The organism is Candidatus Poribacteria bacterium, from assembly GCA_009839745.1.
Taxonomy (GTDB): domain Bacteria; phylum Poribacteria; class WGA-4E; order WGA-4E; family WGA-3G; genus WGA-3G.
In genome coordinates this window covers 57,672-109,673 of the sequence record VXPE01000079.1, presented here as the reverse complement: position 1 = coordinate 109,673, position 52,002 = coordinate 57,672, and the positions used below count along the sequence as shown (strand labels likewise).

37 protein-coding genes, 2 tRNA genes and 1 pseudogene (1 of these 40 cut by a window edge) are annotated in these 52,002 nt (G+C 48.6%); 20 read left to right on the top strand and 20 right to left on the bottom strand.

The genetic code is table 11. The features are described 5' to 3' along the window. The first annotated feature begins 84 nt into the window (after positions 1-84). The 6 genes from F4X88_13335 (at position 85) to F4X88_13310 (ending at position 7,651) form a co-directional block, all read left to right on the top strand. Positions 85-1,302 (top strand): transcriptional regulator, encoded by a 1,218-nt coding sequence (locus F4X88_13335; GenBank protein MYA57273.1) that lies wholly within the window; start codon positions 85-87, stop codon positions 1,300-1,302. Between the two features lie 15 nt (positions 1,303-1,317). Further along, positions 1,318-3,705, top strand: a complete 2,388-nt coding sequence (gene purL / locus F4X88_13330; protein MYA57272.1) for a phosphoribosylformylglycinamidine synthase subunit PurL — start codon at positions 1,318-1,320, stop codon at positions 3,703-3,705. Between the two features lie 464 nt (positions 3,706-4,169). Then, positions 4,170-4,958 (top strand): phosphoribosylformylglycinamidine synthase I, encoded by a 789-nt coding sequence (gene purQ / locus F4X88_13325; GenBank protein MYA57271.1) that lies wholly within the window; start codon positions 4,170-4,172, stop codon positions 4,956-4,958. A 14-nt stretch (positions 4,959-4,972) separates the two neighbouring features. Beyond that, positions 4,973-5,407, top strand: coding sequence for a hypothetical protein (locus F4X88_13320; GenBank protein ID MYA57270.1), 435 nt, complete (start codon positions 4,973-4,975; stop codon positions 5,405-5,407). Beyond that, entirely contained in the window at positions 5,383-7,122 is a 1,740-nt protein-coding gene (locus F4X88_13315) for an AAA family ATPase (protein MYA57269.1), read from the top strand. The genes F4X88_13320 and F4X88_13315 overlap by 25 nt, the downstream gene beginning before the upstream one ends. 229 nt (positions 7,123-7,351) lie before the next feature. Further along, on the top strand, positions 7,352-7,651 hold the full coding sequence (locus tag F4X88_13310) for a hypothetical protein (protein ID MYA57268.1): 300 nt from the start codon (positions 7,352-7,354) through the stop codon (positions 7,649-7,651). Positions 7,652-7,782: 131 nt separating this feature from the next. Here F4X88_13310 and F4X88_13305 read toward each other — a convergent pair whose 3' ends face one another. After that, positions 7,783-8,418: an IS3 family transposase gene (locus F4X88_13305; GenBank protein ID MYA57267.1), complete on the bottom strand. Its 636-nt coding sequence runs from the start codon at positions 8,416-8,418 to the stop codon at positions 7,783-7,785. Between the two features lie 342 nt (positions 8,419-8,760). Here F4X88_13305 and F4X88_13300 point away from each other — a divergent pair, with 342 nt between their 5' ends. From F4X88_13300 to F4X88_13290, 3 genes are all read left to right on the top strand, one after another. Beyond that, on the top strand, positions 8,761-10,686 hold the full coding sequence (locus tag F4X88_13300) for a hypothetical protein (protein ID MYA57266.1): 1,926 nt from the start codon (positions 8,761-8,763) through the stop codon (positions 10,684-10,686). A gap of 216 nt (positions 10,687-10,902) precedes the next feature. Further along, entirely contained in the window at positions 10,903-11,919 is a 1,017-nt protein-coding gene (locus tag F4X88_13295) for a Gfo/Idh/MocA family oxidoreductase (protein MYA57265.1), read from the top strand. Positions 11,920-11,981: 62 nt separating this feature from the next. Then, entirely contained in the window at positions 11,982-13,010 is a 1,029-nt protein-coding gene (locus F4X88_13290) for an SMP-30/gluconolactonase/LRE family protein (protein ID MYA57264.1), read from the top strand. Between the two features lie 65 nt (positions 13,011-13,075). On the opposite strand, the gene F4X88_13285 is transcribed toward F4X88_13290, so the two are convergent. The 3 genes from F4X88_13285 to F4X88_13275 are packed head-to-tail and all read right to left on the bottom strand — an operon-like array spanning position 13,076 to position 16,860. Then, a complete protein-coding gene (locus F4X88_13285) occupies positions 13,076-14,476 on the bottom strand; it encodes an amidase (protein MYA57263.1) in 1,401 nt (466 codons plus the stop codon). Between the two features lie 23 nt (positions 14,477-14,499). After that, complete coding sequence (locus F4X88_13280) at positions 14,500-15,363, bottom strand: phytanoyl-CoA dioxygenase family protein (GenBank protein MYA57262.1); 864 nt, start codon at positions 15,361-15,363, stop codon at positions 14,500-14,502. Between the two features lie 39 nt (positions 15,364-15,402). Continuing rightward, positions 15,403-16,860, bottom strand: coding sequence for a sulfatase-like hydrolase/transferase (locus tag F4X88_13275; GenBank protein ID MYA57261.1), 1,458 nt, complete (start codon positions 16,858-16,860; stop codon positions 15,403-15,405). A 176-nt stretch (positions 16,861-17,036) separates the two neighbouring features. Here F4X88_13275 and F4X88_13270 point away from each other — a divergent pair, with 176 nt between their 5' ends. Together F4X88_13270 and F4X88_13265 are read left to right on the top strand one after the other, a co-directional pair. Then, complete coding sequence (locus F4X88_13270; protein ID MYA57260.1) at positions 17,037-17,441, top strand: VOC family protein; 405 nt, start codon at positions 17,037-17,039, stop codon at positions 17,439-17,441. Positions 17,442-17,461: 20 nt separating this feature from the next. Continuing rightward, the gene (locus F4X88_13265; GenBank protein ID MYA57259.1) at positions 17,462-18,286 is read left to right on the top strand and encodes a phytanoyl-CoA dioxygenase family protein; all 825 of its coding nucleotides are present in this window, start codon (positions 17,462-17,464) and stop codon (positions 18,284-18,286) included. On the opposite strand, the gene F4X88_13260 is transcribed toward F4X88_13265, so the two are convergent. The 5 genes from F4X88_13260 to F4X88_13240 all read right to left on the bottom strand — a co-directional run bounded on the left by F4X88_13260 (position 18,281) and on the right by F4X88_13240 (position 27,065). Next, positions 18,281-19,552, bottom strand: a complete 1,272-nt coding sequence (locus tag F4X88_13260; GenBank protein ID MYA57258.1) for an L-rhamnonate dehydratase — start codon at positions 19,550-19,552, stop codon at positions 18,281-18,283. The genes F4X88_13265 and F4X88_13260 overlap by 6 nt on opposite strands. 22 nt (positions 19,553-19,574) lie before the next feature. Then, the gene (locus F4X88_13255; protein ID MYA57257.1) at positions 19,575-21,608 is read right to left on the bottom strand and encodes a hypothetical protein; all 2,034 of its coding nucleotides are present in this window, start codon (positions 21,606-21,608) and stop codon (positions 19,575-19,577) included. Between the two features lie 143 nt (positions 21,609-21,751). Then, the gene (locus F4X88_13250; protein ID MYA57256.1) at positions 21,752-23,215 is read right to left on the bottom strand and encodes a sulfatase-like hydrolase/transferase; all 1,464 of its coding nucleotides are present in this window, start codon (positions 23,213-23,215) and stop codon (positions 21,752-21,754) included. Positions 23,216-23,550: 335 nt separating this feature from the next. Continuing rightward, complete coding sequence (locus F4X88_13245) at positions 23,551-25,554, bottom strand: family 10 glycosylhydrolase (protein ID MYA57255.1); 2,004 nt, start codon at positions 25,552-25,554, stop codon at positions 23,551-23,553. Further along, a complete protein-coding gene (locus F4X88_13240; GenBank protein MYA57254.1) occupies positions 25,554-27,065 on the bottom strand; it encodes a tetratricopeptide repeat protein in 1,512 nt (503 codons plus the stop codon). The genes F4X88_13245 and F4X88_13240 overlap by 1 nt, the downstream gene beginning before the upstream one ends. A gap of 178 nt (positions 27,066-27,243) precedes the next feature. Between F4X88_13240 and F4X88_13235 the strand changes: the two genes are divergently transcribed. From F4X88_13235 to serS, 4 genes are all read left to right on the top strand, one after another. Further along, entirely contained in the window at positions 27,244-27,948 is a 705-nt protein-coding gene (locus tag F4X88_13235; GenBank protein ID MYA57253.1) for a phytanoyl-CoA dioxygenase family protein, read from the top strand. A gap of 161 nt (positions 27,949-28,109) precedes the next feature. Continuing rightward, positions 28,110-28,183, top strand: a tRNA-Val gene (locus tag F4X88_13230). Between the two features lie 54 nt (positions 28,184-28,237). Then, positions 28,238-28,313: transfer RNA gene (locus F4X88_13225), tRNA-Asp, on the top strand. A gap of 153 nt (positions 28,314-28,466) precedes the next feature. After that, on the top strand, positions 28,467-29,765 hold the full coding sequence (serS, locus tag F4X88_13220) for a serine--tRNA ligase (GenBank protein MYA57252.1): 1,299 nt from the start codon (positions 28,467-28,469) through the stop codon (positions 29,763-29,765). Here serS and bioB read toward each other — a convergent pair. Further along, positions 29,762-30,865 carry a biotin synthase BioB gene (gene bioB / locus F4X88_13215; GenBank protein MYA57251.1) on the bottom strand — a complete coding sequence of 368 codons (1,104 nt, stop codon included), beginning with the start codon at positions 30,863-30,865 and terminating at the stop codon, positions 29,762-29,764. The two genes, serS and bioB, sit on opposite strands and share 4 nt — an antisense overlap. A gap of 41 nt (positions 30,866-30,906) precedes the next feature. Beyond that, positions 30,907-31,806 carry a dihydroorotate dehydrogenase electron transfer subunit gene (locus F4X88_13210; GenBank protein ID MYA57250.1) on the bottom strand — a complete coding sequence of 300 codons (900 nt, stop codon included), beginning with the start codon at positions 31,804-31,806 and terminating at the stop codon, positions 30,907-30,909. Between the two features lie 162 nt (positions 31,807-31,968). Between F4X88_13210 and F4X88_13205 the strand changes: the two genes are divergently transcribed. Together F4X88_13205 and F4X88_13200 are read left to right on the top strand one after the other, a co-directional pair. Further along, positions 31,969-32,913, top strand: a complete 945-nt coding sequence (locus F4X88_13205; GenBank protein MYA57249.1) for a metallophosphoesterase family protein — start codon at positions 31,969-31,971, stop codon at positions 32,911-32,913. 60 nt (positions 32,914-32,973) lie between these two features. After that, complete coding sequence (locus tag F4X88_13200; GenBank protein ID MYA57248.1) at positions 32,974-33,321, top strand: STAS domain-containing protein; 348 nt, start codon at positions 32,974-32,976, stop codon at positions 33,319-33,321. A gap of 50 nt (positions 33,322-33,371) precedes the next feature. Here the strand turns inward: F4X88_13200 and F4X88_13195 are convergent, their stop codons facing one another. Then, entirely contained in the window at positions 33,372-35,264 is a 1,893-nt protein-coding gene (locus tag F4X88_13195) for a hypothetical protein (protein ID MYA57247.1), read from the bottom strand. A 61-nt stretch (positions 35,265-35,325) separates the two neighbouring features. On the opposite strand from F4X88_13195, the gene F4X88_13190 reads away from it, so the two are divergent. The 3 genes from F4X88_13190 (at position 35,326) to F4X88_13180 (ending at position 38,864) form a co-directional block, all read left to right on the top strand. Then, positions 35,326-36,465, top strand: coding sequence for a glycosyltransferase family 9 protein (locus tag F4X88_13190; GenBank protein MYA57246.1), 1,140 nt, complete (start codon positions 35,326-35,328; stop codon positions 36,463-36,465). After that, the gene (locus F4X88_13185; protein ID MYA57245.1) at positions 36,462-37,694 is read left to right on the top strand and encodes a glycosyltransferase family 1 protein; all 1,233 of its coding nucleotides are present in this window, start codon (positions 36,462-36,464) and stop codon (positions 37,692-37,694) included. The genes F4X88_13190 and F4X88_13185 overlap by 4 nt, the downstream gene beginning before the upstream one ends. Positions 37,695-37,844: 150 nt before the next feature. Beyond that, entirely contained in the window at positions 37,845-38,864 is a 1,020-nt protein-coding gene (locus tag F4X88_13180; GenBank protein ID MYA57244.1) for a glycosyltransferase family 9 protein, read from the top strand. On the opposite strand, the gene F4X88_13175 is transcribed toward F4X88_13180, so the two are convergent. The 8 genes and pseudogenes from F4X88_13175 to F4X88_13140 all read right to left on the bottom strand — a co-directional run. Beyond that, positions 38,807-41,653: a DUF499 domain-containing protein gene (locus tag F4X88_13175; GenBank protein MYA57243.1), complete on the bottom strand. Its 2,847-nt coding sequence runs from the start codon at positions 41,651-41,653 to the stop codon at positions 38,807-38,809. The two genes, F4X88_13180 and F4X88_13175, sit on opposite strands and share 58 nt — an antisense overlap. Before the next feature lie 58 nt (positions 41,654-41,711). Further along, positions 41,712-44,391 (bottom strand): annotated as a pseudogene (locus tag F4X88_13170) (DUF1156 domain-containing protein). Between the two features lie 104 nt (positions 44,392-44,495). Continuing rightward, positions 44,496-45,377 carry a hypothetical protein gene (locus F4X88_13165; protein MYA57242.1) on the bottom strand — a complete coding sequence of 294 codons (882 nt, stop codon included), beginning with the start codon at positions 45,375-45,377 and terminating at the stop codon, positions 44,496-44,498. 89 nt (positions 45,378-45,466) lie between these two features. Further along, positions 45,467-45,694, bottom strand: coding sequence for a hypothetical protein (locus tag F4X88_13160; GenBank protein ID MYA57241.1), 228 nt, complete (start codon positions 45,692-45,694; stop codon positions 45,467-45,469). Between the two features lie 244 nt (positions 45,695-45,938). Further along, positions 45,939-46,376 carry a hypothetical protein gene (locus F4X88_13155; protein ID MYA57240.1) on the bottom strand — a complete coding sequence of 146 codons (438 nt, stop codon included), beginning with the start codon at positions 46,374-46,376 and terminating at the stop codon, positions 45,939-45,941. Between the two features lie 2 nt (positions 46,377-46,378). Next, a complete protein-coding gene (locus F4X88_13150; protein ID MYA57239.1) occupies positions 46,379-46,792 on the bottom strand; it encodes a molecular chaperone Tir in 414 nt (137 codons plus the stop codon). 402 nt (positions 46,793-47,194) lie between these two features. Continuing rightward, the gene (locus F4X88_13145) at positions 47,195-50,545 is read right to left on the bottom strand and encodes a DUF3883 domain-containing protein (protein ID MYA57238.1); all 3,351 of its coding nucleotides are present in this window, start codon (positions 50,543-50,545) and stop codon (positions 47,195-47,197) included. Then, a protein-coding gene (locus F4X88_13140; protein ID MYA57237.1) for a copper-translocating P-type ATPase crosses the window boundary here: on the bottom strand, positions 50,542-52,002 show its 3' portion. It continues 765 nt past the right edge of the window; only the last 1,461 of its 2,226 coding nucleotides appear in the window; its start codon lies beyond the right edge, outside the window; it ends in the stop codon at positions 50,542-50,544. Before F4X88_13140 ends, F4X88_13145 begins: the two co-directional genes overlap by 4 nt.

The following is a 52,002-nucleotide window of genomic DNA, read 5'->3' as shown; positions in this document are numbered from 1 at the left end:
AGTCAACGATTTACCCGTGCTTTTCTAAAGACTAAACTTTTATCAAACTCACGTTTATAAACGTATTCATCTTGGAGGTTAGTTATGTTTCACAGTCAAACCGAACTTATTGAAAAAATTCTTCTTGGTGAAGACTCAACGATGGAATTCAAAAGAGATGTCCCTCACAGAGACAACATAGCAGACGAGATCGCTGCTTTTGCAAATGCCCAAGGGGGAATGATACTCATTGGCGTTGACGACAACAAAGAAATCATTGGAATTGAACTGCAGAAATTGGATAATGTAGAAAAAAGGGTTATTGAAATATGCAATGATAGCATTGAACCTACCGTTCCGATCTTCACAGAAAAATTGCGGATTGATGATAAAAACCTGCTAAAAATAGAGATCCCGCGAAGTTTTTTTGTTCACAAGACTCATAACGGGTATTACACGCGTCGAGAAAAAACCAAAAAAGAGATGTCAACACAACAGTTAACACGCCTGTTTCAAACCCGTTCACAACCACGCAAAACTCATTTCAACACACTACCCGTTCCAAACACATATAGAAGAACACTAAGAGAACCGCTCTATCAACGATTCATCACAGAAGATGCCACTGAAGATGTGATAGAGGATCTACTCCTGAAAAGAAATTTGCTCGTTCAAGAAGGGCGGGTGCTTCGGGCTTCTGTCGCTGGCGTTTTGATGTGTCATGAAACACCTGATGATTTCCTCTATAACAGTTTTATTCAAGCCGTTTATTATAGTGGTAAGGAAAAAGATGCAAACTATCAGATTGATGCAAAAGATTTTAAAGGCCCCCTTGACCAACAGATTATAGCTGCCTTTAAATTTGTTCAAAAACATAACGAGATATCCGCGCGTAAGGAAGTTGGAAGGATAGACCAGCCCCAATACAGCAGGCGTGCTGTTTTTGAAGCAATAGTGAATGCAGTTGTGCATAGAGACTATTCAAAACACGGCTCAAAAATTCGTTTGTTCATGTTTACTGATCGGTTTGAGTTATATTCCCCGGGGGCATTAGCAAATTCTTTAACAATTGATAAATTACCCTATAATCAAGCCACGCGTAATGAACTCTTGGCACGTTTACTTTCGGAAATTACTTTAGATGACGATGTAGAAAAACAAGTAAAGCGGAGACATTTTTTAGAAGGACGTGGAGAAGGTGTTGGCATCATTCTGAACGAAAGTGAGCAGTTGAGTGGGAAAATACCTGTTTATGAACTCTTTAACGAAGAATTATGCTTGACAATATTTGCGGCAAAATCTCTTCAAGAAGGCAATAAATAAATACCGGAGAAAGTAATGTCCAGTACGGTTAACGAAATAGAGATTCTGAACGCAGACGATGCCGAATTGATGCGTATCAGTCGAGAAGGAACGCTATCCTTGAGTCTGAACGAGATGCAGGCAATTCAGACGCACTTCGGAACCCTCGGACGCAATCCTACCGATGTAGAAATAGAGACCATCGCCCAGACGTGGTCTGAACATTGCGTTCACAAAACATTCAAAAGCACCATCCTCTATTCCGAAGAAGGCAAAGCACCAGAACAGATTGACGGCTTGTTTCCAAGCTTCATTCAACGTGCGACGGAGGAGATAGCGAAACCGTGGTGTGTCTCCGTCTTTTCAGACAACGCCGGCATCATTGAGTTTGACGAACAATTCAATCTCGTTTTCAAGGTAGAAACGCACAACCATCCCTCAGCAATTGAACCCTATGGGGGGGCTGGGACCGGGATAGGCGGTGTCATTCGAGATTCACTCGGCACAGGTCTTGGTGCGAAGCCGATTTTAAACACCGACGTATTCTGTTTCGGGATGCCAGATACACCCTACACGCAACTACCGAAAGGCACACTTCACCCCAAGCGTGTCTTTAAAGGGGTTGTCGCTGGCGTGCGAGATTACGGCAACCGAATGGGTATTCCTACGGCGAACGGTGCTATTCTTTTTGACGCCCGTTATACCGCAAACCCACTCGTCTTCTGCGGAAATGTCGGTTTAATACCGAGAAACAGGTGCGAGAAATCCGTTGAACCCGGTGATCTGGTGGTTGCGATCGGTGGACAAACCGGTCGCGATGGAATTCATGGCGCGACCTTCTCTTCTGCAGAATTGGACGATACTTCTGAAAGCCTCGGCAGTGTGGTGCAGATCGGCAACCCGATTATGGAAAAGAAGATTGTGGATGCACTATTGCAGGCACGAGATCGGAATCTGTATCGCTCCATCACCGATTGCGGTGCTGGGGGGTTCTCGTCCGCTGTCGGAGAGATGGGAGAAGATATAGGGGCAGAAGTGCACCTTGAACGTGTTTCTTTGAAATACGAAGGGCTCGCTCCGTGGGAAATCTGGCTCTCCGAAGCACAAGAGCGCATGGTCATCGCTGTGCCACCTGAGAATTTGGATGAACTCATGGAAATATGCGAAGCAGAGGTTGTCGAAGCCACAGTCCTCGGGACTTTTACAGATACCCATAGACTGCAAGTTTTCTATGAAGGCACAATAGTTGCCGACTTGGAGATGGAGTTTTTGCACCATGGACTCCCGATGCCGGTCAAGGAAGCGGTTTGGGAGCCCCCGAAACACCCGGATATGGCATCGCGAGATGGAGAGACTGAGAATTATACCCATGACCTCAAACAACTACTCGCAAGTCCCAATATCGCGAGCAAGGAATCCGTTATCCGGCAATACGATCATGGTGTCCAAGGTGGAATGGTTATCAATCCGCTGGTCGGTGTGAAAAACGACGGACCGAGCGACGCATGTATAACGACTCCCGTCTTAGGCAGTCGAAAAGGTGTAATCGTTGCGAACGGTATCAATCCGAAATATAGCGACGTGGATCCGTATCTCAGCGCAGCTGCGGCAATTGATGAGGCGTTACGGAATGTTGTTGCTGTCGGGGGAACCTTAGAAAAGACCGCATTACTGGACAATTTCTGTTGGGGAAATCCGGACAAACCCGACCGACTCGGCGAACTCGTCCGTGCGGCGAGAGCGTGTTATGATATCGCAACGGCTTACGGCACACCCTTTATTTCCGGGAAAGACAGCCTTTACAACGAATACAGGGATACCACAACCGGTGAACAACGCGCTATCCCTTCGACACTCCTTATATCTGCTATCTGCGTTATGCCTGACATTCAAAACGCCGTCACGATGGACGTGAAAACGCCGGGCAATTTCATTTATGTCGTAGGCAATACCTACGCTGAATTGGGCGGTTCGCACTACTTCAACATTCACGGGTTTGTCGGGAACACTGCCCCTGCCATTCGTCCAAGTGAAGGTAAGTTGACGATGGAACGTCTCAGTGCTGCGATCAATAGGGGATGGGTGCGCTCGTGTCATGACTGTTCTGAGGGCGGTATCGGTGTGGCGGCTGCGGAAATGGCATTTGCGGGTGGCTACGGGATGTCGCTGCGCCTTGATGAGATCCCTACAGGCGAAGATATTGATGCTGACGACTTCCTTCTATTTTCAGAATCAAATAGCCGTTTTCTTGTAGAGATAGAACCCCAGCATCAACATGCCTATGAAAACCACATGGTGGGAATACCGATTGGCTGTCTTGGCACGGTTTCAGACACCTCCGAATTCGTTATCAAGGGAAAGAGTGGACGCTCGATCGTTGAAACGTCTATCCATACGCTCAAATCTGCCTGGCAAGTTTTTTAGCGATTGCTCTTGGGCTGCTGCGTCCGTTGTCCTTGCAGTCTTCCAATCGTTAACGAACCTTTCATAATCTAAAGTAGGTGTTTTATTTTTTTAGCGATTACTCTTGGGCTGCTGCGTCCGTTGTCCTTGCAGGTTTTTAGTCACGTCGCAACTATATTTGGAAACATGCACCTACAAAAAAACAAGCAGGAAACGAAGTGGAGCGCGGATGTACGGAAAGACGATTGAAGCCTCCAACCCATCTGACCGAACCGCAAGGAATGTTTAGAAAGTGTACCCAAGCGTGTAGCCTGCAACAATACGCAGAAATACGCAGAAACACGCAGAAATGCCCAAGCAAAGACCCCTATCAAAAACCCCAAGCAAAAACACGCAGGCGGATATACGTCAATGAACGTTATTCACCCAACTCACCTGACCGAACCGCAAGGAATAATTAAAAAACCGCAAGGAAAGTTAAAAATATGAAACCAAAGGCACTCATTTTACGGACTGCAGGCACAAACTGCGATGCCGAAACCGATGTAGCGTTCCAACTCGCGGGTGCAGAGACAGCGTTGGTCCATATCCAACACCTCATATCAGACAAAGTTAACCTTGCCGACTATCAAATTCTCGCGATTCCCGGTGGATTCTCCTACGGCGATGACATTGCGGCGGGTATCCTGTTAGCCGTCGAGATGAAACACAAACTGACAGACGCGTTGCATCGATTTGTCGAAGATGGCAAGTTAATAATCGGCATCTGCAACGGGTTTCAAGTACTTGTGCGAACAGGCTTACTGCCCGGTAACGGGACATCAGAGATGAGGCAGCGCGCCACATTAGCGATGAATACCTCAGCGAAATTCGAGTGTCGGTGGGTGGATCTGGAAACACAAGAGAGTCCGTGTGTCTTTACAACCGGAGTCAAAGCGCGTGTGTATCTCCCCGTTGCGCATGCTGAAGGTAGATTTACTGCCCCCGCGAAGGTGCTCTCAGAATTAGAAGCCAACGATCAGGTCGTGTTTCGGTATGCCGGGAATAGATACCCTAACAATCCGAACGGTTCCGATAGCGATATTGCGGGTATCTGTGATGCAACGGGCAAAATTTTCGGATTAATGCCCCATCCAGAACGGTTCCTCACGAAATGGAATCATCCGCGTTGGACCCGGAACCCTGCTAACACCCAAGAGATCGGTTCTGAAGAAGGCGACGGATTGGTTATCTTCAAAAACGCGGTTAATTACGTTTTTTCTAATTTTCCTTAACGATAAATTAAAAAATGCCAAATAAGTTATATCGGCGGCTACTCCCATTTTATATGAAATTGCCTGTCTTCTGGGCATTCATCGTTCTTTCGGTGTTAGGACAACTGCTTTGGGCGTTTATCGTTTCACAGGATGTGCGAATTGATCTCCGATGGTCGAGTTTCGGCTACGGCTTAGGCATCGGTTTAGGTTTCATGCAGGGGAAGTGGACATCTCGTCTATGGGATCAATCGTATCTACAGGTTTTAAGGCGGCAGATAACCTTCTGGGAAGCGAAAGGTGCAAAACTTCTGACCTTTTACACCTGTGTGGCACTCGGCTTACCGATTCTTTGTCCTTTCCTGATCCGATCCGTTGACACGTTAGTAGGCATCCAATCCTATGTTTTCGGCTTTATTGGCGCGATGAATGTGGCGTTACTGCTATGGGTGCGGCGCATGCCGAAGTGAATTTTATGAGACTTGATAGAAACCAAGAAAAAGCCGTGAATCACGGCACGGGTCCTGCTATCGTCATCGCGGGACCCGGTAGCGGCAAAACGACAGTCGTAACGGCACGGATTCTGAACCTTGTCCAGACGCATAACATCCCACCTTCACAAATCCTCGCTATTGCCTTTAATAGAAAAGCCGTTGAAGAGATGGAGACGCGAATCCTTCGGGAACTCACATCATCAAAACCTGTCATCCGAACACTTCATGCCTTCGGTAAAGACATTATCACTGAAAACTATGAGCGTGCAGGATTTAATCAAATCCCTGAGATCTGGACGGGTCAGATAGACGAGATTATCGCACAAGAACAGACACAAATTGAACGAGAAGCCTCCAACGTTTCGGTTGCTATCTATAAAATAGAGAGCAAAAGCACCGGTAAGTGCTATATCGGACAAACGACACAACCAGAGCGGCGACGGATGGAACACTTCGAGCACTCCTCGAACGACAGACTCCGACAAGCGATCCGGTCTGAAGGCGAGTCCCACTTCATTTTTGAGGTGCTTGAACGAGTGCCAGGGCGAGAGGCAAACCATCGCGAAGCACACTGGATTGACTTCTACAAAAACCAGGCAAGTGTGTTTAATCGTGCAGATCCGTTGCGAGTGCAGTATAGCAACCAACTGATTCTCGAAATGTTCTGTCAGCATTTTGAGATGCCATACACGGCACACCTCGACAGAGACCCTGATTTTGAGAATCTCCGCGATCGCTTCAACGAGATAAAAGAGACCGTTATGCGAGCGAAACGCAAAGTCACCACCGGATTGTTCGACCCAACAACGCTTGAGGACCCCGTCGCGCAGGCATTTGCCGTAAAATATGAAACACTTAAAACCGAGGCAAACGCTGTCGATTTCGAGGATATGATTATCCACGCCGCGAACCTGCTTGAAACGTGTCCAGATCTTCGGCAAACCTACCGCGACACATATCCGTATCTACTCGTTGACGAATTCCAAGACATTTCCCCCGCTGATTTTCGACTGATTTCACTGTTATCGGAGAACCTCTTTGCTGTCGGCGACGACGACCAAGCGATTTACGGGTTTCGTGGCGGGGATTCCGAAATTATGCAGGAATTCACGGATCGACGGGATGTCGCGAAATACGAAATCACGCGAAACTATCGTTCTACATCAACGATCGTTGAACACGCAAGAGCCTTGATTGAGCGAAATGAGCCGAGAATCAACAAAAACCTTCGGGCGCATAATCCGCGACAGCAGGACATAAAAATTGTTGGGACAACCCCTGAGACTGTAGAAACCCTCTTACGCCGTGAATTGAAATCATCTCAGGAAACCGCTGTTTTGGCACGCACGAACTACGAAACCGACCGGATTCAAGAGATGCTCGCCAGGCGCGCGACCCCTATTGAAGTGACAACGATCCACAAAGCCAAGGGCAGGGAATGGGAAAAGGTGATTCTCGTCCATAACACATTGGGACGGCGTTTCCCGCGGCGTGATAACAATCTTGCAGAGGAGCGGCGTGTCTTCTATGTTGCGATGACGCGTGCTAAGGTAGAACTCGTCGTCCTTGGTGGGCACTGTCCATTTGTGCCAGAGTTTGAAAAAATTCCGAAAAATATTAGTTATTATCTCCGACAGTTTGCGTATTGGCGTGCAAGAAGGAGAGTAAAGAAAGCAAGTGACAGGAAATAGGAATTGTGATATAATAACCCAAGTTGCCATCTTTGTAGCATAGACTGTTAGTCTGTGCAAAAGATTGTGCGTAACCTAACAGGATACGCTACAAAATCGTGCAGCTAAGCAACCGTTTTCAGTGAAAAGGGTGACTGTCTGTCGAAAATCTTGTAAATACCAACTTGGGGTAATTATTAAAAAACAGTTTGGACTGGCATAATCAACAAGAAACCAAAGGAACAAAGAAATGACAAATGAAGAACTCTATCAGGTGATGAAAGATGGCTTTGATCAGGTTAGATTAAACTTTGATCAAGTCAATCAGCGTTTCAATGAAGTCAATCAGCGTTTTAATGAAGTCAATCAGCGTATAGATAGGGTAGATACCCGTTTAGATGGGATGGATACCCGGCTCCGCACTGTTGAGAACGGTATATCGGAGCTTAAAGGTAAGCAAAATGCAATTGCGGGAGTGCGGAGTTGGATAACGGTTGCCTGTGCTATCGGTGCCATAATTATCTCCATTGCCGTTGCCATTTTCAAATAAGCACGCGGTCTGTCTTGTAGCATAGCCTGTTAGGCTGTGCTTGTGCATGCCTCGGGAATCGGAGGTCCTTCCTACCAATTTCAAGAGGCGTGTGAAGTGCTACCTTTAATTTAGACCACAATTTCGCAAAGTTAAGAGAAGGTTTGTCTCTGAAATTCGGCAGGAGTCAGATACCCTAACGCCGAATGGAGACGTTTGTGGTTATATACCTGTGTGAGAAAATGCCCGATGCGTTGTCGAGCCTCGGTAATATCTTGGTAATCGTTGAGGTGGACTTCTTCTTCCTTGAGTGTGCGGATGAGTCTTTCGGCGTATCCGTTCTCCCAAGGACATCCCCTGCGATCGATTGAAATCTCAATAGCGTGTGCTTCGAGCACCGAGAGATATGCATTTGAAAGATACTGCACGCCTTGATCAGAAGGGTGGATCTTCGCAACCCTGTCGTCTAAAGCTTGCTCTAAGGGTTTCAAGGTCAGAGCTTGACTCAAGTGTTGACTGAGGTTCCAGCCTCGAATCATACGCGTAAAGACATCCATGAGCACAGCGACATAGATGAAGCGTCTGTTGAGACGGACGTAGGTGATATCACCGACCCAGACCTGATCCGGATGAGAGACCTCAAGGGTCTGAAGCAGGTTGCGCCACGGTTTATCGCCTTGAAGCGATCTGGTGGTTTGACACGCCCGCTTGACCGAGACCCAGAGATTCATCTCTTTCATCAACCGAGCCACACGCTTATACCCAACGGTGTGTCCTTCGGTTTCCACCAGCAGCTTCGTGATACGTCTATACCCATATGTTGGATACGCCGCTGCGAATCGCAGTATTTCAGCGCGTAGGACGTCTTCAGAGGGGTCGCTTTTGGGTTGATAATAGAAGGTGCTCTAACCGGTTCGTAGGGGCGAGGTCCCCTCGCCCGTCCAAGCCATCGGAAACCTCATAACGTTTCAAAATCTCTAAAATGCGAATTTATCTTTCAGATTTGGTATAAATCGCCCTAACCTTAAAACCATAATTTTGAGGAAACCAAGCCCATTATAGCAATTCATCACCAGTTCAATGCTGAATAAAATATACCGCCACTATAAACCACAAAGTCCTAACCGTTTATGGCAAACGCAACACAAAAAAATCAAAATTTCCATCCCGGCGTAACGGTTCGTGCCATCATACTCGGTTTGCTACTGATTCCGGTGAATACCTACTTCATCATGGCAAACCACCTCAAATTCTGGAGCACTCTCCCGACGACGATGTCCCTCATCTATAACGTGATTATCACGTTGATGGTGCTCATCCCGTTTAACCTGCTGCTAAATCGGTTTCTGCCACGGTTTGCGCTGAGACAGGGTGAACTTCTGACGGTTTTCGTGATGCTGTCGCTCTCTTCGGCAATCGCAGGGCACGATATGATGCAAACCGTTATCCCGACGATAACCGATGCTTTCTGGTTTGCAACCCCTGAAAACGAATGGAAACAGTTGTTTTGGCGGTATCTCCCTGCATGGCTGACCTCTAACGATATGGCAAGCCTGCCGGCGTTCTATGACGGAGAGAGCACTATCTACAGGATGGGGCATCTGCGGGGGTGGCTACGTCCGATTTTCTGGTGGACACTCTTCCTGACCGTCCTCATCTGGGTGATGATCTGCTTGGACGTTTTTCTTCGAAGGCAGTGGATCGAGCATGAACGATTGACGTACCCGATTGTGCAATTACCGCTGGAAATGACAAGGCTCGACGGACGGCTTTTCCGATCCCCTATGATGTGGCTTGGGTTTTCGATTGCAGGGGGTATCAACCTCATCAACGGGCTCCATGTGCTGTTCCCAGAGATTCCCGAAGTCCCCGTGCGGCATGCTGAACTGGGTCAATACTTCACACAGAAACCGTGGAGTTCAATGGGGTGGACACCGGTTTATATTCGCTCGTTCGCCGTCGGACTCGCGTATCTGATGCCATTGGAAATGTCATTTTCAATTTGGTTTTTCTACTGGTTCTGGAAAGCACAACGGATACTGGGCAGCGCGATCGGGCTTGACGTTATGCCGGGGTTTCCGTATGACTGGCAACAGGTGATGGGGGGCTATCTGGTGCTTGCGTGTCTCGCGCTGTGGGGCGGACGCCGCTACTTTCTTAGGATTCTCAAGTATATCTTTCGATGGCGTAAGGCACCCGGCGACCTTGACGACAGTAGAGAACCGATGCGCTATCGCTGGGCGGCGATCGGGTTAGTGTGCGGCTTGTTTTTCCTATTCGCTTTCTCACGACAAGGTGGCATGGAATTTTGGACAATCGGGCTTTACTTTTTAATCTATTACCTGTTAGCGATGAGTCTGACGCGGATCCGCGCTGAAGTCGGACCCCCGACAATACGGACGTATGCAACGCCTCATGATATCCTCACAGATATTTTCGGCACTCGATTGATTTCGCACGGTAGCTTGACGATGATGCGTCTCTATCTCACCTTCAATCGTGGGTCGCGCGCCCATCCGATGCCACATACACTGGAAGGCTTCAAACTCGCAGAGGAAACAGGCATGCGCTCGGGTAGGCTCATTGTGGCGATGATGTTCGCCGCGGTCATCGGGATTCTGGCATCCTTTTGGGCGTATCTTGTTGTCGGATACAATATCGGTGTTGTAAGTGACCTCGGCACGGGTGGTTACAACCTTTTGCAAAGTTGGATATATCACCCGGTCGACACCGATATTCCTGCCGTGATTTTTATCGGCATCGGCGCGCTTTTTACCGGCTTCTTCTGGTGGCTACGCACAATATTTCCGTTCTGGCCCTTTCATCCTGCGGGGTATATGGTCGCTGGTGAGAAATCAACGATCGGTCGGTTGTGGTTTTCGATACTGATCAGTTGGGGTATCAAAACAATATTGCTGAAGGTGGGCGGGATTCGCCTCTATCGCAAAGCGTATCCGCTCTTTTTAGGACTGATTCTCGGGGAATTTATGATAGGGGGTATATGGGTGCTGATTCGCCTCATCACGGGGATGCCGATGTATTCTTTTTATAGATAGCCGTCAGCGATCAGCGATCACCCGTCAGCGGAATAGTTGTCATGATTCCCAGTGAGAATAGCAGTTTCAAAGTTGGGAAGTCACGAAGTGTATCTAAAGTTGGGAAGGGGCATATTAAGTTGTTGTAATTTGCAAACTTTCTAACTTTATGAACTTGCGAACTCTCTGAAGTCTCTGAATCTGATAACTGACCGCTATTAAAAAAGGAGATAAAATATGAATCTTGTTGTTCTTTCCTATAGTCACCACGGACGCAGTATGGGACGCACAGCGCATGGACTCGGACACGAGATCGTAGGTGTCATGGATGCCGAAGCAGAACCGCGACAGCAGTTGTCAGACGATTTTGAATGTCCCGGATATGAGACGGCAGCAGCCTGTCTTGAAGCGAGCAAGCCGGACGCAGCGCTCGTCGCCGGAAAACACATTGAGATGCCCGACCATGTACAGGCGTGCGTGGACCGGCGTATCCCCTACCTCTTGGATAAACCCTTCGCGGATTGTGCCGATCGGTTACGTCCAGCCGCTGAAGCCTCCGAAAAACACGGCATCTTCAGCGCGCTCGTGCTACCGAATCGTGCAAGTCGAATCGTGGGAGTCGTCAAAGAGATGATCGCTGATGGGAGTCTGGGGGACCTCGTCCTCTATAGCAGCAGACTGAACAACCGATCCCCATCCCGTTACGATCCGACCCCTTCGGCTTGGCATAGCACGCCGAGTATATCGGGCGGTGGGTGTTGGGCAGTCGAAGCCGCACACGGCATTGACACATTCCTTCAGTTTGTTGGCGATCGGGAAATTACAGTTGTCGGTGGGGTCATGTCCAATTCCATGCACAGCCGCGTTATAGAGGACAGTGGTCTCGGTGTCCTACGAACAGAAGACGGTATCACGGGCATAATTGAATCGGGGTATAACTATCCCTCAGGGACACGCGGTGGCGATCATTTCTTCCGATTCATTGGAACGAAGGCATCCGTCTTTGAACAGTATGGTCGTAACGGTGAACCTTTGATTGAAGTGCACACAACCGAAGGGGTCCAGTTTAGTGAGGACATCTCTCACGGCGCGAGGATTCAAGGTGTGATGGGTGCGGCATTTGATGCAATCCGCGACGGTGGCACCTTTGAACCGACGGTCGTCGATGCAGTGCGTATCCTTGAAATCCAAGATGCTGTTTACGCACACGCTCGACAGGGTCTGATAACCCATGGTCCGCATCCGATGGGTTGACGACGTTTAGAATGTGTGGTAGAATCTTGCCATCGAAAACATGGAATTGGAAGGAGTAGAATATGCCGAATCTAAATATGTCACAAACGCTCGCATGTGCCGTTGCCGCAGGTTTCGCGTTAGCACCTGCCTTGATTGGAAACACTGCCAGCCACAATACCATCTTTGCCCCGGATGCCGAGCTTAAAGAACTCTTCAACGAGGCACATTTTACGGAAGGGGTCTCCGTCGCGCCGGACGGGACAGTCTATTTCAGCGACATTACCTTCACCGATCAGACGGATATGCAGGCTGGGAACATCTGGAAACACAATCCAGAGACTGGGGAAACAACCGTTTTCCGTTCTCCGAGTGGGATGTCGAACGGGACGAAATTTGACGCGCACGGTCGCTTGGTTGTCGCAGAGGGCGCGGATTTCGGGGGACGTAGGATTACTCGGACAGACCTGACGACAGGTAAGTGCGAAATTATTGCCGGTCTCTATAACGGAAAACCCTTTAATTCACCCAACGATCTGTCGATTGATGAGCAGGGACGCATCTATTTTACGGATCCACGGTATGCCGGGCATGAACCCGTTGAACAGCCCATCTTTGGTGTCTATCGGATCGATCCAGACGGCTCTGTGCATCTCGTCGTCACGGATGCTGGCAAACCCAACGGCATAGCGGTCTCTCCTGATCAACAGACGCTTTATGTCATCAGTCATGACAACGGTGCGATGGATAGTTTTCCTGAGGATGTGCCGCTCCTGAATGGACGTATGGCGCTCCTCGCCTACGACCTCTCACCGGAAGGCACAGCGACTTTCCGAAAAGTGCTGGTTGACTACGCCCCACAAGACGGTCCAGACGGTATGGTGGTCGATGCCGAAGGAAATCTCTTCGTAGCGGTGCGCGATGAAACCCGTCCGGGTGTCCGCGTCTACACGCCTGAAGGAGAGGAACTGGCGTATGTCAAGACCCCCGATAAGCCTACCAACGTCGCCTTCGGACGCGGCAAAACGAGCAAGACGCTCTATATCACGGCAGAAAATTGTCTCTACAGCATCCAAACGACGAAAGAGGGGTATCACCTGCCGCAGAAGTAGGGACTGGGGGATTCAGTCTGGGGGTAGACTGAATCCATTCCTTGTATTACATTCCCAGCCCCTACTTAAACATCGGGATGGAGATTGTGCCACGGCGTAGCACTTTCGTAAGCGTGTCCAACCTGACACAACAACGGCTCTGACAGGTGTTTTCCAACAAACTGAATGCTCAACGGTAGCCCTTCGCTGTTCATGCCACACGGCACAGATAGCGTCGGTGCCCCGTTGTAATCAAACGGCACGGTGAACCGCTGGAATTTCGGATCCCGGGCATCATACCGTCCATACAACATCTTTGGCGTGACGCGGTGTGGGGGTGCTGACATTGACGGACACACCAGCACATCGATCCCCTCAAACACCCGCCTGAGATGTCCTGTGCAGGCGGCTCTCAAATTGTTCGCCTTTGCGTATTCGGCACCTGTCGCCTTCGCGCCCATATCCAGCCAACCTTGGAACCAAGGACCGTAATCCTCCCGTCGGGACGGATAGGTGGCGGCGTGTGCTAATACTGCCTCTGTTGAACACAGCGTGGGCCATGCGGAGACGTATTCAGCCACATCCGGCAGCTGCACTTCAACGATTTCAGCACCTTGATCCCCTAAGACTTCCACACCAGCACAGACGGCTTCGGCAAGTTCAGCGTCAATATCGTTCGTGGCATAGTTCTCGTCAAATCCGATGCGAACCTCCTGAAGGTCCTGCCCAATTCGCGCAAGCATGTTAGGGACCGGATTTGGCAGAGAAGTCGGATCGTTTTCGTCAAACCCAGCGATTGCCGCAAGCATAATCCCAGCATCCGCGACACTCCGCGTCATTGGACCGACATGGTCCATCGACTCGGCGAGCGCGAGCACCCCGTAACGACTGACTCGTCCCCACGTCGGTTTTATGCCGACAATTCCACACGCCGCTGAAGGGAAACGGATGGAACCGCCTGTGTCGCTGCCGAGTGAACCGAAACACAACCCCGCCGCCGTTGACACACCGGAACCGCTCGACGATGAGCCTGTCCACCGGTCGGGATTCCACGGATTTTTCGGAATATCGAATTCAGGGTTGTAGCCACCCATCGCGCCTTCCGTCAGGTTGAGTTTTCCAAGCAGCACGGCACCCGCTGCTTTAAGCTTTGTGATAACAGTGCCATCAAACGCTGGGACGTGATCGGCGAGGACTTTCGCCGCCCCCATCGTGCGGACACCTTTCGTAAAGCAGAGATCCTTTACTGCGATCGGCACACCGTGCAACAGACCGCGGGACATTCCTGCGTCAATCTCCTGCTCCGCCTTCTGTGCGGCAGCCATTGCGGAGTCCGCCATCACCGTCGCATAACTCTTCAATCGACCGTCAAGTGCGTCGATACGCTGCAACAGGGCAGTCGTAATCTCTACAGGCGATACCTGTTTTGAGGCAATCGCTTCCGAAATCTCGGTAATCGTTTTGAAATGAAGTGGTGTTTCAGCCATGTTTTTCCTCGTTTCCAGACTCCTTAATTCAACTCACTCACACGCGGGCGTCCTAAAAGGCGCATCAAACGATCGTCTGCATTTTCCAGTGCGTCTTTAGGAACAGGCACACCGTTGCAGAGACTGAACCGCCAATATGCCCAATATGCCGCATACTGCGATTGCAAAATATAACGCGTCTTACCCGAAAGGTTCGGGGCACCCCGATGCCAACACTGCGGATCCTGTAGATAGATGTCGCCCGCCTTACATAAGATAGAAACAGGTTTATTTCCTTCAAATTCGGGATTGTCCTGATCGTTGGGATGTCTGCCGGAGTAATGACTGCCACGGACGTATTGCGTCGGTCCCTCTTCAATCGTATCAATATCGTTCAATGCCATCTGGACGGTGAACCACATCACAGGCATCCGCAAACGAGGATCGTGGCGCGGCATCTCTTCGGTAACTGGGAAGTGCACCGAGCCGTCAACATGCCACCGATCAATCGAGAGCCCAGGAAGGTTTCGCAGCACGTTCTGCCCACAAAACTTGCAGTTCTCACCGACGATCGCCTCTGCCAAACTCAGAATCGGTTCTCGGAGGAGCATATCCCGGAAAATCGGATCGAGTTCGATCGTGTTCCGTAAAATGAAAGGTAGCGTTTCCTGGGATTCGGCATGCGCACCCATCTGGATGTATCTGACATCCGCAAGTTCAGGATTCGTTATCTCGGCAAGTTTCGGATCCGCGAAAAACGCATCAGATTTTTCCCTTAATGCGGTGACCTCTCCCTCAGTCAACACCCCCGGAATGTAAACAAAGCCATCACGGAAGAATTGCTCGGCAATCTGTGCTGTTTTCTCTTCGCTAAAAGGCTCACCTTTGAGAATTGGACTGTTCGCCATGTTGTCTCTCCTATTGAGTGTTTGACCTGCCTTCCACTTTCAATCCAAATAATCCATTTCTGGTAGCAGATTCCAGCGGTATTGGTCTGCAGGTTGTATGTTCCGTCCCCACCTACCGAGAAGTTGCGTGTCGGCTTGTTTCGCAGCCATCTGCGTGGCAATCGAAACTGGGTCCCAACCCTCCAATACTTTTTGTGTCAAATGTTCTAAAATGTATTGGCATGCAGGATCGTCTACCCGGTCCTGCAATTCGTTTGGGTCGTCCTTTAAATTGAAAAGCTGCGGGGGGTGTCCGTGATAGTAATTCAACTTCCACTCATCCTCTCTGACCATCCGATGATAACACCCGTCATCGGTACAATATTCAGAGAAGGCGAGGTCCTCCCAGTGTGTATCCTCACCACGGAGGAGCGGTAAGATGCTCCGCCCGCGGGAATGCGGTAATGAGGGTGCCCCGAGGGCATCCAACATCGTGGCGTTCAAATCAAGCGAACTGACAACCCGATCGCACTGCACGCCTTCCGGTAAAGCACCACACCACGATAAAATTGTCGGGACCTTCACGGAATGTTCATAAAACGTCTGTTTCCACCAGAGTCCGTGTTCGCCGACCTGTTCACCGTGATCTGAACTATACAGGATGAGGGTGTTCTCATCTAACCCGTTTTCTCGGAGTGCCGTTAAGATCTGTCCAATCATCACATCCATTCGGGTTACCAGTGCCCAATACGCCGTGCGTGCGCGTAATATCTCAGCATCCGAGACCTCAACAATCCCACACTTTTCACGCCACCACTGAAAGTAGGGGTGTAACGCCTCCGTAAAAGGTTCAGGATTTTGGGGCATCGTCATCTGCCCTTCATACAGCCGATAATCCTCCTGACGGGCAACAAAAGGTTGATGCGGGAGCATAAACCCGACGGAAATGGAGAAGGGCCCGTCTAAAAGTCCTGCCCGTTTCTGGACGCCGAGTCGATTGAGGTAATCCACTGTCGCAACCGTCACATCTTCATCGTGCACCTGATAGGCACTCTGTCCTGCCCCTGATTTTTCGAGACTCACACGTGCCGGTCCTGCAGTGCCAGAAAGTTCACCGTGATCGACACCACCCCCACCGTGATAGTTCGGACCGTGGTCCCCGACGAGACGTTCGGCATACCCGTGCAGCTGATCCGGTCCCAACGCATGCATCCTCCCAATAAGCACAGGTTGATACCCCGTTGCACCCATAGCGTGTGCGAAAGTCGGAATCCCAGAATCGAGGATGTGGCTGTTCGTCCAGACTCCGTTCTCATGCGGGTAGCGTCCACTCAACATCGACATCCGGGATGGCACACAGATTGGAGATGGACAATAGACGTTTTCAAACACCACGCCCTCGGCGGCGAGGCGATCGAGATGAGGGGTTTGCACCAACGGGTCGCCGTAGCAACCCGTCACATACGGGTTATGCTGGTCGGAATGGATATAGAGCAGATTAGGACCTTGAGGACGCATCTAAAATCCCTCGTGAACTTGTATCAGATTTCCTTCATTATATGCACACGCGAGTTTTTGTCAAGCGTAGTCGGCGGTCTTCTATTGACATTTGAATAGTTTTTATGTAAAATGAAGTCTAATTTCAATACGTCTTTGACGAATCCAGTTCACCTCACCCAAAAGGAGACAGGACAATGGCATTTTTGAGACACATCGCATTACGGACGAAGGATATGGAAGCCTCGCGTCGTTTTTACGAAACCATCGGTTTTGCGTTTGTCGGGTATCGCGGGCGCGGGGGGTTAGACCTCTCGGACGGCACCCTGAACATGACAATCCTCCAATACAACGGGACGGAACGTCCCCCGTTTGCGGAGGGCACGGAGTTCATCCATTTCGGTATCATCGTTGAGGATTTGGCGAGCATCTACAATACCCTCCGAGATGGCGGTTTTGAATTGATTATGGACAATGTGAAAAAAGGGGATGAGATTGATGACGACAAGCCACCCGATCGCTCCTTCAAAGTTGCGGATCCCGACGGAAATGTCGTCGATATTACCTGCGCGCAGGATGAATGGCGTGGCGTGACGGTCTAAGAGGGCACATAATTTAAAAGATGGCATTTCAATTTGAAGATTTTATGGTCAACGAATACCTCTCGGAAGGCTATCTCATCTTTCGAGGGATTGTGCCACCAGCGTTGCTCAGCGATTTACGTCGCGAGGCGGAGAAGGCACGCGATCTGGCACATAAACGCAACGGACCGCAAACGCAACGGATTCAACCGCTATCCAATTACGGCGATGAACTGGATCTGAAACCGTTTTACGACTACACAGAGTTACCGGAACTCCGTGACGCTATCGAGAAATTGCTCGGTCCTGACTATACACACGGTCACGTTGACATCATGGGGCTTCTCGTTGAGCCGCTTGAGCATCCGTGGCACATCGGTTGGCACCGAGACGGCGTTGTGGAGGTCCCCCCCGAAGCACGTGATGAGATTGTCAAAGCGAAGTTGGCGGAAGTCTGGTATGATCTGCGTCATTTCAATCAGGTCAACTGCGCGATTTATGCCGATGCCTGCACCTGGTTCGTCCCCGGCAGCCATCTGCGCCAGTGGGATCTACCCGGCGAAGAGCAATCAACAAACGACCCGAAGTTGCGGAAACCCGCTGAAGGGCAGTCCAACGCGGAAGCCGAGCGATACTGCTTAGAGCATTGTCGGCAGTTTCCGGGTGCGGTTCAAGTGCATCTGGGACCCGGAGATTTCATGGTTTACCGGAACCTCGCGTGGCACACAGGAAACTACATTACTTACCAACCGCGCGCAACGATTCACGATGTCGTCCGCTATGAAGGAAAAAAAGATTGGACGGACTGGCAACAGACGAAATTGGATGCTGTCAAACGGATGAAGGAAAAACACTCCGAACTATAACCGATCAACTGTATAAGCGTCTAAGACCTCTTCATCGAGTTCTACACTGAAACCCGGAGCATCGTTGAGGGTGAAAAATCCATCATGAGGCGTGGGGCGCAAGCGGCGATACAACTCGTTCTCAACACCGTCGCGAGAAGGACCGAAGGTCTCTGCCATACACGGCATGGGCAGACAGGCAGTGAGATGCAAGCCCCACGGCGTCCCCGCTTGATGGAGCCATGTCGGAATATCCAGTTCAGCGGCTTCACGTGCGATGCGTAAACATTCCGTGAAACCACCCGCCCAACTGATATCAGGTTGAATCATATCCGCAGCCTCCCAACGCAGCAGTTCGCGAAACCCGTATCGTGTGAACTCATGCTCACCGGAGACAATCCAAGCCGGTTGAACTTCACGGACCAATTGTGCCATGCCTGCATAGTCGTCAAGCGGGATAGGTTCTTCGATCCATTTGAGATTCACATCAGAAGCTGCCTCGGCGAAACGGAGCGTGTAATCTACATCCCAACGGAGGTAGATGTCCGCCATCAATTCTGTTTCCGTTCCGACGGCATCTCGTGCCGCGTGTATCAATTCGACGTTTTCCGCAAACCCATCTTCACCCTCCGCAAGACCGTTACGGAGCGGCAGTTTGCAAGCAGCGAAGCCGTTCTCTGCGTAATAACCGACATCGGCACCCGTCGCATAAGCAGGGATCTTAAGGTGTGGTGTATCCGTAATAAGACTATAGACAGGCGCGTCCACAATCTTTCCGCACAGGTCAACAAGGGCGAGTTCTATGCCGCTCAAGACGTAAATCACCAAGCCGCGTCGCCCATAAATGGAGGTGATATGATATAGGTGCTCCCAAATCTCCTCAACCTCAAGCGGATCGCGTCCGATGATGAAGTTCTGGAGGTGTTTCTCAATGATGAGCGCGCCAGCAAGCCCGCCACCCCCAAGACCGTATCCTTTCAAACCCTTATCGGTGGTAATTTCAACGACTAACGCCCCGGCTTGTGCGGCGAAGGGACCCCGCCAGTCGACATGTGCCGCCTGGGTTGTGGGTTTCTGCCACAAATCAGAATCAACGGTATGAGGTCTCCCGTGTGGGCTTCCCCGGGTATGAATGCGCGTATGGCATTCACCGCCCTTAGCAAACCCCAAACCGGGCATTGCGCGTGGATTTAAGTTAACGTGCCACGTCCGAATCCCAGTAACGGTATGTCGGGTTTTCGCACGTGTTTTCCACGTGGTTGTGAGTTTATTTTCATTGGAGTGCATAATGTAATTCCTTGCTTTCAAGTTATGACGGCAACGCAAAATAGCCAATTCCTGTAAAGAAACCAACTATCATCCAGAGTCCCACCATCACATACTCGCCGAAAATCAAGCCGAACGCAACGGGTCGAATCTTTCGATACGTCGAGGCACCCCCAAACTTGAGTGCCATATACTTAATGAACCATCCGATTAAAATCGATGACCAGAGGTGAAACGGTGGATAGGTTGCCCCCAACAGATAACCGATCGGATGGAGGGACCACCAGACAAAATTTTGCCGCATCCAGAGCATGAAGCCTGTAAACCCAGCGCCAGCAATCATGCTGTAAACCTCGTCCCACTTCGTCTCAATCGGGAATTGGATAAGACTGCTCATCCGTTGGAAATAGTTCCGCGGCGCGACCACGAAAGACCAACTCTGTAAAAACAGGGCACCTTTGTCGTAAATGAGCGTCAATGAAGCGTAGACGGACACAAGGAGCGCTACGACAATTGAGACCCACAAAATCGGCATGACACGACGACGGGCGAGTTTCACCTCATCTGCCGCCTTGAAACTATGCAGAAAGTTCGGCATCATAAATTCGCCCCAATCGCGTAGGAAAGTGCGTTGGAAACTCAGGATCGCAAGACTCTTATGTCCCAATGCGTTGGAACCTAAAGTAATATCGATGTATTCCGAAGGGAAAAAGGGAGCCTGCACGAGCAACAATCCCCCGTTAACCACCATCCAGGTCAAAACGATTGACGTGATAAAGATGGAAAGCAGCGTTACAATCGCGACCCACGTTGTTACCCCCGCAACGACCAGAAACACGACAAGAACAATAAATCCCACGAAAAATCCAAGAAGTGCCACACGATACGAGACGGGTTCGTTTGAATCGTCTACCGGTTGACCGCCTATGGTGTCGTAACTCGTCCGTGCGTGTCCGAGACCGAACGTCTTCCTAAAAACTGCCATGATGTGTTCACGCCCTATCCAGAAAACCGCGGGAACAAAAACGAGATAACCGCCCATCACTTGACGGCTGCAACTAATCCAGGGACCGATGCTGAGTCCGATCGCATTCATGATGATATACTGGAGTTTGAAAAAGAGATAGAAGAACCAGAGGCTAAACGAAACCTCAAGCGTGAGTAACGAGGCGATCCCAATGACCGAAAAATAGATGACGAACCGCATCGCGGGCCACCATCCGAGGGTATGCCACGGTTTTTCGGTGAAGACGGTGTAGATATTGTAAATCAGTGGAATCTCTGGCACCCTCGGAAAGTGGGCGTGCAACCCGTTGATAAGGTGCAACACCACCGGCAGGATCATCCCTGCCCAAAGGAGCCTGTTTTTGAAAAAGGTGTTGAGGAGCGTGCCGCGCGCCGGTTCAGCAGCGAGCTGTATCGGAATCTGGATTAAGGGGAACGAAAACCTTTCGCGTTCTACCCACTGCTTTCGGAGAATTGTGGAAAGACAGAGCGTCGTAAAATAGAAGACCAGCACGAAAAGACCCCAGACAAGCAACGGCTTGAGCCATAGCATCCAGGGAACGCTTTCACCCGGAGCAATCCCTTCATAGAAGTCTGTTACCGCGTGGGGCTCCGTGACGACAAGCCATTCTGGGACGTGCGGATGGAGCGTTTCTGACCAATCATTTTCCATCGTCGCAAAGTACTGGAGCGCAACAAGGGAGGGCAGCAGAAACTGCAATAACCCCATTGAGGGAATGCCAACTGCGACGATCAGCATCATCCAGACAACGGTTAATTCAAGCGCAGAGAAAGCGAAACGCCCATTCCGCATCAACTTACGCAACGGCACATTGACGAGGAACACCAGAATGAGAACCCCGAAGATTGAACCAACAGGGAGATGATTGCCTGCGATCTTCGTGTTTTGTAGGAAATAGTTGTTGTAGGGTGTGATCGCACACATCGCCCCTATCAAAAGCAATCCTACAAGAATGGCAGGGAACCGGATTTTTTGGTTTTTTAACGATTGGGGTGCCGTTCCGATTTTTTCGTTGTCCAGATCGGGGGTTTGACGCGTATTTAGCAACATCTTTATCAGTTGTCAGTTGTCAGTTGTCAGTTGTCGGTTAAGAAGGGTATCGTCTAAGGGAATCCTCTTGTTACTGATAACTGAAAACCGATAACCGAAAACTATTCTGATGATTGTTAATTCCAAACCTTGTTCTTAAAGCACTATGAGCCTTCTTCTCTCACTGAAGGACGATAGAGACAGGTTTCCGCATCAACGACACGCCCATCGGGGAGTGTGTACTGGTTCGGGGTACCTTTACCCCACGGCTCTTTGAAATCTCGGCTTCGCTCTCTATCTACATCTATCTGTTCCCTAACAGACTCCCATGAGAATCCGTCCATAAGTTGTTCATGGAGAGATGCCTCCAATTCCTGGGACGCTGCTTGACCTGCGAGATTCTCAAATTCATGCGGGTCTGTTTCCAAATCAAAGAGAATGGATTCATCTTCAGGGAAGGCAACATATTTGTAGCGAGGCGTTCGGAGCATACGCATCGGTCCCGTGGTCTGGTTCGCCCAGTATTCAGTGATCGCAGTGTTACGCCACCCTTCAGTGTCCCCCGACATAAGATTCGTCAGGTCCGCGCCATCTAAATCTTCGGGGGTAGGGATACCCGCTCTGGCGCATAGCGTTGGGAAGAGATCGTTTAACTCGACAGGTGCGGTCACGCGTTCTCCGTATGGATGCGGTAAATGTCTGTCCGATACGATTAATGGCACGCGTGCGGCTGCCTCATAGTAACTGGATTTCCACCACTGCCCGTGTTCTCCTGCCATTTCACCGTGATCAGTCGTATAAACGATGATGGTGTTCTCCAGTAAACCGTCCCGTTCTAAAAGTGTGAGGAGATCTCCGATGGTCTCGTCAAGGAATTCGCAACAGGCGTAGTAAGCCGCTCGCGCTTTACGCGCTTCTTCGGGCGGAATTTCGTCTGTCTTGAAGTTGTCCCGTAAACCTTTCGCGTAACGGTGCGTCTGTTCCAAGTGTCCATCCGGCACATTGGGCATATCCACATTATCGGGAAAATACTTATCAAAAAGTCGTTTGGGGGCTGTGAGTGGAAAGTGTGGACGGCTGTAACTTGCCAGTAGGAACCACGGTTGTTCCGATGGCTGGGACCTTAAGTATTCGAGCGTTTCCGCATTGATAACCCGTTCTTGTAGCATGCTGGTCGGAATCTCAGTGATGCCAGCGAGTCGTGTACGTTGTCGCGTCCCAGATGGGGTCTTTATCGGATCTGTTTGGTGTCCGGCATACCCACGCAAGTCGCCGTAAGGTCGAGACTGGAAACCGTTGTTCTGCTCTTTGCCACCGAAGTGCATCTTTCCAACGAGTGCAGTCGCATAACCGTGTTGTGCAAAATGCGCCGGCATCGTGAGATGTTCAGGAAACAAAATAGACCCATTATTCCACGCTGAACACCGATGCGCGTGTTTTCCGGTGAGCATACACATCCGGGAGGGCGTGCAGAGCGGGACTTGGCAGTAGGCACTCTCAAAATAGGTGCCGGATGCTGCGAGCCGGTCAAGATTCGGTGTTTGGACAATAGAATTACCCTCATACCCCATAGCGTGCGGACTATGTTCATCGCTCATCAAAAATAGAATATTCGGTTTTTGCGCCATTAATCAAAAAATCTCCTTTAATTTTCGGTAGAGGAGCACCTTCCACAATCTGTATTTAGAAAACTAAGCACGCGGCAGCGCATCCGTATGAAAATCCACACCGATTCTTTTTATCCATGTGCCGCTTATTACGAAAGATTTTTGCTTTCAATTTAGTTTACACGATTTATCAATGGTGTGCAAGTAGAATCTGGTGTTTGAACAGTGTTTTTCAATGCCCGGAGCGGTTAGAAACCGCTCCTACCGGGTCCTGGTCCTTCCATACCCTAAGTGTGGAGAAGCAAGCACCAAGATGTTTAGCGATCCTACTATAAAAATGGAAGGGAATATGCTTGTCAATGCAGCGGTTGTGCTTTAGATTTTCCGACACCCGCTCCGAGTGCTGGTAACACAGTCTCAGAAATATCAAGGGAATAGTCAAAAATCGTCCATCCCGAAGCCCCTAAGTTCCGGGCGAGATAAATCTGTGCAACGACGCCATCTGGCGTTAGTAGCGAATTAGTAGCAGTCGCACCAATACCGGGATAAATGGCTACCCCTTTCGGCATCAAGGCGAGTTGGTTGGCTAATAACCTTGTGAAATAGTCCGCATCCTCTGTATAATTCATTGGACAGACGAAATCGACGTAACCCGCCTTTGCCCACGCGATCCAGTCCTGCCCGATAGAAGTGACGCACGCTGGGTAACCACCAAAGACGGCTGCAGAAAGTTTGATGTGAGGGGTCGCCGCTCGCAGCCGTTTGTGTAGCAAACGGACCAAGCGAGTGATTTGCTGCGATCGCCACTCAATATACTGATCACTATAAACTCCCGTTTCAGGTAATACTGCCTTGGGCCATTCGTCAATCTGCTGCCGCGTCGCAAGCGTGAATCTTTTACGGCACGCTTCACAATAACAGGCGTGGCTTCCCGGATAACGAATATAATCCAGATGGATGCCATCTATATCGTAATTCATCGCAATTTCCAAGATGCTCTCTAATTCCAGCTGGACGTTTTTCGGGTGTGATGGACAGAGCCAATTCAATGGCTTTCCGGTCCTGGAGACTTGGGTTCGCTTCTCTTTCCGCATTTTCTCAATGAATTCTTTCGGTGTCCCCTCCAAATTCCACGTAATCTTCCACACGTGCACTTCTAAGCCGTATGTGCGTGCCGCCGCGACGCATTGCGATAACTGATCTCCATATTGTGTAAAGGTTTTGCTGTGGGGTAAGATCTTACTGGCATAATGCGCCACCCCTGCCCATGCCATGTTTGGGAGAATCATGTTCACGCCTGCCGCTGCCAATTCTTTGGCGGATCTATCCCAATCTTCAGGATAGGCGCCAAGTCCAGAATGATTCCACACGGCGCGTCCCTCGGTTTCAAGGCTACGCTGCGACAAGAAATAGGCTTCTGAAAATGCTTCTCGGCTTGCCCGTGCTGTTGTTATCGCCGCAGTGTAAGCCTTACTGTTATACTCGGCGTGCGCCTTCTCCATCAAACGTTTTCCGGTTTCCAAAGCGTCTGCTGCGCTTGACACACCGCTTTTTCGGACAAACGTCGCTAACGCCTCAAGCCCGTCTGTATGCCCCACGGTGGTCATGGTTTCTATAGCCTGCTTGGTGAGTGAGTGCCGAAATTCTGGGACGAGATGCCCTAAGAGTGCTGCAAGCATTCGCGTCTTGGTTAGGATGTCGTCTGGGAGGAAAATGTGGCTAAAAAACACACCCGATTTGCCCACAAAAAGGGCAGGCAAACGTGTCGATTCTCCTGCCATATTGTGCCAATACCCGATAACTTTCGTTTGAGGTGTTGTCGGTGTTGCGACTGTAATGTTCCACGATGCCTGTCTAATAGATGTCGGCATATCAGGTATTTCGGGCGCACGCAACTGAATTGAAGCGAACTGTCCAGGCGATTCCGCTTTGCGCCAATCCGTTTGTCGTAAACCCAATAGCGGTGCCACCTTATCCGCCAAGCTATAGGTTACGAAAAGCTTACCGCCACCCGCAACAAAATTTTTCAAGAGACGTGTTGTCTGTTTTGATACCACGGGGTTCAATGGCAGGACAATCAACTTAAGGGATTTGAGTTGGTCCTTAGAGAGCGATGGGTCTTCAAGGGTGTCGGCAGTGAACCCGATCATGCTGAGCATTCGATTGAACCGCTTAGCGACAGAACGCGCATATTGAACGTCTCCCTCGGATACCCCAGAAGTGGCTGTCGGTAGGAGAATCGCAATCTGTGCTTGCTGTGAAACGGCAAGATTGTGTTCACCGATACACCAGAAAAGCATACAGACGAGCAAGATTATTAGGATACAGCACGCTTTATTTGCGATTTGCGTCAAAAACATTACCTGTTCCTCTCAACCTGTGTAATGGCAAGTGTTGGGTTCCCACTCTTGGCAAGAGGTGGTTTCTCGGTCTTCCCTAAGAACTTCTCGATGCCTTGCGCGATAGCAGTGGCGATTTTATGTTGATACGCCGGTGTTGTGAGTTTATGTCCTTCTGTTGGGTTCGATACAAATCCGGCCTCGATGAGAATCGCAGGGACGTTTGTCCCGATCAAAACGACAAATCGTGCGTGTTTGACGCCACGATCAATCGCACCTGTGGCTTGCACCAACGCTTGTTGGACGTGTCTTGCCAATTGCTTACTATCTTCGCTTTTGCTTTTCTGTATGATCCCTTTCAGGAGTGCTTCCAATTCTTGGATACTATAGCCGGAGTCTGCATTTTCCCGCGCTGCGAGTGCTTCTGAGGCGCTGTCCATACTGGTGACACTCAGATAGTAGGTTTCGATACCTGTTGCTTTACGGTTTTCACTGGCGTTGGCATGAATGCTCAGAAAGAGATCCGCTTTGTGTTGTGTTGCGAATGCAGTGCGCTGCTTGAGCGGAATGTAACGGTTGGTATCCCGTGTCATTAGGACAGTGTAGCCTCTTCGCGTTAGCACTTCACGCAGTTTTTTCGAGATGCCCAGCACAATGGCTTTCTCTTGTAAGGTGCCTCTACCCAACGCCCCGGGGTCTTTGCCGCCGTGGCCGGGGTCAATAACAATCGTTTTCGCGGTTAATCCAAATTCACGCGTGAGTGAGTCTGGAACCGAAGGTTTCTTCGTATCAAGAAGTGGGGACGGAGGTTTCGATTGAGGTTCGGATTGCTTTTGTGCTTGAATTGTCCGTTCGCGGGACGATCCTATCGGTTTTTGTTTTATTTTGAAGGGTTGCGTTTTGAGAGGGCGGAGTTCTTCGGTGGCAGCAACAACAATTCCCTGATCTCTTGAAGATTCGATAAGCGTCGCATAAAGCACCTCGGCGCGTGTGATGTAACCTTGTCTGACATATACACGTGCCAATTCTAATTGGGAGGCACCAGCGATTTTGGAACCCGCATAACGACTCTCGACGATCTGGTATTGCGTGATGGCTCGGTAATCCTCACCGATATGCGCATAGCAACGTCCCGACCAGTAATGTGCGTGTGGGACATACCCCGAATGCGGGTAGTTGCGAATCAGTTTTTGGAAGGCTGCAATCGCCTGCTTCGGTGCTTCAGTGTTACCGGCTTTGATACGCCAGACCCAACAGGAAGCGAGCGCATATTGTGCATCATCAGCGGAGGCCCCTTGCGGGTCTGTATCAATAACTTGCTGAAATTCTGAAATAAGCGCGCGCCAGTCAGCGGCAGTCGCCTGTTTTTTGCCACTCACATACGCACGATGGCGTTGGGAAGCCGCTTTATAACCGGACATAGTTCCGCATCCGGATAATACCACTCCAGAAACGAGCAGCAGGCAAGAACACCATAGTTTCATTATTTTCTCCTCTGGCACGATGTGGTTCTTTTCCGTTTTTTGTCTCATATCCTATAAAATAAAACGAAATATTCTCATCTTTCGTTACCAAATTACGCTATCAAGGCGTAATTATCCCGCTTCCTAAGAAAACTCTGTCCCTTTATTTCTCTGTTGACTTCCTTATCAATTCGCGTTAAACTAACATCATATAATTCACTTTAAAAGAGCGAGGTAAGGAGAACCGATGGAACTGAGTCCCCAAGAAATCCAACTATTTCGCCACAACGGTTTTATTAGATTTCCGACGCAACTGTCTAAAGACCGTGTAGAGGCACTTAAAGCCGCCGCACTCAAAGACATGGAAGAAGGCGTGGAACCTGTTGCCCGACAGGACGGTAGAATTATCCGGATCTCTGCTGTTTGGGAACGGGGTGGCATCTTCCAAGAAACGATTACTTGCGACGAAATTCTCAATCCGTTGGAATCATTGTTGGGTCCGAATATAGAATTCGTGCTGAACCGCCACAATCACGTCTATCTCCGAGACGCAGGTTCAACGCATTCGCTTGAATTGCATCGCGATGTCCGCCATTGGTCTCGGACGATTGCGACTGTTCTGATCTATCTCGAGGACACACACTTAGAGAACGGCTGCACACGAGTTGTCCCCGGCTCACATCATTTGCCTGCGTTCGCGAGTCTCAAGGACGATGCAATCCAGCACATCGCGGCGAGTCAAGCGATACCGTTACCGATGCCAGCCGGAGGGTTGCTCGCTATAGATAGCATGATAATTCACTCAGCAGGGATTAATCGCACAGATAGCACGCGGATGAGTATGACCCTGGGTTACCACGGTGTTGATGAACTCGCGTTGGAAGATAATCCAAGGAAGGTGCTTGTGCGTGGCGAACGACCGTATCGTGGAAACGACAAGCCCCGTGAATAATTCTGCCGGAATTGGGTTTATAATAAATGAGGACGCATTCGCAAAGATCCTCTGAAAATCTGATTTTTTGAAAAAAGTGATGCTTTTTCATTTTTTTCTTGACAAACAGTGAACTCTGTGGTATACTTAATAATGCTATTGGGAGATAATGAAGAAATTCTGGGCGGGTAGCTCAGGTGGCTAGAGCGACAGCCTTACAAGCTGTAGGCCACAGGTTCAAGTCCTGTCCCGCCTACCTACCGTAACTGCCTAAAAATCAGAAGTCTCTCGATGCAAGATTGAAAAATATGGGCTCGTGGCGCAGTTTGGTTTAGCGCGCCTGCCTGTCACGCAGGAGGTCGCGGGTTCAAGTCCCGTCGGGCCCGCTTTGATTACGCTGAATTAGCCACACGTTGTGTCTTACAATGTTGTGGCTTTTTCGTTAGTTAAAAGACAATCTACCCTATAACAATAATTTACTATCTCATTTCTGAATACAAGTTTGTAAGCAACACCGATAATAGAGGAGCGGCACTGCCGTGATTGATCTTAAGTTTATTCGTGAAAATACCGAAGATGTCCGTCAGATGTTAGCAGATCGCCGGACGGAAGCTGAATTGGATAGGTTGGTAGAATTAGATGCATGTTGGCGCGAGAATTTGACACATACACAATCTCTCAAAGCGCACCAGAATCAAGTTTCACAACAAATTGCCGAGCGTAAAAAAGCGAAACAGGATGCTACAGAAACTATCGCTGAGATGCGGAAGCTCTCCCAAGAAATAAAGGAACTCACCGCCGAAGCCAACGCTACGAAAACTGAAATTGATGCCATTCTGTTGACAATCCCGAATATGCCGGAGGCGAGCACACCCGTCGGTATGGGTGAAGATGACAACATCGAAATTAAAACATGGGGTGAATTGCCGAGTTTCGATTTTGAATTAAAACCGCATTGGGAAATCGCTGAACAGTTGGACATTGTTGACTTTCAACGCGGTGCTAAGGTCGCAGGGAGCAACTTTGTGCTTTTTAAAGGGGTAGGGGCGCGGTTGGAGCGTGCGTTGATTCAGTTTATGCTTGATTTACACACGACGCAGCACGGCTACACCGAAATCTCACCGCCATTCCTTGCCAACCGGCCGACAATGACAGGGACAGGGCAAATCCCTAAACTTGAGTCTGATATGTATCGGTGTGACAGGGATGAAGAAAACCCCGATAGCGATCTGTTTCTCATTCCGACTGCCGAGGTTCCCGTGACGAATATGTTCTCAGGTGAAATACTTGCTGGTGATGAACTGCCTATCTACTACACCGCCTACACCCCTTGTTTCCGACGCGAGGCGGGTGCTTATGGTAAGGACACACGCGGTTTACAACGTATCCACCAATTTGATAAGGTGGAGATGGTGAAGTTTACCACCCCTGAAGCCTCTTATGCTGAACACGAAACGCTATTGGCGAACGCTGAGAGTGTTCTACAGGCACTCGGTTTGCCTTACCGTGTCGTGCAACATTGCACAGTGGAACTCTCTTTTGCCGCGGCGAAATGCTACGATATTGAGGTGTGGGCACCCGCACGGCAGCGATTCTTAGAGGTCTCCTCCTGTAGCAACTTTGAGGATTTTCAGGCACGTCGCGCGAGTATTCGCTTCCGCCGTGAAGCCGGGGCGAGACCGGAGTTCGTTCACACGCTGAACGCATCCGGCACCGCATTGCCACGCGTTGTCATTGCTCTCCTTGAGACATATCAGAATCCCGACGGAACCGTGCGTATACCCGCAGTGCTGCAACCCTACATGGGCGGTCTGAAGCAGATAGGATGCATAAGTTAAGCATCGGATCCCATGCGCGGACGAAGGATTTTCAACGCCTTGAGTAGGACATCCCCTTTTTCGGTTTCTCTCCGCTTGAGTTGTTCCAGATCATCAGCGTTTGTCTTTATCGTAAACCCGGCATCTCTAATCATCTGGCGTGTGCGGGATGCCGTTGAACCTTCCGCATTCAGGTAGCCGTCAATAAACATCGAATTGGCTGGATAGAGTGCCATGACCTCCATACTCCGAAAATGGTGTTCTCTGCCTGCAGCGACCCGTATCTCAGCCCGCGGATTCAGGAATCGGTAGAGACATAACACGCGGAGACAATAATCGGGAGTTAAAGTAGTAGACACATTCCGCTGTGCCGTAACGGATTCCAATAATTGCGTGCCGGATATTGGCAAGAAAAAGTTCACTGGGAGCGAGGCGACCTCAAGGTGCCGGAGTTCTTTCGCCACCCGAATTAAGTCCACCGTCTCTTCACCCATCCCAACGATCACACCTGAACAACAGGCGAGTCCAACCCGCTGCGCGGCTTGCAATGTATCCATCCTATCCTGATAACTATGCGTGCTACATATCTTTGGGTAATGGGCTTCGGAAGTATTCAGATTATGGTTCAGTCTGTCCAATCCCGCTTCTTTCAAGATACCCGCAGCGTCTACATCAATCAATCCGGCAGAGAGGCATACTTCGATCGGGTAGCGCGCTTTGACAGTGCGGATGAGCTTCGCAAGGTGAGAAACTCGTTTGGGTGAGGGGCCGCGTCCACTCATTACAATACAGTAGCGATACGCGCCGGATTCATAAGCACGTTCAGCTTCTGCAAGAATCTCGGCATCAGGTTTTAGGGAATAGGCTTCGATGTCTGTTGTTGCGGAATTCGCCTGCGCGCAATAGTGACAATCCTCTGGGCAGTAGCCGTTCTGGGCGTTGTTGAGGATATGTAGTTGGACCTCGTTCTTAAAGTAGGTTTTGCGAACCTGATAGGCTGCATTTAGGAGCGGGAGTAATTCTATTTCTGATGCGGTTAGAAGTTTCTCACAAGTCGCATCGGAAAGGAGCTCGCCGCTGAGGCTAATCGTTGTTAATTCTTGATAAAATGTTGTTTCCATTTTTTAAATAATTAGGTTTCGATCCGATGCCTTACCTCCGACTAAAAAACGTCCCATGCGATGTCGGTGGCATTAAAGACGGGACCTTCGGTACAAACACGTTGGTATTCAAAGCGATCCGTGTCTATTCGGACAGGACAAACACAGCCGAGACACACCCCCATCGCACACCCCATTCGATTCTCCATAGCAATTTGAGTAGGCACTTGAAAATCTGTCGCTATTTTTGTAACAGCAGCGAGCATCCCATGCGGTCCACACGCATAAATCGTCGGACGGCGCCATTTGGTTTCACGCAGCAAATCCGTGAGAATCTCAGTTACATATCCGTGATGTCCGATGCTCCCATCGTCTGTAGCGATATGCACGGCGATGCCGATAGATTCCAAATCTGACACACTCAAAAGTCGGGCGCGATGCTGGGCACCGACCAATCCAAGCGTTTGTATATCTTTTTCACGTAACGCAACAGCCAGTAACATGAGCGAAGCAATACCGGCACCCCCACCAACAAGTATCGCTGGTTCCGGGTTTGTCGTAAGATTAAACGTATTACCGAGCGGTCCTAAAACCTGTAGGGGGGCACCCCTCGGCATCTCTGACAATTGTTTCGTCCCCTCGCCGATAATCTGATAGAGCATTGTTATCTCGTGCTCTTCCACCGTATAGATCGTGAAGGGACGGCGGAGCAACATTCCTGGACCCTGCGAAATCATGACGTGAATGAACTGCCCTGGACGTGCATGCTGCGCGATCTCAGCACATTCACAACGCAACAAATAATGCGCTTCCGCTACCTCTTCGTTAGAGAGTATAGTCGTCCGAGTATCGTATGTGTTTAGTGAACAGTTACTTGGCATAGCGTATATATTACCACGTCGAGATGGAGATAGCAAGGTTATTATAGCAGGATTTCCAGTTTGTGCATTGGCGAAAAGCATATATATGAAATTTTTTAACTATCTTTTTCAGGGTAGATGTCTCTATAAAAGAGAGTGTGGTATTCTGTTCATAATGCCAAATGGAATAATTTTTACACAAAGAATTCGCTTGCAATTTTTGCGAATTATGTTATGATTAAGGGGGAAGGAGAACAATAGATAGTGAAAAATACATTGAAGTTCCACAGGGATCATCGTTTCAAAATCGTGCAATTTACAGATATTCATTGGGAGAATGGTGAAGAACCTGATCAGCAATCAGCGGACCTGATGGTACGAATCGCGAAAGCTGAATCTCCGGATTTAATTGTACTGACAGGCGATATTTTATCGGGCGGTGGGTGCAACAATGCCGCTGATTCTCTCCGAGAAGTTGTTAAAATCGTAGAAGGATGCGGTGCACCGTGGGCGGCGGTTTTCGGAAATCACGACGATGAAGGGACCGCTGATCGCGACGAATTGATGGCAGTCCTGCAAGAAGGCACATTCTCTCTCGCGGCACCAGGACCCACAGAGATACCCGGTGTCGGAAATTATGTTTTACCCATCCAAGGTTCTGAGGAGAATGTATCCGCAGCCCTCCTCTATTTTATCGATTCCGGCAGCTACTCCCAAACACGTATTGATGGCTATGATTGGATTAAACGGGAACAAATTGCGTGGTACCTGCAAGAATCCGCAAAATTCACTGCTGGCGCGGGACATCCACTTCCGGCACTCGCCTTTTTTCACATTCCAATCCCTGAATATGATGAGGTATGGGACTTTCACACCTGCTACGGGGTGAAATATGAGAACGTTTGCGCGCCTCGACTGAATACTGGGTTCTTCGCTGCGATGCATGAAGCCGGCGATGTCATGGGAACGTTTGTTGGACACGAACATATTAACGATTTCTGGGGGAATTTGCACGGAATTCGCTTGTGCTATGGGCGCGCTTCTGGCTACAATACTTACGGCAGAGACGGATTTCCCCGTGGTGCACGCGTCATAACTTTACAGGAAGGCGAGCGTCAATTTGAAACGTGGCTTCATCTGGATGATGGGACGATCGTCCAAAAACAACCGGAACATACGCCACTTCAGCGAACTTTTACCGAAGATTAACGGACTGCACTGCAACTAATAATCGGGTTAACGAATTCAGGATGGATCTTATAGGAGGAAATTGTGAGGGCAAATTCTCAAATCTCTATTCGACACGAAGGAAAGATTGCAATATTTGACATTACCGGCTATCTCACCGATGCTTCGGAAGCTATGTTGAGTGAGGCTTACGCCAACACTGAAGTTCAGGACGCTGAAAAGGTTTTGCTCAATTTTGAACGCCGGAGTTTCATCACAAGTAGTGGCTTCGGTGAGATCATCAGACTGCTTTGGAAGATGCGAGAGAAAGGACAAATGCTACGCGTCGCCCATCCGTCTACACAGGTCCGAAATATCTTCAATACCATTGGACTGACACAGAGTATAGGGGTCTTTGAATCCGAAGCAGCCGCATTAGAGGACTTCTGATACCTTGTGCGTCGTTTGAGAACAGTGGATGCAGCACACAAATTATCCCTTCACGGGAAAAGTGTGTACATGTTCATATTTAACACGACACCTATCAAACTCCAGAGGCTCCCCGCGAGAAACTGACCGAAGACGAAACCCAAAAATAGCGGCAATGCCCTGCGATAGGCTCGGACCCCACCCCCTGTGAAAAGTAACTGCTTGAAGAGCCATCCCAGAAATATTGAGAACCACATCCAACCGATCGCCCAACCGTTACCGACTGCATAGCCTACGGGATACAGGGGCCACCATAAAAATTGACGTTTCAGAAACGTGAGCGCACCCGTGAACAGGAAACCAGACACGATATGCTGGATAGCCGGTAGATTCGGTGCCCGTGGCGCGACAATCCAACTTTGCAAGCGGTTAAACTCACCAACACCCCAATGTGCAAATCGGTATTCGTAATAGAGTGCCACATGTCCAACAATCGAAATGATTGTTCCCACAATTGATGCCACAATCAGCGCAACAACCAACCGATTCTCGCTCAAACGGAAATGCCTACCGATTTTGAACGCCTCTAACTGATGCGGCATCGGATGGCATCGGTAACCGTACGCAAGCCATGAGAGGAGGGTCGTATTGGTTAAATTTTGCGCGCCCAATGGTCGACTCCCAGCAAACAGCAACATAATCCTGTCGGGATGCACATTGTGCAGTTCATGGGTCGGGGGTCCGAGTTCGGCACGCATACGTGTCATCCCAAGGCATAACACCAAATAGATACTGAAATAGCCGAGCACAACCCACGGTGACAATCCAGCGAAATACCAGAACCCCAACACAAATGCCATACCGATTATCAATCCAAAAACAGCAAGACGGTATAAACCGTCTTTGGATCTAAAGGAAAACACGCCGCCGAGGACTCCCAGAATCTGTCGGCGACTTGTGATGAGTGCGAGGGTCCCAATGCCAAGCCATGCCCCGGCGCGTTGCTCTGTTTGTAAACCGATGGCGGTTGTCCATCCTGTTGCGCTGAAAAAGACCCGCTGCGCACCCCAAAATAGGTAGAAAAACCAAAACGACAACGACAATTCCAACGGCATGAGATACCCAAACCCAATCGCAAATGGATAGACATAGACCGGCAAACGTCCTACTGCGTTCCACGGACGTTCAGAAAAGTAGAGTTGATACTTGATTTTGAGGGAGGGTATCACAGGAAAAAGGTAGTTCAGACCTGCCAGAATCTCCAGACCAAATGCGATGCCGAAACCGAGCCAAAACAACTGATTGCGAAAAAGCGTAGACGTATTACCGAGCAATTCGACAGGTAGAGTCGTCAAAGGATAACTCAACTTCTCGTGGTCAATCCACTGTCTCCTGATGATAATATTAACACACAGCATCATAAACAGGATGACAATCACCAACCCACTCCACGCCACAATGGGCCACATCCACGCATTTAGATAGTGTTCCTGCCAAAACGTATCATCACCTTCAAAATACCCCTGTAGAATCCCGCGATCCGTAATCGTTAGCCATGTGGGCATGAATCGGAAGAAAAGATCTGACCATTCATTTTCTGGGGTTGCGAACCAGCCTGCATTGGCAATCATCGGCACTAACTGCCGAACGATGTCGTGTCCCGCGAGCGCAGTTGCCACGGATACCATCGTATACGTCAATGCCAGTTCACGGGCTGTAGGTGTGAAACCTCTGAAAACCTTTTTGAGGAGCGGGGTGATGAGGGCGAGAAGAAAAAAGGTGAAAAGCACCGTCGGAAAGATAGAAAAATCGGTCAGTTCCCACACCACCCGGTTTTCTGCGGAGATGATCCAATAACAGGTGAGGACGATAAGGATTGAACCGAAGACGAGTGTCCCGAAAAGAAAACGGAGCACTGACGGTTTCTGATTGATCTCAGTTGTAGGGGGTACTCTGTGCCGCATAGTCATAGTATATCATACTTTCTGATGTCAATACAGACGATACGTCCATGTTAAACGCCGTATGCTGGGATTTGCCATTTCCTTTGCTTCGTGTTATAATAAAGAACACTTTAACTTCACACACAAAGGAAAAGCTATGCTACCCCGCGGTTTGGACACTAATGCGCCACTTCCTAACATCAATAAGATACTCGTCATCCGCGTTGACGGGATCGGAGATTTGTTGAACTCGACCCCGGCGATCTCGTTGTTGCGAGAAAACTATCCGTCAGCGGAGATCACAGTATTAGCACGACCCTTTAATGCCCCTGTGCTCATCGGCAACCTCGATGTGGACAGAATTCTCCTCTTTGATCCAGACGGAAAAGATCAAGGGCTATTTGCAAAGTTCCAATTCTACCGAGAGTTACGCCGTGAGAAATATCAACTCGTTGTTGCCATGCAGACAGCAACGTGGTCCCATCTGGTTGCTTTTCTCTCTGGCGCACCATATCGTCTGGGGCGTTATCAGAAACGCTTCAAATCCATCCTCACACACGCGTGGCGCGGTAAATATCCAAAAGGCGAAACCCACGAAGTTGACAGAAATTTAGAACTCGTCCGATTAATCTGTAACGGAGAAGGCGAACGGAAACTCACATTCCGTTTGTTGCCTAATGAGATTGGCATCGCCAAAAAACGGATTGCCGCGTGGGATATCGGAGACGATGCATTTCTCATCGGTATCCATCCTGGTGGGAGTTCCTTAGATAAACGATGGCCCGAAAAGCAGTATGCCGAACTCGCAGACAGACTGGCATACCACTACAATGCTACGATACTCCTTTTACACGGTCCCGGAGAGGCGGCATTGACGCTCAATGTTCAGAAAGCGATGAAGTTCCCCGCTATTACACATGCCCCAGAAACTATTCGCAGGTTGGGGGCACTGCTATCGTGTTGCGATTTGGTCGTCTGCAACGATTCTGGCCCGATGCACCTCGCCGCCGCATTGGATGTACCAACGGTAGCAATCTTCGGTCCGACGGATCATGTGGCGTGGCATCCATTGAGTGAAAACGCCGCTATCGTGCGGCGGGATATGCCGTGCTGGCCCTGTAGCGCACATAAGTGTAAAATCGGATGGGAGTGCACGAAAAAACTGCCTGTTGAACCTGTTTGGGACACAGCCCTGCTGACTATAGAGAGAAAAAAAATATGAAAGTCGTTGTCGTCTGTTGGGGGACAACCGGAGATGTATATCCTGTTTTAGCGTTATCGGAGCGACTACTTGAACGCGGGCACCAAGTGCGTGTCTGCGCGCTCGCGCTTTATAAAGACAAGATACTTGAGATCGGGGCGGAATTCTATGAAATCGGAGTTGCGTTTGATTTGGAAGAGTTTCACGCGGCGATGGATGCCATTATCCCGAAGCGCAACCCGCTTGCCATGCTACAGTTCATTGTAGAGGAAGGGATTGTGCGCCGTGGGGGAAAGTGGTATCAAGATTGTTTGGCAGCGATGAAAGGATGGGATTTAGTCGTTTGTCATTCAGTGGATATTCCTGCCCAAGAGGCGGCGACCGCTAACGGAATTCCCTGGGTCACTGTGACGTATTGTCCTGCCACCATAAAATGTCTCGATTTTGCGCCTTATCCGTTTCCAAATTGGGGACGCGTATTCAATGCAATCGTCTGGAAAGTAGCGCAACTACATCTTAAGTCAAGTGTAGATGGTCTTTTTAATCAATTCATTATCTCCGTTGGTGGACAGCCGCGGACGTCCATGATGTTGGAGGGAATGTATTCCCCCGACCTGAATCTTATTGCCGCATCTCCAGTACTTTGTCCACCGGCTGATTTCCCATCGAACCACAGATTCACGGGTGTATGGCACCTTGCCTCTCCATCCTATACGCCGCCATCTGAGCTTATCGCTTTTTTGGAGGCGGGACCACCGCCGGTTATCATTACGTTCGGGTCTATGGGCGGATCCAATGGACGTGAGACAACAGAACTCCTCATCGACGCTGTCAGAAAGGCGAACCAACGCGCGATTATCCAATCAGGTTGGGGGCAACTCGGCACAAAAGAGACACCATCAGATATTTTCTGCACCGAATATGTGCCGCATCAATGGCTGTTTCCGAAGGGAAGTTGCGTTGTGCACCACGGTGGTGCTGGAACAACAGCATCCGTGTGTCGTGCTAAAGTCCCTTCTGTTGTTGTTGCGCATCATGCAGACCAACCGTATTGGGGAAAACGTCTGTCGGATTTGGGCGTTGCGCCGAGGCACCTACACCGTCGAAACCTGACTGCCAAACGTTTGGCAAAACGGATTCAGCAGGTCTTGGAAACGCCTGCGATGACTGCGCGTGCGCAGGTGTTAGGAGAACAGATAGAAGTGGAAGACGGGTTGACGACAGCCGTTGATCTGATTGAATCCTTTTAACTATTAACTCTGAGCTGCTGCGTCCGTTGTCCTCGCAGTCTTTCAATTGTTAATAATGTTAATAAACCTTTCGTAATCTAAAGTAGATTTCTAATTATTTTAGATCGGTATTGAAAACAGAGATACCACTCAGACGCACATAGTTAAAAAATGCTGAAGAAAATTCTCGTCTTTAGTTTCTCTTTTATCGGTGATGCGGTCCTGTCTACTTCCGTTATCCAACCACTGCGAAAACACTTCCCAGATGCTCACATTACCTTCCTTGTCGGACCGCGAGCGTTTGACCTGCTTGCGACGGATCCCAATATTGATGCAACGCTCATTTATGACAATCAAGGCGAACACGCCGGTTGGAAAGGGAGACTGCGTCTCATCAGAACCTTACGACTTGAGAAATTCGATCTCGTTGTCAACCTACGCGACAGTCTGATGGCGCGATGTATCGGCGCGGAACACTGGGGGATGGCACGCCGTGAAAGCAATCGCCATGCTGTCACTCGATATTTAGAAGTGCTTCAGAGACAAGGCGTTGACACAACCAATGCACATCCACTCGTAGCATTGACGGAAGTGGAGCGGACTGCTGCACATAATTTTCTTGCCGAGGGAGGTCTTAAATCAGAAGGGTTGCTAATCGGGATCCATCCCGGTGGGAACTGGGAATATAAGTTGTGGGACGGAAAGAACTATGCGGAGGTCGCGAGCATTTTAGCAAAGAAGCGCAATGCAACGATTTTACTCTTTGCGGGTCCGAATGAGCGAGCCCTCCAAGCACAGGTCGCGGAAAAGATGGATGTCCCCCCCATGCTCGTCCAAACGGACGATCTTCGACACCTCGCGGCACTCATCTCTGCGTGTGATGTGTATATTGGAAATGACACGGGACCGATGCATATCGCAGCCGCTGTCGGAACACCTGTCGTTGCGCTTTTCGGTTCAACGAGCCATATTCGGAGCGGTCCCTACGGCGCCCCACATACAGTTTTGCAGAGCGGGATAAATCTGGGTTGCAATCCTTGCCATCCGGGGCGGTATCCGGGGGGATGCGGTGCTGGTAGCTGTGAAGTGATTGCGGGGATTACAGTGGAACAGGTATTGGAAGCAGTGGAGAGTTATATTTCCTCAATCTCAATTCCTAATGCCCGTAAATTCTCCTTAAGTTCCTCGTAAGCATCTTGTGAGATTTCACCATCGGAGGCTTTTAGTTCAATTTGCATGTTTTGAAAGTTGGTTTGCAATTGGTTGAAATGCTGTGCCACGTTGCTTACCTTCCCTTGCGGTAATGTAAATCGGATGCCAATTGATTTCCGAGGCAGATTTGCTGCTGATGTCGATCCTGGATCAGGCGGCGGTGTCTCCGGACCACTTTGATTTCCTGCTGGTCTTAAGTCTGGTTGTGGTGGATGGGCAATCAGCCTCGTGCAAAGTGATGCCTGGATGAGAACCTCGTTATCGTTCAAGGTAATAGGTGGAGTTTCTTCCCTGAAAGCACGTGGAATGACTTCAGCGCCCAGTTTATCCCCGATCCCAAATGTGCCTTTTTGGATACCTTCACGGATTGCCATCTCCCAAGTACTGCGAAGCGATCGCGGCTCGTTAGTGGATTGCTGGTTGTATTGGAACGGCTGAGAGGTTGAGACCGCCTTGTTGTCCATTAGATAGTCCCGTAAAATGTCTTCTGACGTAATACTTTCCCGAATGAGGTTAGGTTGTATAATGACTTCGTCGTTGTCCAAAGTAACTTCTAATGGGAGTTCTTTAAAGTAGCGTGGAACGAGTTTGCCGCCTGCTTTCTCTCCAAGTGCAAAGAGTCCATCCTGAACCCCCTGACGGATGCCGTTTATCCATGCCTCGCGGAGCACACGCGTTTCACCCGGGGAACGAAGGCTGGAGTGGAACAACTGTGAGGTTGACACAGTATCATTATCCTTCAGATAGCGGATTGAGATATTTCGAGGTCCAATGCTTGTTAAAATTTCAGACTTCACACGGAGCATCTCATAGACTGTTTCATCAAACGGGGTACTCATACCAGCGGCGGGCAACCCAAGATCTTCCTCACGAAATCCCTCTTTTGTTGGTATCAGAACAATGCGGTAATCCTGACGCACTGCATTCTCTAACGCACTATCAGACTGTTTTAATGCAGTATCAATCTCTTTTTTCTGAGTAGTTGATAAATTTAGGGAATTATCTTTCTTAATTTCCTCGTGAGCGATCACTGATTTAACTTCTGTCTTTAATTGGTTCGCTTCCCCGGCGGATGGAATAATGAAAAATAGGGTGTTGCGATAGATACGCGGTGTTTCACCGCGATTCTCTACGAGGTTTTGGCAAAACGCGTCATCTCGTTTGGATAACACAATGAGTTTTAAGTCGTCGGTATCGCGAATATCCGTTCCATCTTTTGGCGCAATGTAGGTTTTAAGATACCCACTCGATTTGAAACTCTTCCGAAGTTGTGTACTGTTGCGTCCCGCCACAACTTTATCGTCAATATTGTCCATTCGGGTCTGCACAATTCGTCTTAAGTTGGGTTGGGTGTCAAAATAGGAAGTCCCGTTCTCAGTGCGGAGGTAAAAGAGGTGTTCAGTGAGCAGGTGTTTTACTGTATCTACGATAGCCGAGGGATGTTCCAGAACGGCTGCACTCCGTTTGATCTCATCCAATTTTGCTCCCCGTTCCATGCCGCCTGTAAAAGAATAGAGAAAGATAGCAGTCGCGGTGCGCGTGCCTAATGCCAAATGTTGATAAGTGCCTCCCAATTTTGTGTCAACGGCTTTCGCACCGGCAGTGCGTCCTGTGATATCACTGGCGATGATCCCTCGGTAGGGGGCATCAATGTGCTCTAAGAGTTCATCACGGATGTCGCTGTCAGTGAGGTCAAAATCTGCGAGCGTGATGTAGGGTCGGTTTTTACCGCTTACGCGATGGACAACGCGTGAGAGAAACCTAAGCACTCCCCGGGTTCGCTGGAAGTTCGGGAAACTCCCCCACCTCTGATAGAGGACATCAATAACTTCGGGCTGGAACGGATAACTTTCCACGAATTGTTTGCGATATTCGGATTCTTGAATGCCGGGCGGAAGAATACTCTCCTGTCTGGCGTATTTTGCGAATTCCCGAGCCATCCGCTTGACTTCATTGAGGTTAACCTCTCCGAAAAGCCGTTTCCGAATGATACTGGCGATTTCGGCATCTTCAACCGGGGTGACCACGCGTCTCATGCGTGTGAGGAGATCAGTGAAGAGTGAATACTTATCTTCAATCGGTGCGACTTCACTCTCTTGTAGAGTCACAATAAAAGCGATATTATTGTTAGATGCAACTGCTTCTGTTAAGGACAGCATAAATGCCAGAGTCTGTTCTGCTAATGTGCTTTTCTGAATTGGTACCCCCGCGGCACGTTCAAGATAGTTCAGCACTTCGTCCATCAAGATGAGTACCGGTTGTTTCGTATCAGTGAACATCTCGGAGAGACTCTCTGTGCCCGGGGCGACTTGCTTTTTAAAACGTTGGAGACCGCCCGTGAGTTGCTGCTCAATAGATCCCCAAAAGGTATCTCCCTGTCCGGGGTCCATGTCTGATCCGACAATCACTACAGGGAGAGCGTTCCACTCTTTTGCCTTATGGTAGAGCGAAATGAGCGTGTGCGTTTTTCCGCCGCCGAAGGGGGTCTGGAGTTGGACGATTGGATCTTGGTTTTGCCGATTGCGTCCTTTCAAACGACCTTCTACACCATTTAGGAGAGACATCAATCCATTTGTCTCGTGTGTCCTCTCAAAAAACCGCTGGGCGTTTCTGTACTCAAGGGGGCCCTCATTTTTGACGACTCGTCCAAGTCTTGCAGCATAAGTGTCTGCCGTAAACCTGCCTTTCAATATATCGTTGTGCGGTTTCGCGATGGTTTCAAAGGGAGGTAATCTCATGAGTACTCCTTTTCCATTCTTCCATAGCATGGTTTCCTGTTAGGCTGTGCCTATCTCCGATTCTATTCTATATTGGATTTCACTTGCATCAATCTGCGATTAAAAACAATGTTCCCTCTTCAGGCGTTTCTAAAAGATTTTGTACTTCGCGCTGAATAGTATCCCGGTCTGCCAGCCATGCTTCAAGCCATTGGCGTTCTTGGCTATCTGTTGGGAGTGCTGCACTGATTTGCTGTGCGACATTCCATATCAGTTCGTTTATACCGATACGATCTTTTGAAAGCCGTTGGACCATCTCAGCCCGGTTCCCCGAACGCCATAACAGCAACACATGGTGCAGAACATCAATCAGCTCCTCACGCTTAGAGAGGTCAGTCTGTTCCCGTTCTTGCGGACCTAACACGCGCACGTTTGTTTTCTCCTGCTGGATAAAGCTGTCTTCCCCCCACTCTTCTATGAGTTCAATACCGAGGGAGAGCGCGAGTTCGCGCGCATCGTTAAAAATTACCGATTTTTCTCCGTGTTCCCGCCGCCAGCGGAGGTAGAATCGTGTGAGCCGTGTACCAGCTATGCCCGCTTGTTCACCATCGAAATGCTCCAATATTTCCCTGATGTCCCCTATTATCCTATCTGCGCGAATGAGGTTGTCATCGTCATCAATGACTGTTTCGTATTTCCCAAATACCTCAATACCAATACCAATTGCCGCAATAAACAGATCGGCACCAGAGAAACCCCATTCCCATAAGGTAAAGAGTTTCTGTTCAAGATAGATATCTAACTCTTTTTTTACATCCTGATAGATCCCGAACGCTTCCCGCTCTCTTTTGCGCGCTACCATGTAGATAGAGGAGGCAAGGGCTGCGGAGTCCAATGATCGCTGACGAGATTTCATCTCTGTATCAATTGGCCACGCTCCTGTCACCACAAGTCCTGAGTCCAATAGGGCGTTAATCAGAGTTTCCCAACCTTCGGTGGATTTATGGGCATAAACGATGACAGCGATGCCGTTGGGTCTTAGCACGCGATGCATCTCTTTGAAGGCTTTGGAGAGTTCTGTTTCAAAAAACACTTTTCCGCCCTGTTTTCCACCGGCATGGTGACTATACGCCACGATTTCTTCATCTTTGAGAGTTAAATCCGTTTCAAAGAGTTTCGGATAGAGAGTTCCAATACTCCGTCTTAGCCATACGTAAAAAAAATCGGAGAGATAGGCGTAGGGGATGTTGTCGTAATAGGGTGGATCCGTTAGCACAGCATCGAAGGTATTCTCAGGATATGGTAGATCCGTTACCGAGGAGCATTGTATAGTAACAGGTTCGTCGTTCATCTGACACAAGTGAGTCATAGGCTTTAACAAACTCTTTAACCGATTAACCGCTACATCTACAGAATTTGCTTCTCCGTAGTCCCAGACCATTGGCACGGTTTGCATACCAAACATTTCTACAACTGATTCAGTCGTATTTCCCCATCGACAAAGGTTTGCTGATCGCATCGCTATGGAACTAAGCCAGAGCCCAAGATAAGTAGAGACTGCTTGGGCGTAGTCGGGACTGTAGTTTTCTTGGGAAAGCATCTGTGGGTATGCTTCTCTAATTTTCTCGGTAAAGGTGATGAGGGAGAGTTGTTGGCGCTCATTGAAGAGTTCACCCCAAGTATTTAGATTGTAATTACTAATTCTGAAGCCCAATACTTTATTGCTCGGGGTCTCCTCATTTGGTATGGGGCTAACTCCCCATTTAACAGCAAGTTCCTTCTCTTTTTCAGAAAGTTTGTTCTTCGCGGCACTGAACACCTCCTTATCCGCCTCCGTTGCAAGACGATACTGTTTATTTTTATTCTGTTGGTGTTTGGTAACAACAACAAGCAACCTTTCGTCTGCTTCTCCGTCTCGGAAGAGACTGGGTGTCTCCGTATCAGATATTGTATTTTTACAGAGTGGACAAGTAACCTTAGCATCAGTGACTGTACCACTTTGGGGATTAAAATCTTCCGGCATTGATTTGTAACCGTTCCCAACTATATTAAAAGCAATCTGTCCCTTTTCTTCATAAGGAAGGAGGGTAATCTTTTTCTTCCTCTGTATTTTTGTCTTTTTTGCCAACCAAAACTGGCTAATAAGTGGAATTTCGGCACTGCAGGTTAGGTTTTGACACGGAAGGGTACGGGCCCAGATGTAGGCGTAAATCTCGGAGCCGTCGGAGTCTTTCGGATAGAACGGGTGTAACTCCTCGGTCACCTCGGCGAGGATATGTTCGCCCCATTTCTTAACATCATCATAGAGACGTTGCCCATATTTTTGTGGATATTCAAGCGTACATTTCTGAATTAGAATAGCAACAGGGTTGATGTCACAAGAATGAGTTTCACAGCCAAGCCGTTGTGCTTCTAAGGGAATAGAACCGCGTCCACCAAAAGGATCCAGCACTTTAGGAGCCTTACTATTGTGAGATTCCAGAATATCTTCTTTTGCTTGCTGAATCCAGAGAGGTTTGAGGGCATTCTCCCACTTGGCGAGTTCGGCGATGAAATCGTGTTTAGGTGGAGTTAGCGTTCCATCAACGCCTGAATTACTTATCTTTTGTAAAGCAGGGGGGGGATAAATCGCTGTCTACAAGCGCAGCGTAAGCCGTAGCGCGCGAGGGCCCGAGGGGACGGCGTGCCCACCATTTGTGGATTCCAGAGATTTGGTTTTTGCCGCGACCTTGTTTACTGACCTCCTCGACGGGGAAGGCGACTTCAATGATACGTTTGTTTTTACTCATCTATAAATCCATTCATTCACAAAATTGCGGATATGATACCAGATAGCGACTTAATTGTCAAATTTATTGTTTAACAAGGAATTTTTAGGAAAAGGAGCTTAAGTTTATGGGATTAGAGCAGCAGCAAATTTAAATAGATCGTAAAGGAAATTCCCGAAAATCGCTATTATTAAACCCCCCAAGATGTATCTATGTTTGCCTGCATTATCTGCTGAACTTTTGTACTCAACAATGGGAAAAATCCATCTGGCATAGTCAAACAGTATTTTGAGTAAGTGTAACATCAAGAAGAACAGACAAACATAGGCTCCATTTTGAACGAATACAGAAAATTCACCAAATATGCTGTTTATCGGTCCTGATAATTTGTATGCCATCCAAAAAGCGAACGGGAGTCCTATGAGAAGAAGAAACAAATCATAAATGCTATGTCTATGAAAAAAACCGCGACGTGTTCTATTTTTCTCAATAAAATTTGCGATTTCACCATATACACCACTAACCCACGTGGAATCTAATCCAGAAACATTTATGTTGCTGGCGTTTGGTGTAGCTCTGGAGGATAATAGTGATAAATTGAAAAGTTCGGGTTTTGTGAAATCTAATAACAGTTCAAATCGATTTCTGGGGAACCAATTGTACAAATTTCTTAAATCTGATTCACTATTGATGTAAAGTGTTTTAACCTGATCAGGAAAACGAGGAGAGTTAAATACATCTGAGATCGTTCCATAAATCCTTTCATCATCTATTCCTTGTACAGTCACCTTTAGTTCAAAACCAGACTTCAGTGCTGTAATATCTGCACTAAATTGTTCTGGTGTTCGATTGAGTGGACTGTAATGTTTTATTTCCTCATCTGATGCTTTAAATGACCACTCTTGCAATACTTCACAAAGATTTTTCAAATCATCCTTAGAAAAAACACAAGCGGCAATCGGCTGAGACAACTCTCTCGTCAATATCGCTTGGTTCTGTTGTTCCATCTTAATTCCTTATGTATTATCGTGAAAAGGTTGTCTAACCTACCATGGTGAATGGTTTTTGCTGAGGATTTTCCAGATTTTTATAGTAGTTAGCGTTCAAGTTTGAGTTGGTGTCGATCATACTCAACAAGTCTAATTACACCGGGTTCATTGTCGTACACGACACCGATGGAGGCAATTGTCTCTCCGGTTCCTGAGGGATTCTCAAATTCAGCAATATCACGAATTTGCCCAGGAATTCCATCTACGATGATCCTATCGCCCACTTTCCAATTCCTCACGCGATGGAAGGGAATATAACTTACTGCATGAGCCATTGTTTAGGTCTCCTTTTTCAGAATTAGATCTATCAGGTGAATCTTCATCAAGTGATTAAGACAGATAATTTTTATTGGGTCCCGCCGGCACCAATTATCTCCAAATAAATTCCAACAATCATCAATGCTAAAAAAACGAAAAAAAAGATTCCAGGGATAAAGGTCTCAACAACAGACAGTTTCCAATAACTCTTGAAATCTTTTCCTTCACTAGGTAGTGTTTACATTGTGGCTCCGGATCCAGTCATGGCAAGGCTTCCATAGTTCTGCAATATCCATTTGATCTATAGACGTAAATTCTGATAGGCACTGACTTCCGGACGATTTTGATGATGGAATGTAAACACAACGTAAGCAATTCCCATTCGCGTTTAAAAAATGGATAAGCCAGTTTTTCTTCCAATTCGTGCAACGCTTTAAATTTACCAGAATTGAGTTGGCGATAAGAGCGAATGACAATATACCACGCTGCCGCTAAAAGCATACCAAATAGTCCGAAACCTATCATAAGCCATCCGAGTGGTACTCCGTTTTCATGCTGTAGGAAAGCGGAAAAAAGCACTGCTAACCCAGGCAAAACCAGTATATAAAAACGGTTCGCGGTTGCACGACGATTGCTAACATTGTCTGCGAGTTGCGTGTGGAGTTTGTAGATTTCTAACAATTCCTGCTTTTCATCCATGTTTATGCCAACTCCCGAATACCGGAAACAATGCTTTCTGTGTTCCAGCCAACGATTTTATCTGCCGCATTTTTTACTTTAACAGAGGTTTTTTCACTGCCCCACGATTCAATGGCAAGAATGGGTTTAGGATACAAAAATTCGGTTTGTGCCATTTGGATTTCTTTGTCGATCCATTTGCTATAACTTGCGTAAACGCCTGCTAATATCAATACGACACTACAAGGACTTACTTTTTTCTTTATCGCTGCATAAAGGGCTTTGTCGGTACCACTTGTATGTAGAGGATCATCTTTGGGAACAGAATAATCACGGTAGGGAAAGTATGACCTTTTCGTTAACAAATTAATCAATTTTTCGTACGCGTCGCTATAGGTCCAAGAATGACTAATAAAAAGGTTATAGGTTTTCACAATACTGATCTCCAATAGCAGTTTCCATGTTATTCATGTAATTAATGTTAGGTTAACGCCAGTTTGAAAAAAGTCCGAGAAACCAAGACAGAGGTACATTTAAGAAAAAAGACGCTATTTTTACGGAGTTAACCCCCTAAATCCCCCTTATCAGGGGGACTTTAAGAGGGAATGCGTCTGCCTCTCAGTATTTATCAAACTCATGTTAGATTATTATAACATGTTAAATTTAAAGCATCAACTCGATTTTTTCAAAGAGGGTATGTGAAGTTTTTGTCCAAACTCAAGTGTTGGGTTTCACTGGTTTTGCTGTCTATTGAGTGTATTTGAGCGTTCTCGTATTTTCTGTGGGACAGCGTTGATCTTGGGGATCTGTTCAACCCAACCTACGGGAGTTACAGGAAACTAAACTGGTTCGCGACGTTTTGTTATCTCCGAAAGCGGCACCTGATACCTTACCTCTGTAATCTGTCGAACGGCACTTATCTGGCTTGCAGGGTTTTGGATAATATAAGATTCAGGATGTGTTGCAGCGTTGAGGACAACATAGAGAAAATAGTCATTTTTGAGTTGTTTTGCTCTGAACCATTCGTTAGAGGTGAGAACCACGGGGGCACGGTCGGACCGAGCTTTAACCTCAATGCATCGAATTTTACCATCTTGTGTTTTTGATCGCAGATCGAAACCGAGACTCTCTGCTGAGACATCCTCTACAACACAGCCTTGTGCTTCTTCATGGTGGATGGCATGCTGCATGCCAATTTGTTCAATTTCCAACCTATTGTGTATTGGTGTTTCTGTCTCATCGCCCTCCATAGCAGGGCGGATACGAATGGCTCCAGTAAAGACAGGTGGCTTTCTAACAAGTGTAACTTCTCGCTGACAGGATTGCTCTAACTTCTTCATTTCATCCTCATAGCGATCCTTTTGTTCTGTCTTGTTTTGGACCAGCCGTTTGACATCTTCTCCATTGTCGCTTTTAATGGCGAGGTCCAGTAACTCACTATCCAGATTCAAGATGAGCCTCTCTAATGAGGTGATGCCGTATTTCCTTTTGATGTCTACTTGTCTTTTCCGTTCTTCAGTAAGTTCCTTCTTATATTCATCTAAACGCAGGCGTACTTGCCCGCTTATCTTATCTTCAAGTTCCTGTATCTGTATCGGTTCTAATGTTGGGGACGCTTCTTGGAAATCCCAGAGTACTGTCGGATTAATCTGTTCCATGGACTCCGAATCTTGAGGCAGGTAGAAAGCAAAAAGTTGTTTCCCTGCAGTTGTATCTGTTCCATCTCGGATTTCACCTTCATAGAAAGCGATAATGCCGTTGAATCTGCCATCTGGATCTGAGAAACAGGCACCTGTTTTTAAATCCTCGGTGTATTCCTTTTCTACATAGTGGAGAACCGCCTCAAAGAGCGAGTGACCGAAAGAGATGAATTCAACCGTTGAATCCGTGGCTGTATGGGCTTTATCAAATGTTACTTTCGGATAGTTTTTGCGTGTTAACGATGGGTACATCTGCTTGAATTGGGTATCCTGACTAATTCTTGTTATTTGAATTGGGATGCGATCAATTCTGAAAAACTCATCTTTGCGCGAGCGAAGTGTGCTATTGAGGGTTTCAAAGGTTTTCCGAAAGAACTCGCGTGTATACTCCGGGATAAGCCCATGCTCACGCAGTCGTTGCTGGAGTTCGCTCACCTGAGGCAGATTGATATAAGGTGAGACAAGTGTATCTTCGTTGAAATTTTTAAAAAAATCTAACTGCTCCGAACCAAGGGCGGTGTCAATTTCCTGAAGAAGTTGAGTATGGTCACGTGTGTTTGCTGCGGCTCCAAGCATAAGTTGTGCCAGATTTCGTTGGGGAAAAAGTTCTCCAATAACATCATAGACGCGATCAGTTCCGAGTTCGCTCCGAATGGTATCAAGTTTGTCAAAGAGACGGGTGAAGACAGCCCCTTCCCGCGTATCGGAAGCTACAAGGTTGATAACGTGAACCTCTTTTTTTTGACCATAGCGATGAATCCGTCCCATCCGCTGTTCAAGACGATTCGGATTCCACGGTAGGTCGTAATTAATCATCAAATGGCAGAATTGGAGGTTTATACCTTCACCTGCGGCTTCCGTTGCAATAAGGATCTGTGTTTCATTCTCGAAGGTGTGTTGGACCTCCACCCGTTTTTCATGCGGCATCTTTCCATGAATAGTCGATACGAAAAATCCCCATTCTTTTACTTTCTGCTCCAAGTAATCTAACGTATCAAAGTATTCAGTAAAGATAAGAATCTTTTGATTTGGATATCGTGCGTTTAATTCATCAAGTGCTTTGTTGAGTTCTTGTAATTTAATTTCACTTTCACTTTCAATAATACGTTCTGCTTTCCGCTCAAGGTGTTTAAGGGTCTCAATTTCATTTTTTAACTCATCTCTATTTTCGGCAACAGAGAGGACCTCCCACTGTTCTTCGCGCTCCCAACGTTCGGTTTCACCGAGATCTTCTACTTCATCACGCTGCTGCTCAGTGGGAATAGTGTCCGTGTGGAGTGTGGCATTCTGCAGCAATTCTTTAAGACGTTGTTGTCGGCGTTTGAGGGAAACGGACAGAGCGTAGGTGCTGGATGCAAGTCGCCGCTGCAAGATGACAAGTGCGAATGCGATATTGTGTCGCTTCTGTGAATTTTCGGAAAACCTGTTATATTGCTCACGAATGTACTCGGAAAGCTCGTTATAGAGCTCCATTTCACTTTCGGATTCCGCACCGAGACGAAATGGCTTTGTCTGAACGTGGCGTGGTAGGAATAGTTTTTTCCCATCAAAATCTTTGAGGTCTTCCTTCACACGTCGGATGAAAAGTGGATTGTCGTTTTTCTTAATCGATTCCTGGATTTGGATCGGGTCTGCAAAAAAACCGGGTTCAAGGAGGTCAAGGAAGAGTCGGAAGTTCTCAGAGTCTCCTCTATGCGGTGTTGCTGTAAGAAAAAGAAGATGTGTCGTGCAGTTAGAGAGGCATTCACCTAACTGATACCTTTTGGTTTTTTCAACTTTATCTCCATATTGGTAGGCCGCCATTTTATGTGCTTCATCAACAATAACCAGGTCGAAATGGGTATTAGCGATTGCTCCGCGGATTTCATCCTGTCGGGCAAAATCTATAGAGGTGATTAGTTGTTGTTCTCGACTCCAGACGTTTTCGTATGGATGGGTGTTGACGAGGGCACGTGTGACATGTATGAAATTCTCCTCAAATCGTATGTTCATCTCCTCGGTCCATTGTGTGATTAGGTGTCCAGGGGCAACAATCAGTATACGTTTGACCTGGTTTCGGAGTTTGAGTTCCTTCGCTATGAGGCCTGCCATAATTGTTTTACCAGCCCCGGGATCATCAGCAATGAGGAAACGGATACGCGTCTGCTTAAGAACCTGCCACACGGCTTCAATTTGATGCGGCAGTGGATCTACTTTGGAGATACTAATAGCGAAGGTAGGATTGTAAAGGGCTGCATATCGGTACCGTTTCGCTTCAAGACTGAGAAAAGCATGGCGCGCATTGCCGGTAAAATTCACTTCTGACCGAGCAATCTGTAATTCACCCGCCTCTATTGCCGTGATCTCCTCGTTGATAGGTGCTTGCGAATTTGCAAGGGTGCCGACAATATGGAAACCGCCATCAGGAAGTGGATGGTAAGCCAAAACTTGAACAGGCTCGGACCATAGAGGACCTTCAACTATTGTGCCGTAAGTGATATTAGATGTCATGTCTTTTTCCATTGCAGACGCAGGCTGTTTAGCACAACAGATACACTGCTAAACGCCATCGCGAACGCTGCAAGCATCGGGTGTAACTCCCGAAACATCATCGGCACAAAAGAGAGTGGATACAGTGCACCCGCTGCAACAGGAATGAGAAGCACATTGTAGAAGAACGCCCAGAACAGGTTCTGTTTAATGGTGCGCATCGTCACACGGCTGAGCCGAATCGCATCGGGGAGTCCACGCAAATCGCTGTGCATGAGCGTCACGTCTGCTGTCTCCCTGGCAATATCGGTGCCGGTGCCGAGGGAGATACCGATATCGGCTTGTGCCAATGCGGGGGTATCGTTGATACCGTCACCTACCATCGCGACGAGTCCACCATTTTCCGCCTGTAACTGCTTAACGGCGGCTGCTTTATCTTCGGGTTTGAGTTCTGCCATGACATCGCCAATCCGCGCCGCCTTGGCGATCACATCAGCCGTAACGCGGTTGTCCCCAGTCATCATTACCACAGTACATCCAAGTTCGTAGAGTTCCGAGACTGCAGCGTGCGCTTCCGATTTCAAGGTGTCCGCCACCGCCAGAAGTCCAGCAACCTGCTCATCAATGGCGACCCATAGGACGGTTTTCGCCTCGGTCTGCAGACGCGCTGCGTCTTCTTCAAATCTCCTTGTCGAAATGCTGTGCTGTTGAATTAAGGATAAATTGCCGATGATGACGCTGTTTTCACCGACCCGTGCGGTGATACCGTGCCCAGTGACGGCTTCAAACTGGCTCGGTGTAGTGATATCCAGTCCACGTTCCTTAGCTGCTTGGACAACTGCCCTTCCGATGGGATGTTCGCTGCCACGCTCCGCGGCGGCACATAGTTGTAGGAGTTCTGATGCGTCTGTATCCGTGAGAATATCGGTAAGCCTGAGTTTCCCTTCTGTCAAGGTGCCTGTTTTGTCGAGGACAATTGTGGTTAAGTCTCCCGCGCGTTCGAGTGCTTCGCCGTTTCGGAAGAGGATGCCGCGCTGTGCGCCGATACCCGTCCCCATCATAACGGCGGTTGGGGTGGCGAGTCCCAACGCACATGGGCAGGCTGTGACAAGGATCGCAACTAAACGGAGCATTGCTGGGGTGAAGCCTTCTCCGAGGAGGAACCACCACACAAGAAACGTCACAATGGCGACCCCAGAGACAATAGGCACAAACACGTTTGTGACCGCATCGGCGGCGCGTTGGATGGGTGGTTTACTCTGTTGGGTTGTTTGGACCAATTGGACAAGACGCGCAAGTGCCGTTTCTGCGCCGATATGCGTGGCTTCCATTGTAAGCATTCCGCTCTGATTCATCGTTGCTGCGGTCACAGGGTCGCCGGGTCCCTTATCCACGGGCAGGCTTTCTCCGGTGAAGACGCTTTCATCAATGGCACTTTTGCCGCTCCGCACCACACCATCAACAGGAATACTTTCGCC

What these genes read in the sequence shown, in the direction of transcription:
- F4X88_13320 (MYA57270.1), top strand. Translation starts at nt 4,973, where the DNA reads ATGCCAAATAAGTTATATCGGCGGCTACTCCCATTTTATATGAAATTG.
- F4X88_13240 (MYA57254.1), bottom strand. Translation starts at nt 27,065, where the DNA reads ATGAGACAAAAAACGGAAAAGAACCACATCGTGCCAGAGGAGAAAATA.
- F4X88_13190 (MYA57246.1), top strand. Translation starts at nt 35,326, where the DNA reads ATGCTGGGATTTGCCATTTCCTTTGCTTCGTGTTATAATAAAGAACAC.
- F4X88_13265 (MYA57259.1), top strand. Translation starts at nt 17,462, where the DNA reads ATGGCATTTCAATTTGAAGATTTTATGGTCAACGAATACCTCTCGGAA.
- F4X88_13210 (MYA57250.1), bottom strand. Translation starts at nt 31,806, where the DNA reads ATGCTTTTCGCCAATGCACAAACTGGAAATCCTGCTATAATAACCTTG.
- F4X88_13235 (MYA57253.1), top strand. Translation starts at nt 27,244, where the DNA reads ATGGAACTGAGTCCCCAAGAAATCCAACTATTTCGCCACAACGGTTTT.
- F4X88_13175 (MYA57243.1), bottom strand. Translation starts at nt 41,653, where the DNA reads ATGCTATGGAAGAATGGAAAAGGAGTACTCATGAGATTACCTCCCTTT.
- F4X88_13315 (MYA57269.1), top strand. Translation starts at nt 5,383, where the DNA reads ATGGGTGCGGCGCATGCCGAAGTGAATTTTATGAGACTTGATAGAAAC.
- F4X88_13245 (MYA57255.1), bottom strand. Translation starts at nt 25,554, where the DNA reads ATGTTTTTGACGCAAATCGCAAATAAAGCGTGCTGTATCCTAATAATC.
- F4X88_13185 (MYA57245.1), top strand. Translation starts at nt 36,462, where the DNA reads ATGAAAGTCGTTGTCGTCTGTTGGGGGACAACCGGAGATGTATATCCT.
- F4X88_13285 (MYA57263.1), bottom strand. Translation starts at nt 14,476, where the DNA reads ATGGCTGAAACACCACTTCATTTCAAAACGATTACCGAGATTTCGGAA.
- F4X88_13295 (MYA57265.1), top strand. Translation starts at nt 10,903, where the DNA reads ATGAATCTTGTTGTTCTTTCCTATAGTCACCACGGACGCAGTATGGGA.
- F4X88_13160 (MYA57241.1), bottom strand. Translation starts at nt 45,694, where the DNA reads ATGGCTCATGCAGTAAGTTATATTCCCTTCCATCGCGTGAGGAATTGG.
- purQ (MYA57271.1), top strand. Translation starts at nt 4,170, where the DNA reads ATGAAACCAAAGGCACTCATTTTACGGACTGCAGGCACAAACTGCGAT.
- F4X88_13195 (MYA57247.1), bottom strand. Translation starts at nt 35,264, where the DNA reads ATGCGGCACAGAGTACCCCCTACAACTGAGATCAATCAGAAACCGTCA.
- F4X88_13255 (MYA57257.1), bottom strand. Translation starts at nt 21,608, where the DNA reads ATGTTGCTAAATACGCGTCAAACCCCCGATCTGGACAACGAAAAAATC.
- F4X88_13250 (MYA57256.1), bottom strand. Translation starts at nt 23,215, where the DNA reads ATGGCGCAAAAACCGAATATTCTATTTTTGATGAGCGATGAACATAGT.
- F4X88_13260 (MYA57258.1), bottom strand. Translation starts at nt 19,552, where the DNA reads ATGCACTCCAATGAAAATAAACTCACAACCACGTGGAAAACACGTGCG.
- F4X88_13165 (MYA57242.1), bottom strand. Translation starts at nt 45,377, where the DNA reads ATGGAACAACAGAACCAAGCGATATTGACGAGAGAGTTGTCTCAGCCG.
- bioB (MYA57251.1), bottom strand. Translation starts at nt 30,865, where the DNA reads ATGGAAACAACATTTTATCAAGAATTAACAACGATTAGCCTCAGCGGC.
- F4X88_13280 (MYA57262.1), bottom strand. Translation starts at nt 15,363, where the DNA reads ATGGCGAACAGTCCAATTCTCAAAGGTGAGCCTTTTAGCGAAGAGAAA.
- F4X88_13275 (MYA57261.1), bottom strand. Translation starts at nt 16,860, where the DNA reads ATGCGTCCTCAAGGTCCTAATCTGCTCTATATCCATTCCGACCAGCAT.
- F4X88_13180 (MYA57244.1), top strand. Translation starts at nt 37,845, where the DNA reads ATGCTGAAGAAAATTCTCGTCTTTAGTTTCTCTTTTATCGGTGATGCG.
- F4X88_13300 (MYA57266.1), top strand. Translation starts at nt 8,761, where the DNA reads ATGGCAAACGCAACACAAAAAAATCAAAATTTCCATCCCGGCGTAACG.
- F4X88_13335 (MYA57273.1), top strand. Translation starts at nt 85, where the DNA reads ATGTTTCACAGTCAAACCGAACTTATTGAAAAAATTCTTCTTGGTGAA.
- F4X88_13310 (MYA57268.1), top strand. Translation starts at nt 7,352, where the DNA reads ATGACAAATGAAGAACTCTATCAGGTGATGAAAGATGGCTTTGATCAG.
- F4X88_13270 (MYA57260.1), top strand. Translation starts at nt 17,037, where the DNA reads ATGGCATTTTTGAGACACATCGCATTACGGACGAAGGATATGGAAGCC.
- purL (MYA57272.1), top strand. Translation starts at nt 1,318, where the DNA reads ATGTCCAGTACGGTTAACGAAATAGAGATTCTGAACGCAGACGATGCC.
- F4X88_13155 (MYA57240.1), bottom strand. Translation starts at nt 46,376, where the DNA reads ATGGATGAAAAGCAGGAATTGTTAGAAATCTACAAACTCCACACGCAA.
- F4X88_13290 (MYA57264.1), top strand. Translation starts at nt 11,982, where the DNA reads ATGCCGAATCTAAATATGTCACAAACGCTCGCATGTGCCGTTGCCGCA.
- F4X88_13145 (MYA57238.1), bottom strand. Translation starts at nt 50,545, where the DNA reads ATGACATCTAATATCACTTACGGCACAATAGTTGAAGGTCCTCTATGG.